General features: G+C 71.5%; 31 protein-coding genes (1 of these 31 only partly in view). 16 read left to right on the forward strand and 15 right to left on the reverse strand.

From position 1 onward, the window contains the following. Positions 1-271: 271 nt before the first annotated feature. From ACIGW2_RS19725 to ACIGW2_RS19735, 3 genes are all read left to right on the forward strand, one after another. The gene (locus ACIGW2_RS19725) at positions 272-670 is read left to right on the forward strand and encodes a RidA family protein (RefSeq protein WP_399844698.1); all 399 of its coding nucleotides are present in this window, start codon (positions 272-274) and stop codon (positions 668-670) included. Positions 671-793: 123 nt separating this feature from the next. Next, positions 794-2,347, forward strand: a complete 1,554-nt coding sequence (locus ACIGW2_RS19730) for an MFS transporter (protein ID WP_391653502.1) — start codon at positions 794-796, stop codon at positions 2,345-2,347. A gap of 106 nt (positions 2,348-2,453) precedes the next feature. Next, positions 2,454-3,251 (forward strand): hypothetical protein, encoded by a 798-nt coding sequence (locus ACIGW2_RS19735; protein WP_399844700.1) that lies wholly within the window; start codon positions 2,454-2,456, stop codon positions 3,249-3,251. A 306-nt stretch (positions 3,252-3,557) separates the two neighbouring features. Here the strand turns inward: ACIGW2_RS19735 and ACIGW2_RS19740 are convergent, their stop codons facing one another. The 6 genes from ACIGW2_RS19740 to ACIGW2_RS19765 all read right to left on the reverse strand — a co-directional run bounded on the left by ACIGW2_RS19740 (position 3,558) and on the right by ACIGW2_RS19765 (position 18,407). Continuing rightward, positions 3,558-4,622 (reverse strand): hypothetical protein, encoded by a 1,065-nt coding sequence (locus ACIGW2_RS19740; RefSeq protein ID WP_399844701.1) that lies wholly within the window; start codon positions 4,620-4,622, stop codon positions 3,558-3,560. 29 nt (positions 4,623-4,651) lie between these two features. After that, positions 4,652-11,275, reverse strand: a complete 6,624-nt coding sequence (locus ACIGW2_RS19745) for an RHS repeat-associated core domain-containing protein (RefSeq protein WP_399844703.1) — start codon at positions 11,273-11,275, stop codon at positions 4,652-4,654. 213 nt (positions 11,276-11,488) lie between these two features. Continuing rightward, complete coding sequence (locus ACIGW2_RS19750; RefSeq protein WP_399844914.1) at positions 11,489-15,124, reverse strand: LamG-like jellyroll fold domain-containing protein; 3,636 nt, start codon at positions 15,122-15,124, stop codon at positions 11,489-11,491. Positions 15,125-15,395: 271 nt separating this feature from the next. Next, entirely contained in the window at positions 15,396-16,154 is a 759-nt protein-coding gene (locus tag ACIGW2_RS19755; RefSeq protein ID WP_399844705.1) for a sulfite exporter TauE/SafE family protein, read from the reverse strand. A gap of 4 nt (positions 16,155-16,158) precedes the next feature. Next, positions 16,159-17,415: a glutamate synthase-related protein gene (locus ACIGW2_RS19760; RefSeq protein WP_391653497.1), complete on the reverse strand. Its 1,257-nt coding sequence runs from the start codon at positions 17,413-17,415 to the stop codon at positions 16,159-16,161. Continuing rightward, positions 17,412-18,407: an asparagine synthetase A gene (locus ACIGW2_RS19765; RefSeq protein WP_391653496.1), complete on the reverse strand. Its 996-nt coding sequence runs from the start codon at positions 18,405-18,407 to the stop codon at positions 17,412-17,414. Before ACIGW2_RS19765 ends, ACIGW2_RS19760 begins: the two co-directional genes overlap by 4 nt. A 504-nt stretch (positions 18,408-18,911) precedes the next feature. Here ACIGW2_RS19765 and ACIGW2_RS19770 point away from each other — a divergent pair. Genes ACIGW2_RS19770 through ACIGW2_RS19805 form a run of 8 tightly spaced genes read left to right on the forward strand, consistent with a single transcriptional unit; the run spans position 18,912 to position 27,531 of the window. Then, positions 18,912-20,015 (forward strand): LLM class flavin-dependent oxidoreductase, encoded by a 1,104-nt coding sequence (locus ACIGW2_RS19770; protein WP_399844708.1) that lies wholly within the window; start codon positions 18,912-18,914, stop codon positions 20,013-20,015. Continuing rightward, entirely contained in the window at positions 20,012-21,253 is a 1,242-nt protein-coding gene (locus ACIGW2_RS19775) for an MFS transporter (RefSeq protein ID WP_399844710.1), read from the forward strand. The genes ACIGW2_RS19770 and ACIGW2_RS19775 overlap by 4 nt, the downstream gene beginning before the upstream one ends. Beyond that, entirely contained in the window at positions 21,250-21,738 is a 489-nt protein-coding gene (locus ACIGW2_RS19780; protein WP_391653493.1) for a cobalamin B12-binding domain-containing protein, read from the forward strand. Before ACIGW2_RS19775 ends, ACIGW2_RS19780 begins: the two co-directional genes overlap by 4 nt. Next, positions 21,739-22,977 carry an acetyl-CoA carboxylase biotin carboxylase subunit family protein gene (locus ACIGW2_RS19785; protein WP_391653492.1) on the forward strand — a complete coding sequence of 413 codons (1,239 nt, stop codon included), beginning with the start codon at positions 21,739-21,741 and terminating at the stop codon, positions 22,975-22,977. Continuing rightward, complete coding sequence (locus ACIGW2_RS19790; RefSeq protein ID WP_399844712.1) at positions 22,974-24,479, forward strand: PqqD family protein; 1,506 nt, start codon at positions 22,974-22,976, stop codon at positions 24,477-24,479. The genes ACIGW2_RS19785 and ACIGW2_RS19790 overlap by 4 nt, the downstream gene beginning before the upstream one ends. Position 24,480: 1 nt before the next feature. Then, positions 24,481-25,749: a methylaspartate mutase gene (locus ACIGW2_RS19795; protein ID WP_399844714.1), complete on the forward strand. Its 1,269-nt coding sequence runs from the start codon at positions 24,481-24,483 to the stop codon at positions 25,747-25,749. After that, positions 25,746-26,999: an ATP-grasp domain-containing protein gene (locus ACIGW2_RS19800; RefSeq protein ID WP_399844716.1), complete on the forward strand. Its 1,254-nt coding sequence runs from the start codon at positions 25,746-25,748 to the stop codon at positions 26,997-26,999. Before ACIGW2_RS19795 ends, ACIGW2_RS19800 begins: the two co-directional genes overlap by 4 nt. Before the next feature lie 13 nt (positions 27,000-27,012). Continuing rightward, complete coding sequence (locus ACIGW2_RS19805) at positions 27,013-27,531, forward strand: flavin reductase family protein (protein ID WP_391653488.1); 519 nt, start codon at positions 27,013-27,015, stop codon at positions 27,529-27,531. Between the two features lie 211 nt (positions 27,532-27,742). Here ACIGW2_RS19805 and ACIGW2_RS19810 read toward each other — a convergent pair whose 3' ends face one another. Next, complete coding sequence (locus tag ACIGW2_RS19810) at positions 27,743-30,001, reverse strand: UvrD-helicase domain-containing protein (protein ID WP_399844718.1); 2,259 nt, start codon at positions 29,999-30,001, stop codon at positions 27,743-27,745. Continuing rightward, positions 29,998-36,969 (reverse strand): DEAD/DEAH box helicase, encoded by a 6,972-nt coding sequence (locus ACIGW2_RS19815; protein ID WP_399844917.1) that lies wholly within the window; start codon positions 36,967-36,969, stop codon positions 29,998-30,000. The genes ACIGW2_RS19810 and ACIGW2_RS19815 overlap by 4 nt, the downstream gene beginning before the upstream one ends. Positions 36,970-37,183: 214 nt before the next feature. On the opposite strand from ACIGW2_RS19815, the gene ACIGW2_RS19820 reads away from it, so the two are divergent. Continuing rightward, positions 37,184-38,275 (forward strand): hypothetical protein, encoded by a 1,092-nt coding sequence (locus ACIGW2_RS19820; protein WP_399844720.1) that lies wholly within the window; start codon positions 37,184-37,186, stop codon positions 38,273-38,275. 17 nt (positions 38,276-38,292) lie between these two features. Here ACIGW2_RS19820 and ACIGW2_RS19825 read toward each other — a convergent pair whose 3' ends face one another. The 3 genes from ACIGW2_RS19825 to ACIGW2_RS19835 all read right to left on the reverse strand — a co-directional run bounded on the left by ACIGW2_RS19825 (position 38,293) and on the right by ACIGW2_RS19835 (position 43,135). Further along, positions 38,293-42,168 carry an AAA domain-containing protein gene (locus ACIGW2_RS19825; RefSeq protein WP_399844722.1) on the reverse strand — a complete coding sequence of 1,292 codons (3,876 nt, stop codon included), beginning with the start codon at positions 42,166-42,168 and terminating at the stop codon, positions 38,293-38,295. Next, positions 42,165-42,590, reverse strand: coding sequence for a hypothetical protein (locus tag ACIGW2_RS19830; protein WP_399844724.1), 426 nt, complete (start codon positions 42,588-42,590; stop codon positions 42,165-42,167). Before ACIGW2_RS19830 ends, ACIGW2_RS19825 begins: the two co-directional genes overlap by 4 nt. A gap of 104 nt (positions 42,591-42,694) precedes the next feature. Then, complete coding sequence (locus ACIGW2_RS19835) at positions 42,695-43,135, reverse strand: ATP-binding protein (RefSeq protein ID WP_399844726.1); 441 nt, start codon at positions 43,133-43,135, stop codon at positions 42,695-42,697. 149 nt (positions 43,136-43,284) lie between these two features. Between ACIGW2_RS19835 and ACIGW2_RS19840 the strand changes: the two genes are divergently transcribed. Then, positions 43,285-44,145 carry a helix-turn-helix domain-containing protein gene (locus ACIGW2_RS19840; RefSeq protein ID WP_399844920.1) on the forward strand — a complete coding sequence of 287 codons (861 nt, stop codon included), beginning with the start codon at positions 43,285-43,287 and terminating at the stop codon, positions 44,143-44,145. Next, a complete protein-coding gene (locus ACIGW2_RS19845) occupies positions 44,142-44,345 on the forward strand; it encodes a DUF397 domain-containing protein (RefSeq protein WP_399844728.1) in 204 nt (67 codons plus the stop codon). The genes ACIGW2_RS19840 and ACIGW2_RS19845 overlap by 4 nt, the downstream gene beginning before the upstream one ends. 54 nt (positions 44,346-44,399) lie before the next feature. On the opposite strand, the gene ACIGW2_RS19850 is transcribed toward ACIGW2_RS19845, so the two are convergent. From ACIGW2_RS19850 to ACIGW2_RS19865, 4 genes are all read right to left on the reverse strand, one after another. Then, entirely contained in the window at positions 44,400-49,589 is a 5,190-nt protein-coding gene (locus ACIGW2_RS19850; protein WP_399844730.1) for a class I SAM-dependent DNA methyltransferase, read from the reverse strand. Positions 49,590-49,602: 13 nt separating this feature from the next. Continuing rightward, entirely contained in the window at positions 49,603-52,569 is a 2,967-nt protein-coding gene (locus ACIGW2_RS19855; RefSeq protein WP_399844732.1) for a DEAD/DEAH box helicase, read from the reverse strand. 83 nt (positions 52,570-52,652) lie between these two features. After that, positions 52,653-53,963: a protein kinase gene (locus ACIGW2_RS19860; protein ID WP_399844734.1), complete on the reverse strand. Its 1,311-nt coding sequence runs from the start codon at positions 53,961-53,963 to the stop codon at positions 52,653-52,655. Positions 53,964-54,070: 107 nt separating this feature from the next. After that, complete coding sequence (locus ACIGW2_RS19865; protein WP_399844736.1) at positions 54,071-54,760, reverse strand: hypothetical protein; 690 nt, start codon at positions 54,758-54,760, stop codon at positions 54,071-54,073. A 187-nt stretch (positions 54,761-54,947) separates the two neighbouring features. Here ACIGW2_RS19865 and ACIGW2_RS19870 point away from each other — a divergent pair, with 187 nt between their 5' ends. Together ACIGW2_RS19870 and ACIGW2_RS19875 are read left to right on the forward strand one after the other, a co-directional pair. Beyond that, positions 54,948-56,801, forward strand: a complete 1,854-nt coding sequence (locus ACIGW2_RS19870; protein WP_399844738.1) for a DUF4357 domain-containing protein — start codon at positions 54,948-54,950, stop codon at positions 56,799-56,801. Then, positions 56,798-57,671 carry the 5' portion of an McrC family protein gene (locus ACIGW2_RS19875; protein ID WP_399844740.1) on the forward strand. It continues 380 nt past the right edge of the window, so the window shows 874 of its 1,254 coding nt (coding positions 1-874); its start codon is at positions 56,798-56,800; its stop codon lies off the right edge, out of view. Before ACIGW2_RS19870 ends, ACIGW2_RS19875 begins: the two co-directional genes overlap by 4 nt.

Here is a 57,671-nt window from a genome sequence, read left to right on the forward strand (position 1 = left end):
GCTCGGATTCCGCTCGCGGCCGGGATTCCGCGGATGGCCCGTATCCCGCCCCCGGCTCGGAGTCGGCCCCCGGCCCGGAAGCGGCCCCCGGCCCGGATTCCGCAGCGGGCTCGGATTCCGCTCGCGGCCGGGATTCCGCGGATGGCCCGTATCCCGCCCCCGGCTCGGAGTCGGCCCCCGGCCCGGAAGCGGCCCCCGGCCCGGAAGCGGCCCCCGGCCGCTCTTCGACCTTCGGCGGCGCCCCGGTATCCGTCCCGACGGGAGGCGACTCATGAGCCTGCACCGCCACAACCCGGCCCATCTCTCACCGCCCACCGGCTTCAGTCACGCGGTCACCGCCACCGGCAGCCGGCTGGTCTTCCTGGCCGGCCAGACCAGCCTCGACCGGGACGGCAAGGTGGTGGGGGAGACCCTGCCGGAGCAGTTCGAGACCGCGCTCGGCAACCTCCTCACCGCGCTGCGCCACGCCGGCGGCTCGCCCGCCGACCTGGCCCGGGTCACCGTCTACGCCACGGACCTCGCCGACTACCGCCACCACGCGCACGAACTGGGCCGCATCTGGCACCGGTTGGCGGGCCGGGACTATCCGGCGATGGCCGTGATCGGTGTCGTACGCCTGTGGGACGAGCAGGCCCTGGTGGAACTGGACGGCTTCGCGGTCGTCGACTGACGGCCCCGCGCCGAGGCCCCCGGGGGCGGCTCTTGATCAACTGGTCGCTCCCGGGGGCGGGGCTTAGTGTCGAAAGGTGGACCGACCGGCCCACGGATCCGTCCGGTGGGGGCGCGATGCGCCATGAGTACTCCCAAGCCGACCACGCCGCAGAAGACGGCCGTCCCGAGGAAGTCGGGAGACGACGGCAAGGGCATCGCCCTGTTCGTGATCGCCTCGTGTCAGTTGATGGTGGTGCTGGACATCACCATCGTGAACATCGCGCTCCCGCACATCCAGAGCGCGCTCGACTTCTCGACCACGAGCCTGTCGTGGGTGGTCAACGCCTACACCCTGACCTTCGGCGGCCTGCTGCTGCTCGGCGGCCGCGCCGGTGACATCCTCGGCCGCCGCCGGGTCTTCATCTTCGGCGTGCTGCTCTTCGGCCTGGCCTCGCTGCTCGGCGGATTCGCCCAGGAGTCCTGGCAGTTGCTCGCGGCCCGCGCGCTCCAGGGCGTCGGCGGCGCGATCGCCTCGCCGACCTCGCTGTCGCTGATCACCACCACCTTCGACGAGGGGCCCGAACGCAACCGTGCCTTCGGCGTGTTCGCGGGCGTCTCGGCCGGCGGCGGCGCGATCGGCCTGCTCGCCGGCGGAATCCTGGTCGAATGGCTCGACTGGCGCTGGGTGTTCTTCGTCAACGTGCCGATCGCGCTCCTCATCGCCTTCCTGACACCTCGCCACGTGAAGGAGTCGGAACGCCACCCCGGGCACTTCGACATCCTCGGAGCGCTCACCTCGACGCTCGGCATGGTGGCGCTGGTGTACGGCTTCATCCGCGCCGCGCAGGAGGGCTGGCGGGACCCGTACACCGTGGCCTCGTTCGTCGCCGCCGTGGTGCTGCTCGTCGCGTTCGTGCTGATCGAACGCCGCTCCCGGCAGCCGATCACACCCCTGCACATGTTCGCCGACCGCAACCGGGCCGGCACGTACGGCATCATGCTCTGCCTCGCGGCGGCCATCTTCGGCATGTTCTTCTTCCTGACCCTGTTCGTGCAGCAGGTCCTGGACTTCAGCCCGCTGCAGGCCGGTCTCGCCTTCCTGCCGGTCAGCGCGGTGATCGCGGTGCTGGCCGGGGTCACCTCGCAACTGCTGCCGCGGTTCGGCCCGAAACCCTTCATGGTGATCGGTTCGATCTGCCTGGCGGCCGGCCTGTCGTGGCTGACCCTGACCGACGTGCACTCCACCTACGCGGGCAGCATCCTCGGCCCGATGCTGGTCCTCAGCGCGGGCATGGGCATGATGTTCGTCTCGCTGACCCTGATGGCCCTCTCCGGCGTCGCACCGGCCGAGGCGGGCGCGGGCTCGGGCCTCCTCAACGCCACCCAGCAGGTCGGCGGCTCCCTCGGCCTGTCCATCCTGGTCACCGTCTTCGGCACGGCCAGCCGCAACGAGGCCGCCGACCAGGTCCCCGCCTTCCTCTCCCAGGCCGGCCCCCTGGAGAAGGCCCAGTTCGCCAAGACCGGCCAACTCCCGCGCCCCTGGAGCGACCTGGTCCTCACCAGCGGCGTCACCGCGGGCTTCATCGTCGCGGCGGCCTTCGCCATCCTCTCGGCGATCATCGCCGCCGTCGCCATCAAGGTCCGCCCCTCCGACATGGAACGCCTCCAGGGCGGCGCGATGCTGCCCGGCGCGTGAGGCGCAGATCACGGTTTGCCGCCCACTCGCCCGAGACAGCGTGAGGGGAGGACGAGATACGTCCGAACAACAGGTGGGGGCAGGCGAGTTGAGTCAGCAGCACAGAGTGAGACGGATATCCCTGACGGTGGCGGCGACGGCGGTCGCCGCCGCCGCCGTGTTCCTGGCCTCCGGCCACGGCCCGGCCGACGGCCTGGGCACGGCCGCGGCGACCTCCGAGCCGACGGAGGGCGGGACGGTCGGTGTGACCGAGGGCGGGGACGGCGGAGCGGTGAGCGGAGGCACGGACGGCGGTACGGATGGCGGTGGCACCGACAGCGGTGGGAGCGTCGGTGTGAGCGAGGGTTCGGGCTCCGCCTCGGGGGAGACCACCGGCGGCGGCGAACCGAGCTCCAGCCCCACACCCACCGTCGGCCCCTCGTCGACGGTCGGCCCCACCCCCACGATCGACCCGACCACACCGCCGCCCACGGGCGACATGCCCGCGACCGCGTACGCCTGCTGGAGCCCGTACACCCCGCTCACCGGCACCTTCGTCGCCCTCGTCCCGGCGGGCACGCTCCCCTCGGGCAACAAGGCGACCCTGGTCGAGGTCACCTTCGCCCCGAAGACCGACCCGGAGACGGGCCGCCGCATCGACGACCGCATCATCACCCGCTTCGCCCCCGCCGGCGGAGCCTGGTCGACCGCCGACCCGGTCCCCCTCGAGGTGGAGCCCACCGGCATCAAGGCCTTCCGCCCGGTGGTCCCCGGCGTCACCCTCAAGATGCCGGAGATCCGCCTGAACGACGTCACCTGCTGGGACAGCACGGTCGCCTCCCTCGGCGGCACGATCCGCTTCGGCGGCGAGGGCGGCAACGGCGGCCCGGAGGTCAAGGTCCCGGTGACCTGGCAGCGCTCCTGAGGCTTCCCGCACGGGGATCCGAGGCTCATCGACGTCGTCCTGGTAGGCCGCCACCCCAAGAGGAACCGGCCCTCCGTGGAGCTGGTCGAGCTGAAGCGCTGGTCGACCGTGCCAGGGTGGAGCAGGCCACCGCGGACCTGGTGTACATCGCCGCCGTCGCCATCAAGGTCCGCTCTTTTGACATGGAACGCCTCCAGGGCGGCGCGATGCTGCCGGGCGCGTGAGGGCGCCGGACGACCCCGGAAACGAGGAGGCTCCCCCGTACCGGTCGCGGTACGGGGGAGCCTCCACTGTGCCGGGCGGCGGTCAGGCGTCGCCGACGCCGCCGGCCGGTGGTTCGACGAAGCAGCGGATCTCGGTGCCCTCGTCGTAGGAGCAGAGCACCCGCGGGTCGCCGCCGTCCGGTGCGCAGGACACGACGGCTCCGTCGGCGGCCAGCAGCAGCCGGCCGTCGACGAGGGCGGCCGGGCCCGCCCGCAACTCCCGGGCGGACGCCCCGAGGAGTTCGGCCAGCCGCTCCCGGAGCGCGGTGCGCTCCCAGGGACCGCCCGCCCGCGAGACCCACAGGTTGCCGAAGCCGGTGAAGGCGTACCCGGTGCGGTGCGCGTCCACGTACTGCGCGAGGGCGCCCTCGCCGACCTGGAGCTGGACCGTGGACCAGGTGCCGCGGCCGCGGTCCGCCGCGTGCAGCACCTCGTGCTCGAAGGCCTCGCCGTACGAGGCGCACGCCACGATCACGTCGTCGTGGAACGCGCCGTCCTCAAGCCGGCCCACGGTGGGGTCGATCGAGGACAGGCGCCACCGGTCCCGTCGGCGTCGTGCCGGGCCCCCGTCCGGGAGCGGCAGTTCGGTGACGGTCCCGCGGGAGGTGTCCACGGCGAACAGGGCGGGCCGCTCGTCGGCGTCCGGGTCCGCGGACGCCCCGCCGACGCCGCCGGTGACATAGGCGGTGTCGCCCGCCGAGCCGGCCACGAAGGAGAGCCGGAAGTCCGCCGGCACCTCGATGTCCCGCCAGGCGTCGGCCCCCCAGGGCAGGGCGTACAGGGCCGGGCTCGGCCGGTTCGCGCTCCGGCGCCCGAAGGCGAGCACCGTGCCCTCGGCGGTCACCCCGGCCACGTCGGCGTCGCCCTTGTCCCGGGGCACCTTCGGCGCCGGGCTCAGCGCGGAGGCGTCGGCGGCGCCGTTCACGACCGGCACGTTCGTCTCCGGGACCGCGGTGAGCACGGTCAGCCCGCGCCGGTGGCGCACGGCGCGGCGGTTCGTGCCGACGCCCCGGCGCATGTCACCGGGCACCGGGCGGAGCCGGTGCAGCTCACCGGCTCGTATCTCTGCGTAGGAGACACCCGTGGTGTCCGTCACGAGGACGGACACCACGGACTCCTGTGACGGTGGAGTCACAGCTAGAACAGACCTCCCAGGAAGTCGCCGATCTTGCGGCCGACGCCGCTTCCGACCACGCCGCCGACGACGCCGCCGACGATACCGCCGACCGCGGTGCCGACCGGGCCGCCGCAGAGCGTACCGATGCTGGCCCCGTACATCGCCCCGACCTGGGCGCCCGCGAGGCCGCCGACGATGCCGCCGGTCTCGCGCGCGGCCGTCTGGACCTTCTCGCCCTCGGGAGCGGTGGCGACGTTGTAGACGCCGACGCCGATCTCGAGTCCGACCAGTCCGCGTCCGGCGATCCGTCCACCGCGGGCCAGCCGGTCCGCGGTCTTGTTGGTCTTCGCCGCGGAGTCGATGATGCCCATGTCCGTCTTGGGCTTGGCTCCGGGCCGCTGCGTGCCCTCGCGGAGCTGTTCGTAGGTCGGGAAGTCGCTCGTCCCGCTGAACCGCCGGAACATCGGCAGCATGAGGTGGTCGAGCGAGCCGCGGGCGTTGAACCGGTTGAGGTTGCGGGCCGTGACGGCCCACCTCGCCGCCCCCGCCTCGTCGCCCGTGGCCTCGGCCATGCGCAGCGCGTACTGCCGGATCTCGGCGTCCGCGGCCTTGTAGTCCTGGCGGCGGCCGTAGGCGTCCTCCAGGTAGCCGAACCCGTAGCCGCTGCCGCCCTGGTACACGGTCGAGCCGGAGACGTAGGACGGCGTGGTGTTGCCGGTGCCCGCGGTGCCGCCGGAGCCGCTGCCGCCTCCACCGCCCCCGCCGCCGCCTCCGCCGCCGCCTCCGCCGCCGGACCCGGAGCCGCTGCCGCCTCCGCTGGAGACCGGGATGCCGCCGCGGCAGGTGATGCCGTACTTGCTCGGCTCCATGCACTCGGGCACGGCGAGGCCCGTGCCATCGGACAGCGTCGCCGGGTTGTTCCCGGCGTAGGAGTAGCCGTTGAGCGACTGCTGCCGGCTCGCGTTGAAGTCCGGGTCGACGCTCAGGAACTGGCCGAGGCCCGGGTCGTACTCACGGGCGTTGACCTGGGTCAGACCCGTGTCGTCGTCCGCGGTCTTGCCGAGGAACCGCTTGTCCGTGGGCCAGGAGCCCACGGCGCCGCCGCGCTTGTCGCCGAACGGCGTGGTGTACCGCTTTCCGAACGTCTGGGTGGCGTCCGAGGCGATGGCCAGGCTCTGCGTGCCGTGGTGGTCCGCGGCCAGGTAGAACAGCTTGTTCGTGCCGGTCTGGTTGGTGCGGACGGCGACGGTGAGGTTGCCGGACTGGTAGCTGCGCTGCGCCCAGGTGGTGCCGTTCGCGCGCAGGTGCAGCTCGGTCGTGCCGGCGTACAGGATCCGTTCGCCGTTGGCGGCCTGCTTGATCATCAGGGCGCCGTCCGGGTCGTAGACGTAGTCCGTGGCCTGGGTGCCCTCGGTGAGCCGGCTGAGCTTGCCCTCCGCGGACCAGATGAGGTCCTGCTGCCCCTGGTCGCCGGGACGGCTGCGGGTGTTGCCGGACGAGTCGTAGGTGTACGTCCGCTGCGGCGCGGCGCAGTCACCGGTGGTGCTGATGCCGACCAGGGTGTGCGGCTGGGCGCCCGACGCGTAGCAGTAGGTGTCGGTCGCGGTGCCGGCGGCGGTGTGCCGGACCTCCGACGTGCGCTGGCCGGCCGCGTTGTAGGTGTAGCCGTTCCAGTACGGGGACGGTCCCGACAGGCTGCTCGCGTCGCGCGGGTCCGCGCACTTCTGCGAGGCGGGGGTCCAGGCCTCGGTCAGCCGGCGGTGGCCGTCGTAGCTGAAGCACTGGGTCTCCGCCTGGCCCTGGCCGCCGATGAGGGCCGGGTCGCTGACCGAGGTGACGTTGCCGGCCTGGTCGTAGGCGAAGTTGAGGTCCTGCAGCATGTACGGGTGCGTCTGGTCCGTGACGTGGCTGCGCGTCAGGCGTCCGGTGCCCTCCTCGTAGGTGTTGGTGAGGTAGATCTTCTTGGCGGTCTCGGTGTTCGCCGTGCCGAGGACGTACTGCTGTGCCTCGCCGGTCGGCGCGTAGTCCGCGTTCAGCAGGTAGCCGGTGGCACCGGTGATCTTCGTGACCTGTCCGGTGTCGGTGTACTCGTAGTCGACGATCTCCTGCGGCAGGCCGCCGAGTGCCGGTTCGGTCATGTTCTTGATCGTGCCGTCGAGCCGGTACTGCGTGTCGAACTCGATGACGGCGGGCACGCCGGCCTTGACCAGCGGGTCGTCGGCGGGCAGCTCCAGCTTGGTCCCGGTGGCCGACATGCTGTTGTCGTACGCCGTGACGGTGCTGGTGTAGGCCCTGCCGTACTTGCCGCCCACGTAGCGGGTGGTGGTGTACGGCTTGCCCTTGAGCAGGGTGTCGTAGGTGCGGGCGGTCAGCTGGTTGGCGTCGGTCTTCGAGCCGGCCCAGGTGGCGGTGACCCGGCCCAGGCTGTCGTACTCGGTGAGGATCGACTTGCCCCGCGAGTCGGTGGTCTTCTCCACCCGGTCGAGGGCGTCGTAGTCGTTCGACGACGTGCCCTTGTCGGGGTCCGTGACGGTCTTCTCACGGCCGAACAGGTCGTAGACGTAGGTCCACTTCGCGCCGTCGGGGCCGGTGACGGAGGTCTTCTTGCCGTCCGGGGCGTAGCTGGTCCGCACCGAGCTGTAGCCGGCGCCGAGGCTGCCGCCGTAGCCGGTGTCCGAGGTGCCGGGGCCCGCGTACTCGCGGGACTCGACGGTACGGCCGAGGGCGTCGGTGATGTTGCGGGTGCCGACGCCGCCGGTCACGTCGGTGACGGCGGTGGAGTCACCGGTGTAGCTGGTGGTCTTGGACCACTTCTTCACGCCGAAGGTGTACAGCGTGTTGCTGACGGTGCGCTCGGCGCCGTCGAAGACGACGTTGCTCTGCTTCGGCGACTCGCCGTACTCCGCCCGGGTGTACGTCCCGGTGGGCCCGGAGGTGCTGTCGAAGATGTCGGCGTGCGTCTCGTAGGCCAGACCCCGGCTGTCGTAGCGGGTGTCGGTGAGCAGCCGTCCGCCCTGCGGAGTGCCGGTCTGGGTCTGCAGCTTGCGCAGCAGCGCGTCGTAGATCGTGTACTGCGTGCTGTAGGTCTCGCCGTCGGCCTTGAGCACGGAGGTGCCCACCGCGGACGGCTTGGTGTTGCTGATCGCGTAGCTGAACTTCTTGCTGGGGGAGTAGCCGGCGGCGCGGCTGCGGTTGGGCAGCCAGACCTCGGTGATCCGCCCGAGGGCGTCGTAGGTGATCTCCGTCTTCTTGAGGTTCTTGTCGTACTTGGTGATCGGCTGACCGCGCAGCGGTTCGAGGACGGCGACCTCGCGGTGGCCGGCCACGTCCGTGGTGACGGTCCGGGTGACCGGGCCGTCGTCGGTCGGGGTGTAGGCGGTGCTGGAGGGCTGGCCGAGGGCGTCCTTGGTGGTCAGCGAGCGGCCGAGGGAGTCGTAGGTGGTCTCCTCGGTGGTCTGCCAGCCGGTCGCGTTGCGGTTGCCGCTGACGTCGGCGGTCGCCGCGTAGCCGGTGGCCCGGCCCTGCCAGGTCGCCTCGCCGAGGGTCGGCGTCTGCGCCTCGGTCCAGCCGGTGACGCCCGTCCTGTCGTAGACGGTCGCGGTGTCGGAGATGACGTCGCCGCGGGTGGCGGTGCCGGTGGGCAGGCTCAGGTCGGCGTCCGCGACGGAGCACGCCTTGCCGACCTTGCGCGTGCGCGAGACCAGCTTGGTGATGCCGGCCGCGTCGTTGCGCGCGTACCAGGTGCGGGTGCAGGTCTCGTCACCGCTCTTGGCGGTGTCGCCGTACTCGGTCTTGGTGCTCTCCATGCCGTACGCGTCGAAGGTCGTCGCGGTGGCGGTGGAGCGCCAGGTCTTCGGCACCGTCAGATAGGTGTACGCCGTCGACTTCGCGGTGCCCGTGAAGCGGGCGACCAGGTCCCCCGCGTCGGGCACGCTCTGCCGCGCCGTCTCCTTCGACCACGGGTCGTTGGACGAGGCGGTGATCGCCGTGGCGCCGTCGTAGGTGACGGTCTCGCGCGCGGTGCCCGCGTACTGCTCGCTGTCGGTGATCGGCGCGATGCCGAGGTCCGGCGTGCTCAGCGGGGCGAGGGTGACGGTCTTGGTGGTGCCGTCCTTCTTCTTGTCGCCGTGCATGCCCTGCATGAAGAGGGTGACGGTCTTGCTGCGGGTGGTGTCCTTGGCGCCGCTGTAGACCGTCACCTCGCGGTAGCCGCGCCAGTCGGACCAGGTCCGCTCGTCCTTCTGCGTCATCGGCTCGTCGTTGTAGCGCCAGGCGGCGCCGCTGTAGACGTACTCGTGCTCGACGCCGTCGTTCTGGCCGGCCGGGTCGGTCAGGTTGACCGCCGTCACCCGGTACTTGTGGAACCAGTCGACCGATGCCTCGGCGGCGCCGTTGATGTTCCAGTACTGCGGGTAGCAGTTGCGGGTGTTGGTGTCCTCGGCCGAGCCGAGCACCTCGCTGCGGACGCACTCGGGGCCCGACAGGGTGACGGTGGTGATGCCGCCGGTCTCCGTGGTGATGGTGGAGATGCGGGGGCGGGTCAGCGGCAGGATGTTGTCGGTGGCGTCGACCCGGTTGGGCCGCATCTGGTACGTGAACGACAGCGGGTTCAGCGTGATGGCCGTGCCCGTCTTGCCGGTGCGCTGCAGCGACTTCAGGGTGAGGACCTGGTCGCTGGAGTCGCCGATGTCACCGCCGTCGAGGTACTGCTGGGTGAGCGCCCAGGAGTCGACGGGCTTGTGCGTGGCGGCCGCGGCGTCCCACGCGTGGGTGTGGACCGCGGTGAGCCGCTTGCGGGTGAAGAAGGACGGCGCCGTCGCGTAGCAGTCGGTGTCGTCCTTCGAGCAGATCGCGGTGAACGGGACGTCCGGCCAGTTCTGGGCGGTGTCCTTGGTCAGCGAGGAGCAGTCGGCGGCGGTGCAGCGCTCGGCGTACCCGAAGGTGATCTTCGCGTCGGGGGTGCCGGTGAACAGGGCGCCCTTGCGGAGACCGTAGTCGATCTCCTTCAGGTAGCCGCCGCGGGTGTAACCGGTGCTGGCCTTGGACTCCTTGTTCTTCTTGTAGTAGTTCGTCTCCTTGGCGTACCAGTACGTGGCCGCGTTGCCGTGGGTGTCCTCGACGTAGTCGAGGTTCCAGCGCCAGGCCTGGGTCACGGAGCGGTCGGCGAAGGTGCTGCCGGCGCTGTAGCCGGGCTCGCCGGAGTCGTCGCCGAAGACGGGCACGGTCCAGGTGGACTCGGTGCGCTGGGTGTCGGCGCCGGCGAGCTTGTTCAGGCCGAACACGTACTTCGTGCCGTCGCCGGTGGTGACGGTCCAGTACTCGCCGTCGTCGTCGCCGTTGTCGGCGCCGGTGGAGCGGACCACCTTGGAGGCGTCGTCGCCCTGGAGCCGCCAGGTGCTGCCGTCCTTGACGAGCCGGGACGCCTTGCCGTTGAGCATCAGGGTGGCGTTGTCGTACTTCCAGCAGCTGTCGAAGACGTCCGTGTGGCCGTCGTCGTCACAGCTGCCGTAGGAGCGCTCGACGTAGGACTCGGTGATCGAGAAGCCCTCGCCGACCGTGGTGCCCTGGTTGTTGCTGCTCGCCGTGCGGCCGTCGACGCTGCCGGAGTCGTACGAGAGCTTCAGCTCCGGGGCGGGACCGGCCGCCGGGTCCGGGGTGGTGAACTCGTACGACCAGGTGAAGGAGCCGGAGCTGGCGCCGGCCTGCCACGAGGACGACTCGGTGAGCTCGGTCGCCGAGTAGTCGCCGGTGCCCGCGGGGGACGCGCCGTCGCCGGTGGCGGCCACGGCGAACACAGCGCTGCCCGCCGTGGCGGCGGTGGAGTAGAGCTGGGGCGACAGGCCCCCGGCGTCGGAGCCGAGGGTGACCTCGGCGGAGACGGACTGTCCCTTGACGTCGTTGCGCGAGGGCAGCGGCGTCTGCGTGCGGCACTCGGCCTTCTCGGGCGTGGTGAGCACACAGCCGGGCAGCCGGACGAGCCGAAGCCGCTGGGCCCAGCCGCCGCCGACCGCGCCGGCGAAGCCGGAGTAGTCGACGCTGAGTTCGGCGCGGCCCGCGGTGTCGGCGGTGGCCGTGAGCAGGACACCGGTGATACCGGCGCGCTCGGCGGCCTTCTGGTCCAGCACGGTGACGTGGGCGTCACCGGCGGCCGGGGCGGCGCCGCCGCGCGGTGCCGTGAGGCCCGAGGCCCGCGGGGCCGGGGCCGACCCGCCGGGGGCCGGAGCGAGGGTGACCGGGACCTCCCCGGCCCTGCCGGTGACCGCGGGGGCCGCCGACGTCCGGGCTCCGGCGGCCGGAGCCGCGGCCGGCCCGGCCGAGAGCTTCAGGGTCGCCTTGCCGGCGCCGGGCCAGTGGGCCTGCCGCTCGGCCGTGGCCTCGCTCGTCTGCTTGGCGTTGGCCGCGGCGTCCCTGGCCCGCAGGTCGCGGGCCTGCTTCGCGCCCTGCCCGGTGACCGGGGCGACCTTGCTGGACCGAGGTTCGGGCACGTGGCTGCGGCCGAGGCCCTTGGCCCCGTCGACCGCGCGGGCCGAGGGTGCCAGGCCCAGCGGCACGACCAGTGCCAGGGAGAGCGAGCCGAGCAGCAGCCGGCCCTTGCGCCGGCGGCCGCGCACCCGTGGTGTCGGGTGCTGTCTTGCGAATGGCATGAGAATTCCGCCCCCAGATAACCGGAATGAAGGATGAGACAACGGAAACGGGCAGGGTGGTGCCGGGACGTGGCGTGGCACGGCCCGGGGCGCGTGGCCCCGGGCCGTGTCGTCCGGGTCCCCGGTCGGCGGCGCCGGACGTCGCCCGGCGCCGCGAGGTCGTGTGAACGACCAGCGGGCGGAGCCGATGAGGCCCCGCCCGCGGGTCTGGTGTCAGTCGCCGACGCGGTAGTCGATCTGCTCCGCGCTGGCCATCGCCCCGGCCCAGAGCCTGACCTCCTGCACCTTGGCGGGCAGGTAGTGCTTCCAGGCGCTGTTGGTGTAGCCCTTGCCGACGGCGAACTCACCGGTGCCGAGCGTGGCGGTGTACTCCAGCGGCGTCCCGTTGCGGTTGTGACCGAGGTAGAGCGAGATCGTCCCGGTCCGGGCGCTGTAGATGCCGGTCAGCCGGACGGGGCTGTCCATCGCGGCGATCTCCTCGGAGGTGACCCACTCGGTTCCGCCGTCCGCCTTCAGGCGGCCGAAGTGCCAGACGCCGTACGGCTTCTTCTTCGGCTCCAGCGTGTCCGGGTCGAGTTCCTCGACGACGTTGGTCAGCTCGAACCAGATGCCCCAGGAGGAGCCGTCGGCGGTGCGCTGTCCGAGGACCTGCCCGTAGTACGGGTAGGGCCCCGCGTTGGCGGCGAGCTTCGCCGAGTCGAGTTCGACCAGCGTGGTCACGGTGAAGGAACCGGTGCCGTCGACCAGCGGGCCGGGCGCCGTGGCGGACCCGGTGGTCCCGTTCAGCTCGATGGCGTCGCCCGAGAGCGTGGCCCCGGACAGGGTGAGGGTCTTGCCGTAGCCGGAGGTGGTGTCGGCGACGGTGGTCCCGCTGCCGCGCGAGGCGTCCCAGTCGGCCACGAGTTCGGCCGCGGCGAAGCCCTCGGAGATCTTCGCGTCCGCCTCCTTGGCGATCTCCTCGTCCGTCACCGCGCGCTGCCAGACGGCGACCTCGTCGATCGAGCCGGGCACGTAGTCGGTGTAGGTGTCCGACCACCAGGTGCGGCCGATCTGCAGCGGACCCGTCGCGGCCCAGGCCGTGGTGTACGGCACGGTGCCCTGCGGGACGCCGTTCACGTACAGGGTCAGCTGCTTCGCCGTGGCGTCGTAGACACCGGCCAGGTGCGTCCAGGTGCCCCACGCGGGCGCCTGCTTGGACGCGGCCCGCTGGTAGGACCAGGATCCGGTCGTGGGCGCGTCCTCGTTGACGGCGCGGAACGTCCAGGTGCCGAGCGCCTGCTCGTAGCCCAGGTAGAACGGGCTGCGGTGGACGCCGTTCTGGCTCAGCACCGTGTAGTTGGCGCCGGGCTTGTCCAGCCGGACCCAGGCGGCGACGGTGTACGACGAGCGGGTCTCCAGGACCTGGCCCGAGGTCGCCGCGTAGCCGGTGCCCTTGACGGCGAGACCCTTGTCGGTCACCGGGCTGGCCAGCTCGACGCCGTTGGCGTCGTGGGTGATCAGGCCGCGCCGGCCGCGGTCGTCACGGACGGCGTCGCCGCCCAGCGTGGCGTCGTGGCGCGGGATGCCGGGCGTCGTGGCGGAGTCCACGGCGACGCCGGAGGCCTCGTCGAAGTGCCACTGGCCCACCGGGCCCTCACCGGCGGCGACCAGGAAGTCGATCACCTGCTGGGCGCCCCAGCGGCCCACGTTGTCCTTGGCGCGGACGTACAGCCGCTGGGTCCCGGAGCTGGCCGGGGTGATGGACACCGAGACGGTGGAACCCGCCTTCTCGGGGGACCAGGTCGTGGCCGAGGAGAGCTTGTACTGGTAGGCGACGTTGTTCGTGTCGCCCGTGGCGGGCTTGAAGGTCAGCGGCGCGGGAACTCCCGGACCGCCGTGCGCCGCGCAGTCGTTGGTGGTGCACAGGGTGTACGGCGAGCCGAGGGTGATCTGCGGAGCCTTGGGCGCGGTCGGGTCGACCTTGAAGTAGCAGTAACCGTCGGAGGCGGCGCTGCTCAGGTAGTTGGCGCCGTAGTACGACCACGTCCAGGCGTGGTAGCGGTAGAGCGTCCCCTCCTTGAGGGTCGACCAGGACATCGTCAGCTTCGTGCCGTCGCCGACGTAGCCGGACGTGGGCCGCAGGGACCCGTTGCCGTCCGTGGAGTCCACCCAGGTGCCGGACGAGTTCTTCTCGTCGACGTCGAAGTACACCCGCAGCTGGGCGCCGGACTGGCCGCCCGACTTGGTCTGCGCGGTGGCGGAGAGCGTCGGGGTCGGGTCGGAGATGATCGCCGGGTCGCTCTCGGTCTTGTCGCACACCGTGCCGGAACCCGTCACCAGACCGAGCCCGGTGGGCTTGTCCGGCAGGCCGACGTAGCTCACCGCGAGGACCGCGTCGTTCCGGAAGCGCTTCCAGGCGGAGGTGTCGGACTCGTCGTGGGCGCGCAGCTCCAGCGTGAGCCGGGAGAACTTGCCCGCGGCGAAGTCCTTGACCGTCGGGGTGAGGTTCTCGTTGGTCTCCTCGGGGTTGTCGTTGAACTCGATGGGCGCGGCCGGCTGCGAGGGGCTGCACGCCGTGCCGCGGCCGGCCGAGACGTAACGGTCGCCCATCCAGTCCAGCTCCGAGGGGCGCGAGGACCAGGTGGTGGCGGAGGAGATGTTGTTCGTGCGGACCAGGTCGACCCAGCGCGCGTCACAGGTGAACGACCAGGTCTCGGTCGCGCGGAAGGTGGCGTCCAGGACCTGCTTGCCCGCCAGGCTGGCCGGGGAGAACTCGAAGTAGAGGCGCTGGGTGTAGCCCGAACCGCAGACGTAGCCGCCGTAGCTGCCGCAGTGGCCCGTTCCCTTGCCCTCGTTGTCGGTGCCGTTGCTCCAGCCGTACGAGGTGTAGCCGTCCGAGCGCAGCAGGGTGCGCTCCGAGGCGCCCCAGGTCACCGTCGGGTCGATGTACAGGGGGAACGCGGTGGAGGCGGTGCCGGTGAGCATCTTGGTGTCCGGCGCGACCGCGAGGGAGCCCCGGCCGACCGTGACGTCCATGGTGGCGACGTGGTCACCGGCGGCGGGCTCGACACCGCGGTCGGCGTTGTCGGCGGGAGCGGACGGAGCCGCGGCCTCGAACGGGTCGGTGCCGGCCGCCGGGGACGCGGCGACGCCGTCGGATCCCGCGGCCTGGGACCGCGCCGTGGACGTCTTCGAGGTCTGCGCCTGCGGGGCCCGGGCGCTGCCGGCGGAGTCCCACATCTGGGCCGGCGGGGCGCGGAAGACCCGCTTGCCGTCCCGGTCGACGGCGGTGAGGTCGCCGTTGGCGCCCTTGACGATGCGCAGGCCCTCGGCCTTGAAGGAGTAGTCGATCTTCTTCAGCTCGGGCCGGGCGGCGGCCTGCGGCGTCTTCACGACCAGGACGTGGTGGAAGCCCTCGGTGGTGGCGGTGACCTTCAGGTCGACCCCCGCCATGACTTCCTTGTAGAGGGCGCTGTCCCCGTCGAGTTCGGGCTTCGGCAGGACGCCGGGCCAGCCGAGGGCCAGGGAGTGCCCGTCCTTCTCGATCCGTACGAGAGGGGCGCTCTGCCCACCGCCCGAGAACTCCATCTCGACGGCGGCGGCCTTGGGCGCGACGGAGCCGTCCGGCAGGCGCTCCAGGGTCGCGTCGGGGGCCTCCCAGCCCCCGCCCGGCCTGGCCACGCGCACCGGAACCGCGGACTCCTCGAGAGTGAAGGAGAAGCCGTCCGGGTTGGCGAAGACGGTCGAGCGTTCCGAACGCTCCCCGACCACCTCGACGCGCTTGCCGGTCTCCCGCGCCTCGGCGAGCGCCCTCTGAGCCTCGGTCGTCGCGGTCGACCCGGACGAGGCCGTCGTGCCGGTGGCGGCCATCGCCGCCGGACCGGTCCCGAGCGCGGACAGGACGGACAGTGCCACCACCGAGGCGGCGCCCGATATCAGCAGTCGATCACGTCTGCCGCTCGAGCCGCGTGCGCGGCGACTCCATCTCATAGCCACATCCCCCCATTGGATTTGACGTATACAGATCAAACGATCTTGCACGGTAGGTGATTTTCGGCCACGCGCATAGGGTCGTGACCCGATCGTTACTGGCCGGTAAAGGCCGCTGGAGGGCCAGGAGTTCACCCGGCGGCGGCCGGACTCAGCGGACGATCATGACCGTGGCGGCCGTCACGCCCACGGTGACGATGACCCCGCGCAGCACGTTCGGCGGCAGGGTGCGTCCGACCTTCGCACCCACCAGGCCGCCCAGGGTGGAGCCCACGGAGATCACCGCCGCCACGGTCCAGTCCACGTCGGCGACGGCGATGAAGACGACGGCCGCCACCCCGTTGACGATCGAGGCCAGCACGTTCTTCGCCGCGTTGAGGCGCTGGAGGTCGTCCCGCAGGAAGCTGCCGAACAGCCCCATCAACAGCACTCCCTGGGCGGCACCGAAGTAGCCGCCGTAGACGCCCGCGCCGAGCACGCCGCACCACATCGGGACGCCACCGTCCTTCGCCGCGGCGGCGCCCTGGCGCTCCTTGAGCCATCGGTTCAGCCGGGGCTGCAGCATCACCAGCACACAGGCGGCGAGGATGAGCACCGGCACCACGGCGTCGAACGCCCCGGCGGGCAGCGTCAGCAGGAGCAGCGCCCCCGCCAGGCCGCCGAGCAGGGAGGCCGCCCCGAACCGGAGCAGCCGGCGCAGCTGCCCCTTGAGTTCCCGCCGGTAGCCGTACGCGGCGCTGAGCACGCCGGGCACCAGACCGATGTTGTTGGACACGTTGGCGAGGACCGGCGGATAACCGAAGGCCAGCAGGGTGGGAAAGGTGATCAGGGTCCCGGAGCCCACCATGGCGTTGATGGCGCCGGCCGCCACGCTCGCCGCGCCGATGGCCACCGTCTCGATGGCGTCCATGCCCTCAGTCCCCCCAACGGGTGTCGCGATCGGTCCAGACGTCCTCCGGGCCGAGGTCGGATGCGGCGTACTTGCCGAGCGAGCTGATCAGCAGGCGCATCTCCAGGGCGAGGCACTCGACGAGGTTGACCAGGCCCTCCTCCGGGTTCGCGTCCGCCGCGGCCAGCGCGGCGCGCCCGAGCCCCACGGCCCTCGCGCCGAGCGCGAGGCACTTGACGGCCCGCGCGCCCTCCCAGATCCGGCCGGTCACCAACAGACAGCCGTCCTGGGGGTCGATCCGGTCCAGGCACGCGGCGAGCGGCAGCCCCACGTGGTCGAGGAAGGCCCGGGGAGCCCAGCCCGTACCCCCTTCGGCGCCGTCGACGGTGACCGCGTCCGCGCCCGCCTCCCACGCGACGGCGGCGGCCCGGTCCACGTCGCGCGCGGGCGGCAGCTTCACCCACACCTTGCAGCGGGGGTAGTTGTTGCGCATCAGCTGGACCTGCCGGCGCAGGATCTCGTCGGTGAAGGTGCCGGCCGTGCCGCAGCGCAGGACCGCGTCGCCCGTTCCGTACACGTCCATGACGTCGTACTGCGCGGCCAGTTCCGCGGCCCGCTCGCGCGGGACCAGGGTCATGCCGCCGAGCCCGGGCTTGGCGCCCTGGCCGACCTTCAGCTCGAACGCGACCCGCCCCGACGCGAGGAGCGGCTGCACGGAGGGGTCGCTGTAGACGAGGTTCCAGACCTCGGCGTCGGCGTCCTCGGTGCTCTGCTGGACGACCACGCCGCCGAGTCCGTCCGGCAGGGCGGCCCCGTACTCGGTGATTCGCTTCAGGAGCGAGCTCGGCGCCTCCTCCGCCATCCGTCCGTAGCCGGAGACGGGAACGATGTTCTCGCCGATGACCATGGGGATGCCCAGCCGGCCGGCCTGCCGTGCGACGGCCTCGCCGAGGTCGCCGCTGGCCACCCGGGTGGAACCGAACGCCGAGACGTAGACGGGCAGCGCCGAGCGGAATCCGCCGATCCGCGTGTGCAGGTCGACGTCCCCGACGACCGGCTCGCGGCCCAGGTCGAGCAGCTTCTCAAGCCGCAGCGGCACGAAGACCGGCGGCACGAGGCGCGCCCGGTCCAGGGCGTCGCCGGGTCCCTCGTCGGCCGTGCCGTGCTGGCCGAACATGGTGACCCCGTACCCGGCCGCGTCCGGGAAGGCGGCGGCCGGACCGTGCGTGGCGCGGGCGGCCACCTGCTCCTGCGGAAAGCCCGGTGCGTGGAGACCGGTCACGGGCGGGCCTCCCCCGGGAGCTTCGGATAACCCGCCGCCTGCCAGGCGGCGTCGAGGCCGCACAGGAAGCGGGTGAAGCGCTCCACGCCCAGGCCGAAGCCGGCGCTGGCGGGGATTCCCTCGCGGGCGAGGGTCAGGTACCACTCGTACTTGGCGGGGTTCTCGCCCGTCTCGCGGATGCGCATGACGAGGTTGCGGTAGTCCGACTCGCGCTCGCTGCCGCTCATCATCTCGCCGAAGCCGCCCGGGTAGATGAGGTCGAAGTTGCGCAGGACGCCCGGTTCGGTCGCGCTCTCCTTGTCGTAGAAGCCGCGCGAGCCCTTGGGGTAGTCCGTGATGAAGAAGGGGTGCTCGGCCGCCCGGGAGATGATCTCCTCGCCCTCCCAGTCGATCTCCGCGCCGGGCTCCTGGTCGTGGCCGCGCGACTGGAGGTCGGCCACGGCCCCGGCGTGCGAGACCCGTCCGTACGGCGCGGACAGCACCTGCTTGAGCGCCTCGGTGTCCCGGCCCAGCGCCTCCAGTTCGGGCTGGGCGTTCACGAGCACGTACTCGACGACGTACTTGGTCAGGCGCTCGGCGATATCGAGCGCGTCCTCGCGCGAGCCGTCGCCGATCTCGACGTCGAGCTGGTGGAACTCCACCAGGTGACGGTGCGTCACCGCCGTCTCCAGCGGCTCGAGACGGACGTTCGGGGCGACGTGGAAGATCTTGTCGAAGCTGAGCAGCGACGCCTGCTTGTAGAGGATGCCGCTCGTCATCAGCTTGTAGCGGTGGCCGTAGTAGTCGATGTCCACCTGCTTGGCGCCGCGTGCGCCGGGGTCGGTGACGGGGCCGATGGTCGGCGGCAGCAGCTCCTGGAAGCCCTCCGCGGTGAGGAACTCCCGTGCCCCCGCGAGGAATTTGCTCTGGACGGCCAGCGTGGCGCGGGTCCGCTCGGAGGTCAGATGAGCGCGGGGAGTCGGCAGGGCGGCCCGGCTGGTCTCCTGAGGCAAGCTCGTAAGCCTTTCAAATCCGTGAAGCGATCGACGGTTCGTGGTGGAGCGTCAACGGGCCGGTCGCTCCCGGAACTCCACGGCGATGAGCGGGTAATCCAATTTCGCTCAGGCCGGCCCGATCGTACTCGGGCCAGTTCGCCCGGAAGGGTCGACGTGACAGGGAACACATGGCCCCGGGAGCGGCTGCCGCGTTAATGGAGGCGACGGCCGGGAATTCCCGTACGGATCCAATGATTCGCGCTCGGCTCACGGGGTGACAGCGCTACGGTCCTCAGTGACGGCAGATGTTGACTTGGGATTGCCGACCGTGTCAAGATCCGGACGGTCCGCGGGGGGCGGATAAGGGGGAATGTCTGTTTTGGCCCGTGCGGTCCGGTCGTTGTGACCGCGTTCAGGTGCACTCCGCGTCAGAGTCCTGTCGCTGCCTCTCTCCAGTACTGCTGAATTCGCCGTTCCCGGGTGCGCCGGGACGGCGATTCGTGATGCATAGAAGGTGTTTGGATGATCTCTGGTGGTCCGTCTCCCCTGCGTGGAGCAGGAGTTGACGAGCTGAAGGTGCACTGGTGCTCACCGCTGGACAGCGGGCAGCAAAAGGCCAGTGAGAAATATCAGGCAGGGACTCTCGACTTCGACGGAATCGTTGATTTCGCACGCGAGGCCGATGCGCTGGGCGTCGATTCCCTCCTTATGGGAATCAGCTACCACATGCCTGACCCGCTGCCCATGATCGGTGCTCTCGTCCGTGCCACCGAGCGGGTCAAGTTCATTCTCGCCTACCGTCCGGGGCTGCTTTCTCCGACTCTGTTCACCCAGGTGGTCAACACCGTCTCCTGGATGTCCGACGGGCGGATCTCGCTGAATCTCGTGGCCGGTATCTCCCCGGCCGAGCAGGCTTTCTACGGCGATTTCCTCGCGCATGACGATCGATATGCACGGTCGAATGAATTCCTCGACATCTGCCACCGCCTCTGGCGGGGCGAGACGCCGCTCAGCTACCGGGGCGAGCACTACCGGATCGAGGAGGCGCAGCTCGGCCTGGGCTACAAGGGCGGCGGCCGGCCCGACATCTACATCAGCGGAGCCTCCGGTGTGGCGCAGCAGACCGCCGTCGACCACGCGGACTGCTGGCTGCGCTACGGGGACACCCCCGAGGGCATTGCCAAGGCCGCCGAACCGCTGCTCGCCCAGGGCTGCCGCGTCGGCATCCGCATGCACGTCCTGTCCCGCGACACCCGCGCCGAGGCGCTGGCCGCGCTCGAGGAGATGATGCGCGACCCGGACGAGGAACACCGCAAGTGGGTCAGCGACTTCGTCTCGACCTCCGACTCCGAGGCCGTCAAGACCTCGTTCCGGCTGGCCGACCAGGCAGGTGACGACTGGCTGTCCCCGATGCTCTGGTCCGGCGCCGTCGCCTACCGGGGCGGCCCGGCGCTCTGTGTCGTGGGCAGCCACGAGGAGGTCGCCGAATACCTCTTCCGCTACAAGGCCGCGGGCGTCAGCGAGTTCATCTTCTCCGGCTGGCCGACCCGCGACGAGATGCGCAACTTCTACACCCACGTGCTGCCGCTGATCCGCGAGCACGAGCGAAACGCCGTGCCGGCATGAGCCAGGCGCCCCGGCTGCACCGCAGCCTGTTCGCCGGCGGGGTGCTGCTCGGACTGATGGCCGAGCAGGTCGTGATGTTCGCCGTCCCGCTGCTCATCTTCCAGGACACCGAAGAGGTCTCCGCCCTCGGTTTCGCGTTCGCCCTGGAGTGGCTCCCCGGCCTGCTCGCCTACCCGTTCGCCGGCCTGATCGCCGACCGGGACGGCGGCGCCCGGCTGTTCTCGCTGGTCTCCGCGGCGCGCGCGACGGTGCTGGGGCTCGTGGTCCTCGTCTGCGTGACGCAGCCGGCCTGGACCACTCCGGCCCTGATGACGAGCGGTGCCGTGCTGTCCGTGCTGGTGGCGCCCACCCGCATGTCCGTCGAGAAGATGGTCCCCCAGCTGGCCGAGGGCGACCGGCTCGCCCGCACCCAGGCACTCGTGCAGAACATGGAGCTGCTGGCCATGGCCCTGGGGCCGGCCCTCGCGATGCTCGCCGCCGCCCTGCTCGGGAAGGTCTGGCTGCTGGCCGTCGCCGGCGCCGTGTTCGCCGTGGCCTCCCTGTGCTGGCTGCCGCTGCCGCGCGGTGAGCGCCAGCCCTCGCCGGGCAGCGCGCGGAAGACCGTCGCGGAGCTGGGCCTGGGGTGGAAGCTCCTGGTGGGCAACCGTCCGGTGGTGCTGCTCGGGTCCCTGAACTTCGCCATCAACCTGGTGTTCGCCACGGTGCTCAGCGCCAACGCGGCCCTGGTCACCGGCACCTTCAAGGCCCCGGAGTCGTCCTTCGCGCTCCTCAACACCTGCGTCGGCGTGATCGGTCTGCTCAACCTGCTGGTCATCCCGCTGCTCCTGAAGCGCTTCGACGTGCACGTCCTCGGTGTCGTCGGCTTCGTGACGCTCTGCGGCGCACTGATCCTGGTCGGCGCGGCCACCTCGTTCCTCGTCTACGCCACGCTGTTCGTGGCGGCCCTGACGGGAACCGCGTACTTCAACGTCTTCAACCGCACCCAGCGCGTCAAGGTCATCCCCAAGGAGCACCTCGGCAAGGTGATGGGCCCCTTCTACCTGCTCAACCTGCTGTCCTACCCCATCGGCGGGCTGCTGGTCGGCAGCCTGGGCGCCGGCTTCGGCCCGCAGCGGCTGGTGGGCGCGCTCGCCGTGCTCCTCGCCCTGTTCGGTGCGGTCCTGCTGCCCCTGACCATGCGCAGCTTCCGGCGGGCGCTGCCCGCCACGGAAGCCGACCCCGTAGGAGCCCAGACGTGACGACCCCGTTCCGGTGCCTCGTGAGCACCGTCGAGTCCGATGCGCACATCTGGAATCTCGTCTATCTGCAGAAGGTCCTGGAGGAGCACGGCGCCACCGTTCTCAACCTCGGCAGCTGCACCCCCGTCGCGGAGGTCCTGGACGGCATCGTGGCCTTCCGACCGGACCTGCTCGTGGTCTCCAGCGTCAACGGCCACGGTCACCACGGTGCGCGCGTGCTGCTGACCGAGGTGCGGCGCCAGGGCCTGGAGGTCCCGTGCGTGGTGGGCGGCAAGCTCACCACCGCCGAGTCGGACAACGACAGGGTGCGCCGCGACCTGCTGTCGCTCGGCTACACCGACGTGTTCACCGGTGAGGACTCCATCGACCGCTTCCGGGACTTCCTCCGGTGCGGCCGGCGCGCGGGCTTCTCCGCCTGGCGGCCGCCGGCGGCCGTCCTCCCTCCGTGGGACACGACAGAACTCGTCAAGACAGGGGTGCACTGAATGCACATCGTCATCGTCAACCGCTGGCCCCGCTTCTCCGACGGCGTCCGCTGGGACAACGAACTCACGCGCTACGAGGAGTTCATCGACCACCGGCTGCACCGGGTCAGCTACGTCGTGGACGGCCCGGGGGCCGACGGCGTGCTCGCCGGGCCCGAGGACATCGCCGCCCTGGTCCGGGTCCACGACGTCAACGACGTCGACGCGCTGCGCTCCGCCGTCGCCGAGGTCGTCGAGCGGGTCGGTCCGGTCGACCAGCTCATCGCCCTCTCCGAGTTCACCCTGGAGATCGCCGCCCGGGTGCGGCAGGACCTCGGCATTCCCGGACCCACCCCGGCCGAGGTCGCGGTGTACCGGGACAAGGTGCGGATGAAGGAGATCCTCGCGGACAAGGGTGTCCGGGTGCCCCGCTTCCGTGGCTGCGAGAGCGTCGAGCAGGCGACCGGTTTCGCCCGGCAGACCGGCTTTCCGGTCATCCTGAAGCCGGTCGACGGCGCGGCGAGCATCGGTGTGCACCGGGTCGACGACGAGGAGTCCCTGGCCGCGCTGCTGCCGACGCTGGACCTGTCCCGGTACGAGATCGAGGAGTTCGTCACCGGCACGATCCACCACGTCGACGGTTACGTGGACGACGCCTCGGAGGTCGGGTTCCAGGTCGTCTCGCGCTATGTGAACGACTGCCTCGGCTTCGGGGCGGGGCTCCCGCTCGGTTCCGTGGTGATCCAGCACAGCGAGCTGCGCGACCGCATCGAGGCCTTCACCCAGGAGTGCGTCACCGCCCTCGGCATGCGGACGACCCCGTTCCACCTTGAGATCTTCGTGACGCCGCAGGACGAACTGGTGTTCCTGGAGATCGGCGGCCGGGTCGGCGGCAGCGAGGTGCCCCACCTGCTCAACAAGATGTTCGGGGTCAACCTCTTCGAGATCTGGCTGCGCTCGCTGACCGGCCAGGACGTGGAGGCCCCCGCCAAGTCGGGAGACCCCTCCGGCGGCTGGCTCTGTGTGCCGAAGCCCGCCGAGCTTCCCGCACGGGTGGTCAGGGCCACCCCGATGGGCGACCGCGTCCCGTCGATCTGGCGCGAACTCCTGCCGGGCGAGGGCGAGGTCCTGGAGCCGGGCGGCTCGTACGACGCCCTGCACAGCGGTCGGTTCATCCTCCTGCACGACGACCAGGACCAGGTGGAGGCGGACATCCACCACATCATCGAGAACTTCGAATTCGAGGCACGTGCCATATGAGTCACACCGCGGGCAGAACCACCTCCGAGAGCGACAGAGCTCTCCACGCCCGGCTCACCGGCTTTCTGAGCGACGTCGAGCTCGACGGCGTGAAGGCCACGGGGGAGCGGCTGATCGACGCTGCCGGCGGCATCGAGGAGCTGCCCGGCCACAAGGTCATGGTGGCCTACGGGGGCGGCAAGGACAGCACCTACGTGGTCGCCTTCGTGCGGGCCGTCCAGCTGCACCTCGCCGTCCACTACGACCGCACCTTCACCCTGCGCGTCGCGAACATGCGGCACGCGGGCGTCCCGCTCGCCGTGATGGAGAACATCGACCGGGTGTACCGGGCCCTCGGCCTCCTCGACGACGAGCGGGCCGAACTGCTGACGATCGACCACACGCTGGTCCGGCTGTTCCGCGTCGACCTGCCGCTGCCCGAGCACCTCGTCGCGATCAACCGCGTCGACGTGCTCATGAACGGCCACCGCGCCGCCGGCGACGGCCGCCCCACCTTCTGCAACAGCTGCAACCTGGCCGTCGCCGACTTCTACGGCCGTGCGGCCTGGTTCGACGGCGGCGTCGACGCGGTGATGACGGGTGACTCCCGGCGCGAGCAGCTGCTCTACTCGGCCTGGATCATGCGTCTGGCCAAGGCGTGCGGCGTGGACGTCGCGGAGTGCCGCAGCATGGGCTTCCAGGGCATCCTGACCGCGCTGCGCGGCATCGGGGACAGCTACTTCCGCGAGCTGTTCGGCGACGACAGCGACACCGAGCTGGCCGAGCGGGAGGTTTCGACGGGAGACCGCTCGCTCCAGCCGGAGTTCGTCTCCATCTACGACCTCGTCAGCTACCGGGTGCACGACCACTGGGACCTCATCGTCGACTTCCTGGGATTCCGGTTCGACGACCTGGCCTTCAGCTTCAGCGAGTCCGACTGCGCCAACCCGACGCTGATGGCACATCTGCGCGGGCTGCGCAGCCAGCACGTCCAGGGCCGCTCCTACGACGACGGCATCTCCGAGTACCTGGAACTCGCCGAGGAGCTGATGCGCAAGAAGGAAATGCCCCAGAACCTCATCGACCTGGCGCTGAGCCGCTACGACTCGCCCGAGAAGCGGGCCCACCGCCGCGCGCTCTCCGCCGACTTCGCGCGCGAGGCCTTCGGACTCTCCGAGGACGCCCTGGTCGCGATGGTGTGCTCGCCCTTCACCGACCGCGGCGAGCGCCTCCAGGACTTCCTGGACCGCTGCCACCCCGCCATGTCCGCCGAGGCGGACCGGCTGCACGCCGTCCTCCGCGCGGAGACCGGCGACGACGCCGAGGCTGTGAGCTGGCTGGAGGAGGTGTCCGGTCTGACCATCGCGCACCTGCGCACGCTCTACGGCAGCTTCCTGGTGGACTTCGGGAACACGGAGACGATCATCTCCCGGGTCCGTGCCGGCGACCCGCACAAGCACCGGGTGGCCACCGTCGACCCGCGCACCGGCGCGCCCGCCCTCGAGCTCATCTCAGGACGGTGACGTGACCGGTTACTTCGACCGGTTCGTGGCCGCGAGCAGCTCCCGGGGCACCCTGGTCGTGCAGCCGCGGATGGGCTTCGGCCGGGTCGGCTCGATGCAGGCCGGGCTCCGGGAGGTCGCCTCGCTCGACCTCCCGGTGGTCGGCACCCTGACCATCGACAGCTACACCCGGGTCGGCGACCATGCCACACCACTGGAGCGGCTCGCCGCCGGTGAGGAGCTCAACGGATACCCGATCGTCTCCCACCCGGCGGCGACCACCCGGGCGATGCTCGACGGGCTGTACGGCCCGGGGTTTCCCGTCCAGGTCCGGCACGGCACGGCCCGGCCGATCCACGTCTTCCGCCGGCTGGTCGAGGTCGGCCTCGACGCGACGGAGGGCGGCCCCGTCTCGTACTGCCTGCCCTACAGCAGGATTCCCCTGGCCGACGCCGTACGGGCGTGGGCCGAGAGCTGCCGGCTGCTGGCCGGCGAGACGGAGCACGGGCACGTCGAGAGCTTCGGCGGCTGCCTGCTCGGGCAGCTGTGCCCGCCCTCGCTGCTCGTGGCGATGACCGTCCTGGAAGGGTGCTTCTTCCGGGAGCACGGTCTGCGCCACATGTCGCTGAGCTACGCCCAGGGCACCCACCCCGCTCAGGACCGGGGCGCCCTGCGCGCCCTGCGGGACCTGGCGGGGACCTATCTGGGGGACGTCACCTGGCACGTGGTGCTGTACACCTACATGGGACTGTTCCCCCGGACCCCGCGCGGCGCCACCGCACTGATCGAGGAGAGCGCCCGGCTGGCCCGGGACTCCGGGTCGGAGCGGCTGATCGTCAAGACGGTGTCCGAGGCCTGGCAGATCCCGAGCGTCGCGGAGAACGTCTCCGCGCTGCGCCTGGCCTCGGCCGCCGCGGCCGGCCCGGCCGCGCCGGCCACGGCCCTGGAGGCGGAGTTCTACGAGGAGACGCTCGGTGAGGCGCGGGCCATCATCGAGGCGGTCCTCAATGCCGACGGGAACACCGGAACCGCCCTGGTGGAGTCCTTCCGCAGGGGCGTGCTCGACATCCCGTACTGCCTGCACCCCGACAACCCGGCCGCCGCGACCTGTGTGATCGACGACCGGGGCGCCCTGACCTGGGGCAGCCGCGGCAGGCTGCCGCTCGGCGGCCCGCCCCGGCCCGCCGGTTCCGACCGGCTGGCCTCCGACCAGCTGTACGACATGCTCAACCATGTCGTACGGCAATACGACGACAACGAGTACGAGCGGGGATGGATCCAACCGTCATGACTGTCCGCAACGACGGGCCGGGCCGGCCCGCCCTGGTCCTGGTGGACGCTTTCTCCACGGGCGCCATGCTGGCGCGCGAAGCGGCCCGCGACCACACGATCCTCCACGTGCGCTCGCGCGCGACGGCCTCGGACACCTTCGTCGCGAGCCTGCCGCACGAGCTGTTCGCCGAGGACCTCTCCTATCCGGGCCGGGAGGCCGAGGTGCTGACCCGGCTCGCGGAGCGCCGCCCCGTGGCCGTCGTCCCCGCGAGCGAGTTCGGCGTCGAGGCCGCGGACGAGCTGGCCCGCGGTCTGGGGCTGCGCGGAAACGACCCGGCACTGTCCGCGGCCCGCCGGGACAAGTTCCTCATGATGGAGGCGCTCGCCGCCGCCGGGGTCCGCACCTCCCGGCAGTACCGGTCCGGCGACCTCGGCGAACTCCTCGCCTGGTGGCGCGGGCAGGGGCTGTCCCGGGTCGTGGTGAAGCCGCTCGACAGCGCCGGCTCGGACGACGTCTACACCTGCGAGACCGAGGACGAGGTCGCCGCGGCCTTCGAGGCCGTCATGGGCAAGACGAACCTCATGCTCCGGGTGAACGAGGCGGTGCTCATCCAGGAGTACCTGGCCGGTGACGAGTACATCGTCAACACGGTCAGCCGGGACGGCACCCACTGGTTCACCGATGCCTGGATCAGCCGGAAGGAGGTGCGGGAGGGACGTCGCAAGATCTACGAGGCCGAGGACCTGATCGCCCCGGGCGACCCGGTCCTCGACACGATCCTGCCGTACGTCTCCGATGCCCTCGACGCCCTCGGCATCACCGACGGTCCCGGCCACAGCGAGCTGATCCTGACCGAGGACGGTCCGGTGCTGCTCGAGACCGGAGCGCGGATCTCCGGGCTCGCCAACCCCGCGGCGCTCGACCGGTGCACCGGAGCGAACCAGGTCGGCCTCACCCTCGACTGTCACGCCGGTGGCGGCGTCCGGCTGGCCGCCCGCCCGGTGCGCTACGAGCTGCTGGAGTCGGGGCGCTGCGTCAACCTGATCGCCCGGCGCAGCGTTCCCCTGCCCGCCGAAGCCGTCCGGGCGGAGCTCGAACGGTTCCCGGCCTTCGAGAGCGTACGGTTCCGGATCGCCGACGGGGCGCCGACGCGTCCGACGGTCGACCTCAACTCCTCTCCCGGAGCCGTCTTCCTCGTCCACCGGGACATCGCGGAGATCGACCGGGCCCACAAGGCCCTGCGCGAGCTCGAGCACGAACTGCTCTGACGACCAACGAGAGATGATGGTGACTCATATGTCCATGGACGCCGAGCGGTTCCGCGCGATCTTCGGTTCCTTCCCGACCGCCGTCGCGATCATCACGGCATTGGACGAACACGGCGAGCCGCGCGGCTTCACCTGCAACGCGGTCTGTTCCGTGTCGGCCGCTCCGCCGACGCTCCTCATCAGCGTCGGCAAGCAGTCGCAGACGCTGCCGGCCCTGGTGTCGGCGGGCGCCTTCGTCGTGAACTTCCTCGCGGCGTCCGGCGAGCAGGCGTCGAGGGTCTTCGCGGGCAAGGGGCGCGACAAGTTCGAGGGCCTGGAGTGGGAGCCCTCCGTTCACGCGGGCGGAGCGCCGATCCTCACCGGGATCGCGCTCGCCCACGTCGAGTGCCGGACCGTGCGGACCGTCGACGCGGGGGACCACTGGATCCTGATCGCCGAGATCCACGGCGGGGAGAAGTACCCCCGCGAGCCGCTCCTGTACTGCCAGGGCCGGTACAGCCCCTGGCCCGCACTGGCGACGGCCGCACCGTGAGGTGACGCGGTGCGGCCCCGCGCCCGTCAGATGTCCCGGAAAGGATTCGGCGGTTCTGTGACCTGCCACGATCCATCTTCCTGAGTGACTGACCTGTGCAGATCGTCTTTCGGCTGTTTCACGGTCGTGCCCGTTGACTCAGCCGAAAGTCCCAGAGAAGTCCCAGAGGGCTCCCACCGGGCGTATTCGTGGGCCCTCGCCCAGCCCCGCTCTACTCCTGTTGCGTCAGCCCGGGGCCCAGGAACGGACTGGGGTTGCCATGCCAGAAGACATCCACGCTGTCCCGAGCCCTGGTGGCCGCCACGAACAGCAGCGACCGGGCCCGCTGCATCTCGTGGCGGTACCGCACCGGGTCGCTCGTGCGCAGCCGGCTCACCGCCTCGCGCGGCACCAGGCCGTCCGACACGCCCGCGATGATCATCCGCTGGTATTCGAGTCCCTTGAACCGGAACATCGTGCCGATGTGCACGCCGCCGTCGCCCTGCGGGCCGTCGGCACGGATCTCCACCGGCCGGATGCCGTGCGTGCCGAGCGTGTAGCCGATCTCGGCGGCCATTTGGTTCGTCGGCACGCAGATGGCGATCTGCTCGTGCGGAATGGCCAGATCGGGGTCGGCGTCCCAGCCCGCGATGAGGGCCGCGATGCCTTCTCGCTCGGCGGCCCAGTCCGGGTAGGAGTGCCCTGACGGCTGCCGTCCGCTGAGTACGGACCGGTAGCCCGCCAGCGTCTCCTTGTCGCCGTCAAGGTCGTCGTAGTCCGTCTCGCCCAGCACGTCGAGCGCGGAGCGGAGGATCTGCCGCGTCGTGCGGTAGCTCAGGCTCAGCTTCGACGACCGGCCCCGGATGTTGACGCCCAGGCTGCCGAGCGTCACCTGGTTCTTGTAGATGCGCTGATGGGTGTCGCCGACCAGGAACAGGTCGTCCGCCTCCCTAGGCGCCATCGCGCGCAGCATCTTCCAGTGTGCGGGGCGCAGGTCCTGGGCCTCGTCCACCACGATGTGCCGGTACCGGTAGCGCAGCCAGCCGCCGGAGCCGTCCGCGACGTGGATGTTGTCGAGGCCGCCGGCCTCCTCCCGCTGCCGCGCGAGGGAGAGGATGCGCTGTTCGCGGCCCATCTCCAGCCGGGCGGCGCGCTCGGCGACCTGGTCCCAGGTCTGGCGTCCGAGCCGGTCCAGGCGCTGGGTGAAGCGTTCCGCGAGCTGCCAGATTGCGGCGCGCTCGCCCCGGGTGACGTTCCGGCCGCGGCCGGCCCGCCGGGCGCGGAAGTAGTCGGTGCGTGTGGCGACGGCCTGCCCCAGGATCACCTGGGTCCATTCGTCGTGCAGGAACTCGGGGTCCCAGCCTTCCTCGCCCAGCTCGTCGAGCAGCGCCCGCCATTCCCGCACGGCCTGGCTGTCGTCCATCACCTGCTTGCCGCTGCCCGGTTCGGCCTCGCGCACGATGCGCAGCGCCAGCTGGTCGACGTGGCTGACCTCTACCCGGGCCAGCAGCTCCTCGCCGCCCAGTTCCAGCAGCCGGGAGCGCAGGTCCGCGGCAAGGTTCTTGTTGTAGGTGGTGAGGAGGACCGGCTTGTCGCGGCCGGGCGGCAGCTGCCGCACCAGATGACGCACCCGGTGCAGGGCGACGATGGTCTTGCCCGTGCCGGGACCGCCGCCGACCCGGGCCGGACCCGAGTAGCGCCGTTCCACGAGCTTGGCCTGGGTGGGGTGGAGGAAGACCTTCCAGCGGCTGAAGTCGCCGCCCTCCAGGGCCTCGCGGAGGGCTTCGTCGGAAGTGGTGACGACCGTTGCCGGGCGCTGCGCCGCGGCCTGGAAGTCCTCGGGGTCGACCGGCTCGGTGACGGCGACGGGCGTCGTCACCTGGTCGAGGACCTCGTCGTACGACTTGCCGTCGAAGAGGGCGAGCAGGACCTCGCCGGTGAGCTGGGGCGCGTACTCGACGAGGCCGAGGAGCTGGTCCTCGGTGGTGAGCGTCCGGATGACCGGGAGCAGCGGCTCGGCGACGCCGAGCTCCGACAGCTGGGCGTCGGTCCAGGCCGCGAAGAGCTCCTGCGGCTTGGCCGCTTCGGGCGCCGGGGCCTCAGGCGCGGCCGGCGCGGGGGCGGGCGGGGTGGGAAGCCTGCGGAGGACACTCTCCTCCACGACTTCCAGGTCGACGTACTCGATGCCACCGGTGACCTGGTTGACCTGAGCCGACAGCCGGTCGTAGACGTCCTTGCGGTGCTTGACGGAGACGATCAGCCAGTCGTCCTCGGCGAGCCGGATCAGCAGGGCCCGGTAGTCGTCGCTGACGCGCGCCGACCACAACCGGCTGTCTCCCTTGAGCTGCTGGAGCTTGAGGCCGGTGGTGTGCGGGTTCGTCTTGAACTTGTGCTGGAAGTCGAAGAAGGCGCCCTTGACCGTGCGGGGGAGCTTGAGGATCTCCTTGTCGGCCTTGTCGAGCAGGCGCAGCGTCACGCCCGAGGCGGTCATCGTGTGTGCTCCCCGTCACTGGTGCTGTCGTGGTTCGTGTCCCGGCCCCGTCCGAGCAGCCGGGCGGCCAGTTCGGCGGCGTCCCAGGCTGTTGCCGTACGGACGTCCCAGCCGGCCGCCGCGAAGGCCTTGTCCCGGTCCGCGGCCTCGTGGTCGGTTTCCGGGCCGTCGTCGCGGGCGGCGAGGACCACGCCGACGCGGGCCGCGGACCAGGCCAGTTCGGCCTGCCAGCCCCGCTCGTCGAGCTCGTAACCGTCCTCGGGCGCGGGCACCCCGGCCTCCGCCAGGGCCAGGGCCAGCTCGGCCAGGCCCGCCTCGTCGGGATCGAGGAATTCGAGCACCGGTTCCCAGCCCGGGTCCCGAACGGTCGCCGTCGCCGCGACCGGCTCGGCGGCCGCTGCCGTCACTCCGGCGGAGGCCGCGGCCGCGGCGACCGCGGCCGCCGGTGTGGCGTCCCGGACGGCGCCGACCTCGACCGCGGCCGCCTCGGCCGCGACCGGTGCCGACTCCTCCCGGGGAATCTCGGTCCGGGCGGACTGCAGCCATCCCTCGCCGCCGGTCACGGTCAGCGCTTCGGTGGCGAAGCCGTCGACGAGGCTCGTGGTGAGCTGGGCGCTGTCGCCGCCGCCGTGGTCCAGGAACTGCAGCACGTTGCTCCAGTACAACCAGGCCCGCCAGCGCCTCCGGTGGGCCCGCGCGTCGGCCATGGCCTCGGCGCTGTCTTCGAGCACGGTCAGGCCCGTCCATACGGGCGGGGTGCGCCGGCCGTCCGCGGCGAGGACGATCCGGCAGCCGGAGGCGTCGGGCCCGTACACCAGCCGGACCGGTCCCGCCGGACCCGTGACTGTCCCGCCGCCCAGCGCCGACAGCAGGGCCGGCCCGAGGCCGTCCGTCCCGAGGGCGGCGGCGCGGACGCCGGCCGCGCCGATGAGTCCCGCGGCGGCGGCTTCGGCCCGCCGCTGCCAGCGTGCGGCGTCGGGCGTCCGCAGATAGGCGAGCAGGAGCCGGGCGGGGTTGACCCAGACGGCGTCGGACAGTTCGCCGGGCAGTCCTCCGCCGATGCGGCTGTAGTAGTCGCGTGCCCGGTTCTGCGCGTCCGCCGGGTAGGGCTGCCAGACCGGGTCGGCCGGACCCGCCGCCGCGTATCCGGTGTCCTGTACGCGCTCGCGCCATTCCTTGACGTCGTCGTACGACAGCTGGAACACCCGCAGTCCCTCGCTGCGCAGACCGGTCCGCTTGGTGGCGTCGTCAGCCAGCCGGTTGTGCTCGGGGGTCGCGTGGTAGGCGAAGCCGTCGAGGTACACCGCGACGCGAGGGCTGGGCGCGTCGAGGCGTTCGAGGAGTATGTCGGGCCGGGTGCCGTCCAGCGCGCGCTGCTGCGAGACACGCCAGCTCACCGTCGCCCCGGCGTCGCCCGTCAGCCGCAGGTCGAGCGCGTAGGTGCCGGCCGACGTGGTGTAAGCGTCGGCGGTGGCTCCGGAATCGGCGAGCCTCGCCCACTCCTGGAGCGTCTCGATGAACAGGATCTCCAGATCGCTCTCGGCCTGCCGCTCCAGCGGGATGTGCCGGGTCGTCGCGACGGGTGAGGTCCGCCAGCGTGAACCGTCCTCGCCGAGGAGGTCCTCCAGCATCTGCCGCACCTCGTTGCGGCTGACCTTGTCGTAGTCGGCCGCCGGTACGCGCCGCAGCAGGCACTGGTGGCAGCCGTCGAGACCCTTCTCGCGGCACCCGCAGTCCTCGATGACGTCCCGTGCCTTGAGCAGTACGTCCCGGAAGCCGTCGGCGGACGCGAGCCGGTGCAGATAGCCGGTGCCTCCGGGGAGGCGGTCGTAGACCACGAGGAAGCGCCGCGGCCAGTCGGAGCCGTCGGCGCCCAGGTGGTCGGGCATTGTCGCCTCGGCGATGTCGATGTGGTCGGGATCGCCGCCGTACTGGGCCGCGATGCCCGCGAACAGCGCCGCCGTGAACGACGCGAGGCGCTCCTTGGCGCGGGCCACGGACGCGGGCAGCAGGATGCGCACCGCCTCCGTGGTGAGCTCGTGCGCGAGCAGCAGCGGCACGTCCTCCCCCTTGCCCTGCTGCTCGGCCGGTCCGGCCGCCGGGGTTTCCCTGGTCCGGCGGCGCGGACACCACAGCAGGTGGTGGGCGGCGGCCGCGGTGCTCGCCGCGCCGGAGTCCGTCAGCGCGTGCTGGGGCAGGTCCACGACCGGACGGCCCTCGGCCGTCGCGCCGCCGCAACTGGTACACACGTAGAAGGGGTTGAGCCGCACGTCCATGCCTGCGAGAGGCACGGTGCTGCTGCCCTCCTCCCGGTCGAGACCCAGGTTGAGCGTGCGGATCTTCGCGTGCCGGGTGAAGTCCACGCCGAAGACGGCCGTCTCGTGCCGCCACGACCCGGGGGTGATCCGCTCCGGGTCGACGTCGACCGTCGTCAGCACCGCGTAGTGCCGGCGGTCCCGCTCGTCGCGGTCGTCCCGCACCCGGGCGTCGTCCCGCTTGTCACGGGAGACGACGCGCCGCGGCTGGAGCACGTACTGCACACAGCCCGCGTCGGCGATCTCCCGCCCTCCGCAGCGAGGACACGGGCTGGTGTCCTTTCTGGCGTCGTGCGTACGGACGTATCCGCACGCCGGGCAGAGCCGCCACTCGGCCCAGGAGCGGCGGTCCGGGGTGCCGACGTCGAGCGCGCGCACCACGTGTCGGTAGCCGTTGACGTAGAAACTGTTCCCGGGAGCCAGTTCGGTCAGGGCGAGCTTGCGGGAGCGCTCGTAGTCCCGCGTCTCGCTGCGGTACACCCGCTTGGCCGGGTCCTCCGCAGGGCTCTCCGGCCGGGTGTCCTCGTCGTCGTCCGGCGTCTCCGTCCAGTACAGCGTCGCTTCCAGCTGCGTGGTGGTGTCGGTGAGACTGTAGTTCGGCAGCAGGCCGAGCTCCACCAGCGTGCCGTGCGCGCTCGACTGGCTGAGTTCCCGCAGCAGGTCCCCGGCGCTGCGCCGTTCGGCGAGCAGTTCCCGCCGTTCGCGGTCCTGGACGACGTCCGTGCGGACCAGGTGCTCGGCGGCCTCGTCGATCGCGGCGATCCTGCGCCGGAGCTCCTCGCGCCGGCCGGTCCAGTCCTCCTCCGCCTCCTGCAGTGCCCGGACGATGCCGCCGGTGGCGTACGCCCTGAGCTCGTCCGCCGCGTACGGCGACACACCGCCGTCGGCACCTTCGCCGCCGCCCGGGAACAGGGCGAGGAACTCCTCGACCAGCGTGGCGCCGTGGGTCTGCGCGGCGTCCGCCAGGTCCTGGCACCAGCCCGTGGTGCCGAACAGTGCGGAGGACAACCGGGGCACCGGCGGCAGGAGTTCGCCGTCGGAGGTCCGCAGCCCGCCGTTCGCCGCGAGATCGAGGAGCCGGGCCGTGTACTGGCGGCGCAGGATTTCCACGGCCGACAGGTAGCAGCCGGGAGGCAGGATCGTCCCCGCGATCATCTCCGACGGCTCGTCCAGGTAGTACAGGTCGCGGGCGCGGCGCCCGCCGAAGGCGACCACCAGCGCGTTGCCCGTACGGCGTCCCGCACGGCCCGCCCGCTGCACGTAGTTGGCGGGACCCTTGGGTAGGGACCCGAGCAGCACGGCCGACAACTCGCCGATGTCGATGCCGAGTTCCAGGGTGGGCGTGCACGACAGCACGTTCGGGTCGGTGTAGTGCGTGCCCGCCTTGAAGCTGCGCTCGACGCGCTCGCGTTCGGGCCGGGTGAGCATGCCCGTGTGTTCCGCGGTGACCACCCGGAACGTCCCGCCGGTCAGGTAGAGCCGGCGGTAGTAGTCGCCGGTGTAGTCCCGCTCATGGACCGCCGAGCCGAACCCGGACGTGCTGGACCCGCTGCGCGGCATGCCCGGCTGGGGCGGGGTCAGCAGTCCCTTGCACCGGTAGCGCGGGCACGGGTGCCCGTACCAGCGGGTGCGGCGCTCCGGTGCCACGACCTGCTGCCAGCCGCAGTCCTCGCAGCTGACGAACGCCTTGTTGACGACGGCGTCGTCGAGCAGTCGCGCCTCGATGTGTCCCGGCTGCAGTCCGTAGAGCCGTGTCTGCCGGTCCCGGGCGGTGCGCGCCGCGAGCACCCGCTCGTCGGCGAGGGCGGGCAGCAGCCGCCGCAGGTACTCGGTGGCGCCGGCGGCGTCCAGACCGAGACAGCGGCGGGTCCAGTCCTGGTACCAGCCCAGCCGTCCGGTGATCGAGTCGAACTCCGAACGGTCCTTCTGTCCGTCCAGCAGGAAGCGGGGCGGAGCCACGCCTTCGGGGAACGCGGGCATGCCCTCCGGCCGGCGGCCGGAGATGAGGTACCGGTTGGAGCCGGCCTCCTTCATCCAGGTGTCGAGCCACCGGTGGTGCACCGCGCCCCGCAGCCGCAGGCGCTCCAGCAGGCCGCGGACGTAGGCGAGGTAGCGGTCGGGCGTGGGCAGTCCGCCGGTGACGAGGAGCTGGCCCGGCAGGGACAGGTGGATGTCGCGGGCGAGCGCCGTGACGCGCTCGGGCTCCGCGACGACCACTTCGGCCGCGGCGGTCCGCGTGAGCTCCAGGGTGCGGCCCATGCGGCTGCGCAGCCCGAACTCCATGACGGTGGCGAAGGCGAGACGCTCGCCGATCAGCTTCCACGTCCGCGCGTCGCCGGTGCCGCGTCCCGACAGGAGCCGGTCGACTCCGGGCTCGTCGTGCAGGTCGGGTGGCACGACGGCGGCCAGCGCCTCGGGGTCGTCCACCGACTCCAGGACGTGCCCGATCAGGTCGTTGAGCGCGGTTGGCGCGCCCGACTCGTCCAGGTTGTGGGCGAGCAGCGAGCGCAGCGAGAACTTGTACGAGGCGTTCGCGACGTACCCGGCCCGGTGGGCGGCGTCCTGGGTCGAGTCGTTGAAGAGCAGCGTCTTGCGCTCCTCCGGTACGAGCGCGATGTCGCCGCCCGTGAACAGCTGGGTGACGGTCGCCGAGGCGAGCGCCGCCTGCGCGGTGCCGAGGAAGCGGATGCTGTTGTCGGTGTGGCAGGCCGGGCAGCGGTCGTCCTTGGCGGCCCGGTCGGCCGACTTCTTGTCGAGCACGGCCAGGGCGAACCAGGCGTCGATCAGGTCGCCCGCGTCCGACGGCGTCGGCAGCCGATACGTGCCCTGGCCGCCATCCAACACCACCACCGACAGCGGGTCGACTCCGCCGCCGTCCGACGGCCGAGCACCGGTCAGCGCGTCCAGCGTCTGCTGCCGCTCGCTCTGCGTGGCGGCGATGAAGTAGCGGATGCGCCGCTTGTCCCGGCCCACGGCGGACCGCCAGATCCGGTCCTGCGCCATGACCAGTCGCTGGGGATCCGCCTCGGGGGACAGGGCCGCCCAGCCGGAACGGCCGCAGTTGCGGCAGTACACCGCGGGCAGATGGACCTCGGCGGGCCGGACCGCGGTGTCGGCCCCGGGCAGCGGCTGCGGCCGGGCCGAGGCCGACGGCCAGCCACCGGACGACCCCTCGGAGTCCTCGTCCGCGACCGGAGCGGCATGGAGAGCGGCCCTGCGAGCCGCGGTTCGGTCGTCCTCGTACCAGCGGAACTCCGGGGACGCCCCCACGCCGCGCAGAACGCGGGTGACCGGCCGGACCCAAAGATGCGCCTCGATGTGCAATAGCGGCCGGGGCCGGCGTTCGTCGGACTCCGGGTCGCGCGCCGCCGACAGCAGGGCGACGAACCGCGACAGCGCCTGGAGCACGAGCTGCGGGTTCTCCCGCGCGGTGCGCCCCCACGCGTACCCGAAGCGGGCCAGTCGGTCGCGCAGCCCCCATTCGTCCAGCGGCTCCCCGCCGAGCAGCGACAGCACGCCGTGGGTGAAGTCGTGGCGCTTGAGCAGCCGTCCGATGCGGAAGGCGTCGAGTCCGGCGCGGCCGAGCAGCCGCTCCGCCAGCCCGTCCAGGTCCAGCAGATCGGGCTGGGCCTCCACACCGGGACCGCCCGAACACGTGATGACCTCCTGCGGCGTCGGCGGCTCGGGCAGCTCGTAGTCCACGGTGCCCGTGAACTCCTCGGCCGACATCCGCTCCTCGCCGACCACTGCGTCTGCCGGGAAGGGCATCCCGAACACCCGCGACGCCACGTCGAGGATGCCGCCGGCCTCCTTGCCCGCGGCGTCCGCCGGGCCCTCGCCCAGGGTCGCCGACGTCGCCACCGGACAGATCGACCCGAGCGGCCGGCCCGGCCGTGACGCACCGGTCGCCGCGGCCAGCCGCCGCAGCAGCATGGCCACGTCGGTGCCCTGCGCCCCGTCGTACGTGTGGAACTCGTCCAGCACGACGTACGTGAGGTCGGCGCCCTCCCACAGGGAGCGGTCCTCGCCGCGCTGGAGCAGCAGGTCGAGCATCTTGTAGTTGGTGATCAGCACGTCCGGCGGCGACACGCGCATCTCCTCGCGCCGGGTCATCACCCGGCGGAAGTCCGTGTCGGGCCGGTCGCCGATGTACAGACCGGCCGTCACCTGCGCCAGTTCGGGCCGCGCCAGGTAGTCGCCGATGCGGCCGGCCTGGTCGGTGGCGAGCGCGTTCATCGGGTACAGCAGGACGGCCTTGACGCCCCGGTTGCCGCGTGCTCGCGCGCGGCGGCAGTGGTCGAGCACCGGGATCAGGAATGACTCCGTCTTGCCGGAGCCCGTCCCGGTGGTCACCAGCGTCGGCCGGGCCGGGCCGTGCAGCGTGGACAGCCGCGCCCACGCCCGGGCCTGGTGCCGGTACGGGGCGAAGCCGGGGAACCCGGCCGTCCACTCCAGCTCCCGCTGCCAGCCGTCGTCGGCCACGTGGAACGGCGTCCGGATCCGGAGGTACGGCCCCCGGAAGATCCCCGTCTCGGGATGCCCGAGGAAGCGCTCCAGGGCACGCCGGGTGCCCTCGTCGGCGAGGGCGTACGTCGTCGTGAGGTACTGCGTCAGACTGCCGCGCAACTGGGCGGCGGCCATGGTGGGCTTCACGACGGTCCCTTTCACCTTGCCGATACCGCTGCCGAGCCTCACGAACAGTACCTCGGTGATCACAGCGCTTCCAGATTCATCGAAGTTTCAGTCAGGAAGGCTGAAAAGACGCCATTTCGCGCGGCGGTGCCGCGGCGGATCCTGGAACGGACCACGGGACGGACGAGGACAGGCGCGGCGAAGAGGACGCGGGCAGAGCCGAGGGGGAGCCGCCATGTCCGGACCGCTGTACGTTCCCGTCCTGCCGGCCAAGCAGCACGCCTGCCAGGCGTACCGGCAGCTGATTCCACCGGTGCAGGCGGCCGTCGTGCCGCTGTGGAACCTCCCGCCCCGCCCGGGCGCACACCCCGACGCCCTCGCCCCGGGCGTACGGGACGACCTGCGGCGCATCAGGAAGGCCCTTCGCCGCCATCCGGCCTGGGTCGACTGCCCGTTCGCCGACGAGGCACAGCAGTCGGCGCTGGCCGGGGCGCTGGCCGCGGACGCCGACGAGACACAGCGGTCGGCGCCGGCCGAACTGTTCGCGGACACCGGCGTGGGTCCGCTGCGCCCGGTGACGGGACCCGACCGCTCCGACGCACACCAGAACGCGATGCTCCGGCACGCCCGTGCCACGGGGAGCGGGCTCGGCATCCGCCTCATGATGCCCGGCCACTGGGACGACGTGCCCCTTCATGCCGTCCGCGACCTCATCGCCCGTGTCGACCCCGCCGTGGAGGCGGACCTCCTGCTCGACCTGGGCGCCGTCCCCACCGACCGCACCGACGCCGCGAAGGAGACACGGCGCGCGCTCGACGCCCTGCTGCCGCTGTTCCCCTGGCGCACGGCGGCCGTCCTGGGCGGTGCCTTCCCCGACGTCACCGCCCGGCTCCTGGAGCGCGGCAGTGCGGTCGTACCACGCTCGGACTGGAGGGTGTGGACCGAAGTGCGGAGCAGCAGACGGGAGTTCGACTCCATCCTCGCGTACGGCGACTACGGCGCCGACTCCACGAGGGGCATCGCCCGCCCGCCCTCCACCGGCAAGGGAGGCCCGCCCTGGAACGCGCTGCGGTACACCACCGACGAGTCGTACGTCCTCGTGAAGGCGCCCACGCGAGGTCCCGGCCGGGCTGCCGCCGTCCGGGCCGCCGCGCGGGACGTCCTCGCCCTGCCGGACTTCCGCGGTCCGGTGGCCAGCAGGGCCGAGACCTGGCTGTGCGACTGCGCGCACGGCCACGGTCCGAAAGGCACCGGGAACGTCGGCGACTGGCTGCGCGTGGGCCATGTCCAGCACATGACGCACGTCGTCCGGAGCCTCAGGCCCTGACCCGGCGGGGTGCGCGCTCAGCCGAACAGCGGCTCCAGCAGCGCGTCTCCGGCCAGGATCCGCCACGCCGGCACCCGGACCGTCCGCGCCACCGGTCCGGGCTTCGCCCCGGCGCCGCCGGACGGCAGCCCGGGCAGCAGGTCGCCGCGCGCGTGCGTCAGACGCAGGTGGCGGGCCGGGTCCTGCGCGTGCTCGGGCCCGGTGTCGACGAGGACGGCGGTGTTGGCGCCGTCCACCGTGAACAGCAGGTCGACGACGTGCCCGCCGACCACCGCCTCGCGCTCCAGGTCGCTCAGACCACGGCGCCCGAGGAAGTCCTGGAGCCGGTCCGTGAGCTCCTCACGGAAGGCGCTCCGCGGCCTCGCACCGAAGCCCTCGCCGGGCCGGACCGCCGACGATCCCGTCCCCAGCACCTCCGACCGCTCCGCGAGGAGCGCCGGAAGCCCCGACTGCCCCTGCCAGAAGGCGTGGCTGCCCACGGTGATCAGCTGCGACTTCGCCCGGGTGACGGCGACGTTCCACAGGTTGACCTGGCTCGACACCCAGTGCGTCGTACGGGGCGGGGTGTTGTCGGTGGCCACTGGGCTGAGGACCATGACGTCCCGCTGCCCGCCCTGGAAGGCGTGCACCGTGCCGACCCGCACGCGGTCGTCGTCCGCCCACACCCGCGCCAGGGCGTCCTTCTGGGCACGGAACGGCGTCACCACGCCTACCGTCGCGTCCTCGGGGAGCCGCGCGAGCAGCTCGTCCACCGTCTCCCGCACCCGGGCGGCCTCCGCCGCGTTCCGCGACGACCGGCCACCCGGGCCCAGCGCGGACACGCCGTCCGGCACGTCCACCCAGCCGAGGGCCGGCGCCGGGCCGCCCGACCCGACCGGATCGAGCGCCGGAACCTGCCTCCTGACGTCGGTGAGGACCTGCAACTGCCCCGCGTAGCAGTGACCGTTGACGACATCGGCGATCGCCGGGTGGCACCGGTAGTGCTCGTCGAGCAGCAGCGTCTCCTCGCCGTGCTGCGCCGCCGCGTGGTACGCGGAGTACACGTGGTAGGCGAGCCGGTGATCCTCCAGCTGCGCCGCGCTCAGCCCCGCCCGCACGCGGGCCTGCCGCTCCTGCTGCGCCGTGATCCCAGGAATGTGCCCGAGCTGCATCGGGTCCCCGATGATCAGCGCCCGCTTCGCCCGGAACAGCAGCGGCAGCACCGCCGGGATCGAACACTGGCTGGCCTCGTCGATCACGACGAGGTCGAACAGCTCCGGAACGAGTTCGAGCTGGCGCACCGAGTGGGTGCTGATGGCCCAGCCCTTCAGGTGCGCCATCAGATTGCGCTGGCTCTTCCAGAAGCCGGAGCGCCGGCGCAGGGCCTGAAGCCGCTGTGCCATCAACGACCGCCCCCGCGTCATCGCCTCGGCGGACACGGCCCGGGCCAGCTCGCCCGACACCTCCGACAGGCCCGCCCGGCTCTCCAGCCGCGCCTGCTTCAGCGCCTCCTCGTCCAGGGCGAGATGCCCCGGAACGAGGGTCCTGAGCGCGCCTTCCACTCCGGCAGCCTCGGCGAGGGCGAGCAGCAGCTCGGACGGTACGGGCCGTTCCGCGGCCCAGTCCGGCCACGCATCCGCACCGCCCTCCCCGGCGGAGGCGACGAACGCGGACAGCGCCCGCCCCCTGCGCCACCGGCCGAAGGAGTACCAGCGGGCCACGGCGGTCCTGCGTGCCCGGTCCTCCCAGGCGGCGAGCGCCTCGGCCCCGCCCTCGGACCACGCCAGCTCCAGCAGCTCCACCGGCAGCCCGAGCTCGTCCGCGCGGCGCTCCCGCTCCCGCACCAGCTCCAGCAGCCGCTCCTCCTCGCCGACCAGCCGCGCCGCCTCGGCCTCGTGCACGGCGGCCCGGGCGTGCCGGTTCCTGAGGTCGCCCGCCACGGTCGCCGCACCCCGCGCCGGGGCCTCGACGGGCTCGGCGAGCAGCCGCTCCAGCTTCGCGGCCTCGGCCTCCAGGGCCTCGGAGTTCCCCGTCCGCATGAGCAGCCCTGGGGAGATGGCGTCGCAGCGCTCGGCCACCACGTTCACGGCCTCGTTGTTGGTGGACGCGACGAGGACGGACTGTCCGGCGGCCACCGCCGTGGCGACCACCGCGGCCACCACCTCGCTCTTTCCGGTGCCGGGCGGCCCGGTGGAGACGGTGAGCGGCCGGGTCATCGCCGACGTGATCACCTGCGCCTGGCTCTCGTTGCACGGCCCGGGGGAGACCAGGACCGGCGGCGCGTCGCGCCCGCCCGACCCGCCGTTGCCACCCCCGGTGAGCAGCGCGTCCAGGGCGGTACCGGGGATGCGGTCGGCGCGAGTGGACATCTGGAGCAGGTTCTCCACGAGCCCTTCGGACGCGGTCCGCTCCAGACCCGAGGGTGTGAGGAGGACGGCGGCGTTGTGGACGCCCGGACGCAGCGAGTCCATGACGGACCGCTCGCTGAGCGCGGACAGGTCGAGCGGCTCCAGCTCCGGGAGTTCGAGCCGCGTCAGGAGCTCCCGCACCGCCTTCACCATCTGGGCGGCGTTGCCCTCCTGCCAGGTCGGCTGCCAGCGGCCGAGCAACTCGGCCGCCTCCTCGTCCTCCAGCAGCTCCGTGAGCACACCACTGTGCAGCGTCGGCACCCCGCTCGGCCGCAGCCGGTCCCGCCCGTCCTCGTCGGGCGCCAGCTCCATCGGCTGGACCAGCAGCGGCGCGATGCGCACCGCGGCCCGCCGGCCGCCGTTCCCGCCGCGCTCGGGCAGCGTCACGGCCGGGTACCCGTACCAGTACTCCTGCAGCCCGGCCTCGTCGACCTTCGCCCCGGTGCTCTTCGCCTTCGGCAGCCCACCGGGCGCCGGCAGACCGGAGCCCAGTCCCGACTGGATCGTCTCCGGCCCCTGCCCCAGCAGGAAGTAGTCGGAGCCCCGGCCGCCGTCCCGGTCGGGCAGCATTTTCGACTCGGCCTGTGCCCGCAGGCAGTGCGCGTAGTAGCGCAGCAGACGCTCCCGGTCCACGCCATCGTGCGCGTCCTGCGCGACAAGGCCGCGGGCCTTCGACAGCGCCGAGGAGACCGGGAGACCACCACCGGCCTCCGGCGGCGGCTCGGGGAGCTGGACGGACCGCGCCACCGAGCGGGCCAGCGGCAGGGAATGCGTCGCACGGATGGTGGACTTCGTGGGCCGCTGCTCCTCGGGCACGCCGATGCGCACCATCTGCGCGGTCAGGTACTCGAACAGGTCGTCCGGCGTGATCCAGCCGCTGTCCTTGATCCGCCCGCTGCGCAGCCCCTCGACGATCTCCCCGGTGAACCGCGACGTTCCGAGCGAGGAACCGGCCGGAGCCAGCGCCGAGGCCGCCTGGAGGGCGTCCGAGGCAGTGATGAAGTACACGCCGGTCGGCCGCAGCAGCGTGCTGGGCGCCGGCCGTTCGCCGCCGTCTGCCGCTCCCTTGGCCGTCCACCCCTGGACGACGGAGCCGCTGGAGCAGCAATCGAGCAGCACGACCTTCGAGGAGGCTCGGCACGACGTGAGCATCCGCTCCAGGAACTCGGCCGGTACGGCGGTACCGGGCAGGTCGTCCGGATCGGCGTCCCGGGTCAGGAAGTACAGCTGCCCGTCCGCCTCGCAGAACTCCCCGTGTCCGCTGAAGTAGAGCAGTGCCGTCTCACTGGCCTGCCGCTCCTCCAGGAACGTCTCGACGGCGTGCAGCATCTCGGCGCGCGTCGGCTCCGCGACCATCGCGCAGTCGTTGTACATGCCGATCTCGGTGCTCTCAAGCACCGCCTGCATGTAGTGCAGGTCCGCCCGCACCGCCGGCAGCGCGTGGTACCGCTCGCTGTCGTACGTGGATACGCCGATGAGCATGGCGTACCGGTCGTTGTCACTCACGCCGCGCCCGGCCCGCCCTGCGCGCCGCCCTCGTCCGCCGAACTCGCACCACCGTTGAGGAACCGCTCGATCTGCGCGTCGTCCGCGCGGGCCTGCTTCCCGGAGATGGTCAGGGTCGCCCCGTCGGGCCGCGTCACGACGATCGTCCGCTGCGGCACGCGCGCCAGCCACAGCTGAAGCGCGGCGGCGACCAGGGAGCCGCCGCTGAACACCAGGCCGAGGAGATCGGCGACCGGACCGCCCTTGTCGGTGGGGGTGCCGGTGGTCGTGGGCCCGGCCGGAACGTCGAGCGCGGCCTGCGGGTCGGTCTCGGCGAGGGCGGCGAGCAACTCGCGGGCCTCACGCCGCGCACGCAGCGGATCCTCGTCGACGATGGAGATGCGGTAACCGGCGGCCGGGTCGGTGTGGGTGGTGCTGCTCACGTGCGCTGTTCCCCCTTGGGCTCCCCCGTGCAGTGCACACACGGACGCACGACCCTAGCGGCACGCACGGACAGACCGTCGGCGAATTTCCGAAAACCCGCTGGTCATTGGCGTGAAAGGCACACCTCGGCCCACACGGTCTTCCCCGGGGCGCCCACGCGCGGCGCCACCGCCCACCGACTCGCCAGCCGCGCCACGACCAGCAGCCCCCGCCCCGATTCGGCGTCGCCGGGCGGCTCGTGGGAGGACAGCAGCGGTACGCGCTCGGTGCGGGTGTCGGTGACCTCGATACGCAGGGTGTCCGCCGAGTCGGTGAGCCGGAGGTGGAAGTCTCGTCCGGAGACGTGCCCGTGACGCACGGCGTTGCCGGTGAGCTCGGCGGCGATCAGCGTCATCGTCTCGTTGGCGGTTGAGGTGTACGGGTGCCCCCAGCTGTCCAGACGGTGGGAGACGAGCCGCCGGGCGAGGCGGGCGCCGCGTGAGGAGGACGTGAAGCGCATCGCGAACTCAAGGGCGGTGGATACGGGGGAAGTTTCGCTGTTCATGGGACACAGGCTGGCGCCTGCCGCTTACGCTGAGTAAGGCCCGACGCGCGTACAGGGGGCAGCGGTAGGCGCGGTGTCGGTGCCTGTATGCGGCGCGGAGCGTGACGGCCGACGCGGAGCGGCGTTGGCCGGTGGAGGTGATGGCGGGCATGAACGAATCCCCCGGGCGGGCAGACGATGACGATGCGGCAGGCGACGCCGCCGCCCCGGACCCGGGCTCGGGCATCCTGCGCGTCTTCGGCCGCCAGTTGAAACGGTTCCGGGTACGGGCCGGTGTGGAGCGGGCGGAGTTCGGCGCGCGGCTGGGGTACTCGGCGTCGACGATCGCGGCGTACGAACAGGGGCGGAGGGCCCCGCCGCCTCGCTTCATCGACCAGGCGGACGAGCTGCTGGACGCGGGCGAGGTCTTGAAGGAGATGAAGGAGGAGGTGGGGAGGGCGCAGTATCCGGCGTTCTTCCGGGACGCGGCGAAGTTGGAGGCGGAGGCGGTTGAGCTCCATGCCTACGACGCCCATCTGGTGAAGGGCCTCATGCAGACGGAGGACTACGCCCGCGCTGTGTTCAAGATGTGGCGTCCTCTGTTGGATGACGAGATCATTGAGCAGCGGATCGCTGCCCGATTGGCCCGCCAGGCGATCTTCACCAGGCGCCCGCACCCTCACATGAGCTTCGTGATCGAAGAGGCCGCCTTGCATAAGCGCCTTGGGGGCCGGAATGTCTGGCGAGGCCAACTGGAACAGATTCTGCTGATCAGCCAGGCGCGCAACGTTGATGTGCAGGTGATGCCGCTCGACCGTGAGGAACACGCTGGACTGGCGGGACCGTTCACCTTGATGGAGCTGAAGGACGGGCGGAGGATCGCCTACACGGAGGTCCAGAGCGACAGCCGCCTACACACAGAGCGGGGCAGGGTGCGAGGGTTAGAAGCCACGTATGGGACGCTGCGTGCTCAGGCTCTCACCCCACGGGAGTCGCAGGCTCTGATCGAGAAGTTGCTGGGAGACGGATGATCGTGAAGCAGTCGGAGCATGGCAACGAGGGACTTGCCTGGTTCAAAAGCAGCTACAGCGCCGGGGACGGTGGTGACTGCGTCGAGGTAGCTGCATGCGCGAGCAGCGTCCACGTGCGCGACTCCAAGGACACGACCCGCTCCGGGCTGGTGGTCAACGCATCTGCCTGGACTGCGTTCGTCGGCTTCACAAGCCGGTAGCGGCGCAAGCCGGGTGCCCCGGACCTCTTCGAAGAGGTCCGGGGCACCCGCATGTCACGCTGCGTTCTCCCCAGCCGCCTTGCGTGCCGGAGGCGTCCAACGCCCGAGCTCGATCTCCTTGTCCAGCCGCGCCTGGAAGTGCGCGTGCGCGGCCCGCATCTCGGCTTCACGGTCGGCCTTGTAGAAGGGCCCGACGTAGCCGGCGGGAGGCGGGGTGTTGGCGGGCTCGGCGAGGTGGGCTTCGAAGTCGAGCCAATCCTGCTTGGTCTGGCCGTGGCCGTAGGTGTTGAAGTTCTCCGCGATCTTCCGACCGTTGGCGTCGAACCAGGTCTTCGCCTCGTAGTCGTGCAGCTGCGGGTAGCGCGACTTGAAGATCGCGACAAGCTGGTCGGCGGTGATGCCGAGCCACACGGAGACGAGGGCATCCAGCTCGACGAGCGCAGCACGCCGTTCGTATTCGGTGCGGAGCGGGGTGGTGTACTCCCAGGCGGGCTTCAGACCAGCAGCGAGGGGCGCCAGCGCCGGCCAGTTGGGGTTGGCCCAGTCCTCATAGCCCGCCCAACGGGGGTCGAACAGCTCGTGCCAGAGGGGGGCGTAGTGGCTCGTAAGAGCGTTGAGGCGGAGGGTTCGGAGGAGTAGAGCAGGGGCGAGAGGATGCTGTTCTGAGTCGGGAGCGGGCATCTTCCGAGCCTCGGCGATATGAAGGTCGGAACGGCCAGTGATACGCAGCAGGTAGTCGACAGGAAGCGAAGCCCAGAAGCCAGCGTTCAGCGCTGTCGAGTGGTTGCTTTCCAGGGCTGTGGACTGGATTGTATTAACATGCGCCGGGCCCGGCGGGATGAGTGCAGCATGTAGGCAGCGACTGCTGTTGAAGGGAATCATCCTCCGCCAGGCCAAACGGAAGTAGGAGGTGGACGGCTCTCCGCTCCATGAGTCCTGGGCCGCAAGGTACGTCTTCTCGTCGGTGGCCCGAACGTAGTTGGTTACGGGGACGTAGGAAGAAGGAAGATCCATCGGAGTGGCCAGGTCCCAGTCCCGGTTGCTTCGGCAGGGGATTCGGGGCTGTTTCGAGAAGGGAAGTGCGGCGGCAAAGTGTGGCCCCTGAAGGATGACGTCGGACAAATTTTGGACAGCCTTGTTCTCCCAGCGAATTAGGCCGTCCTTCTTCGCGTTGGCCTCATCAAACCCGCGCGTGATGGGAGGCTGAGAATCCCCGAGATGGGCACCGTAGGAAGCCAGCGATTGGATCGCTCCCTGTTCGCCTTGCAGTACCGGGTAGAGCAAGGGCGCCTCTGCGGTGCTGCCTGTTGAGCCCGTCAGCCTTTGCCAGCTGGCCAACAGGCTGGAATTCACATGCACCACTCGCTCGGCGTGCGGTCGGATGTCCCATGAGCCGTTGTGCTTGATGCCTGGTGCCTCGCCTTGGCCGTCATGGGTGAGGGAGTTGGGTAGCACGTCAGCGTCGCGTAGCTCGCTGACGTGCAAGAAGTCGGGTGTCTGCGGAGTGCCGTAGATGTGTACTCCAAACTCCCACCCGCGGTCAAGATCTTCGAAAGCCCAGTTGGCTGAGTTTACGAAGTGTGCGTGCACCCGAAGATGGCGATACGCCGCAGCTCGGATTCGTCCCTCCTTCACCCCGCCGAAGTGTGTATCCGGGTGAAGCATCCCTGAGCTGCCGTTTACCGCAATGTGTCGCCACACTTGTGTCATGAAGGCCCGATACAGATCCCCTTGGGTGCCGACAAGAAGCGGGTAGGTGACTGGGCTGCTAAGCACGCCTACAGCTCCAGCATGGGAGGCCAGTTCACCAAGCAAGTAGCCCCGTCCGCGTTCTCCGGAGATCAGAGTTTCGTCCTTACGTAGCCTCCACTCCGCAGCGCTGGGCTTGTCGGCCAAGACAAACCACGGTTCCAGCTCCGCAAGAACAATGTCCTCTTCCCACCGCGGCCGCACCCACGGCGGATTACCCACCTGAAGATCAAATCCGCCCCGCCTTCCAAAGACCTGGGCGAACTCCAACTCCCAATGGAAGAACCCCTGCCGCTTGGCCACATCCCCCGCAACCCCCACCCAAGGGAACCGCCCCTCCAGCCAGTACGAGCGGTCCATGCCCATCCAGTCCGGCAGCTCGTCCTCGTACCGCTCCAGCGCGTCGAGCGAGTCGAACGACGCCACCAGCGACTCCGCCGGCACGTCGTGCGTGCCCAGCAGCGCCTCCGCGAAGTCCAGCCAGTCGTCCAGGTTCGCCAGGGGGATGACCTCGCGGCGCTGACCCGCGAAGGACTGCTCGCCCTTGCGCGTGCCCTTCCTGCGCTTGTCGATGTCGCCGCGCCTGACCTCCTTCACCGTGACGTTCCCGAGGAGGTCGACCTCCTCGTACGTACGGATCACGTCCGACGCCCCGGACTCCGCAGCAGCCCCGCCCTGCGGCGCGGGCACGACCTCCGCCCGCTCGTACCGCGCGTCGGTTCCGTCCAGCAGCCCCGCCTCCTGCACCGGCCAGAACCACAGCGCGCACCACGTGTCCATGAGCTTCTTCAGGCGCCAGTACGGGGTGTCCACCGCCGTCAGGTCGGCCAGCACCTTCTCCCGGGGCACGGCCTCCTTCGGTCGGCGCAGCCACTCCGGCTCCGCCTCCCAGACGTCCACGCGCCGCGAGATCTCCCGCTCGGAGATCGTCAGCCGCTGCACGACCAGGTCCCACAGGTACTCCGCGCGCCGGGCGAGGCCCTGCAAGCGGGCCGTCTGCTTGGCCGTCGGGGACTTGGTGACCGCCTTGCGCCACGCGCCGAGCGCCTTCGCGGCCTCCGGCGCCAGCGCCTTTGCCTCCTTCTCGGCGGCGACCGCGCCCCACTCCTTCGCCGGGAGCAGGAAGTGGTGCACCGCGCCCTCCGGCAGCGGGACGCCCGCCTGCGCGTCGGCGAGCGGGTAGCGCTCCGGGGTGGTGCCGAGCCAGCCGCCCTTCTTGAGGCGTTCCGGGCCGTACACCTCGCGCCGGCCGCCGATGAGGGAGTTGCCGCGCCGCAGGTGGAGTCCGAACCAGGGGGCCTCCATGCCGGGGTGCATCGTGTTGAGCCAGAGGGAGACCTCGGCCAGCTCGACGGCGGTCTCGTTGAGGTCGACGCCGTACGAGTTGTGGAGGGCGATGTACGCCTTGGCCTTCTGGAGCTCGACGGCGTACTGCTCGGTGTCGATGGAGCGGCCGAGCTCCTTCTGCCGGCGCCGCAGGTACTCGGCGGCGACCTGGTTGATGGCCTCGTTGAGGAACGCACCTGAACCGAGGGCCGGTTCGCAGATCTTCCAGTCGAGCAGCTCGCGTGCCTCGTTGACCGTGCCGTCCTGGTCCAGGCGGTGCTGGAGGGCGAGCTGCACGGTGACCTTGGTGAGGGACTCCGGAGTGTAGTAGGAGGCCGAGGTCTGGCGGTCGCGGCCGGAGAGCCGGTAGACGAATGAGCCGGGGGCGTACCGGACGCGCAGCTCCTCGCCCGTGTCGCGGTCCGGCCGCCGGACGAAGACCGTGTCGGGGTACTCGTCCGCCTTGGACTTGGGCACCAGCCAGGAGCCGTCCTTCGGGTCGCCGCCCTTGGCGACCTCGTACAGCTCCTCGCCGGCGATGAAGCCGGAGTACGACATCAGGCCCTCGTACACGGCGCCGAGCTGGTTGATGCCCAGCTGGGCGTACGAGATGAAGCCGCCGCGCTCGCCCTTCTTGCCCTTGGTGAGCATGAGCTTGTGCAGGACCTCGTACAGGGTGGCGTTGCGGAGCCGGGTGTCGAGGTAGCGGACGCGCTCGCCGCGGGCGAGGGCCTCGTCGGCGTCGTGCCGGGGGTCGACGACGGCGTCCGCGCCGATCAGCTTGATCGAGTCCCGCTCGAAGAGCGTGGAGTGCAGGGGCTCGAAGCGCAGGCCCAGGTCCTCACTGGCCTTCGCTCCGATGGCGCCGACCGCGTCGGCGGTCTCCGCCGGCTCTGCCGCCTCGCCGTGGGTGCGGCGCGGCCGGTAGCCGTCCTGGACCTTGCGGAACAGCAGGTCGAGGGACTCGTACAGGTAGAAGCCGCGGCGGGACTTCTCGTCGACGAGATCGCGCTCCGCGACGAGTTCGCCCAGCCGGCCGAGGCCGTAGCCGAGCTGGTACTCCGGATAGTCGGACGGCAGGATGCCCAGCTCGGGGCGGGCCTCGGCGTACAGCAGGAACAGGATGCGGTAGAGGTAGCGCAGCGACTCGCGGGTCAGCTGGCGGCCGAGTTCGGGGAGTTCGCCGATGTCCTGGGGGCGTACGCCCTGCTCGCGGAGGCGTTCCAGGACCTCGTTGGCGATCAGCTCGACGCTCAGCCGCAGGCCGTCGCGCAGCTCGCTGGAGACGCCCACCGCGTGCTTGGTGGACTTGCCGACGAGCTCGGCGAGCGGGTTTTCGCCGCCCTCCTCGGGAGTGCGGAGCGAGTCGGCGCCGAACAGCGCGGCGACGGTGTCGAGTTCGCCGCCCGGGCGGATGTCGTTGCGCTGGAGCGCGATGTCGAGGGAGACGGCGAGGTAGCGGCCCTCGCCCCACGCCATCCGGTCGGCGAGGACGACGACTCCGCCGACGAGCAGCAGGACATAGCGCGGGGCCTCGTCGCAGGCGAACAGGAACGAGGCCAGCTTGGAGCCGGTGGTCAGGCTGTTCGAGCCGTCGAGGACGACGGGGTCGAGAAGGCGGCCCGGACCGTCAGGGTCCAGGGCGGCGTCCGCCTCGGCGGCCCAGCCGCAGTCGACGGCGACGAGGCCTTTCTCGGCGTGCGCGACGGTGATTTCATGGCTCTGGCCCGCCCGCCAGACGGTGAGGCTGCCGGGCTTCGCGTCGTAGCCCAGTGCGTGCAGTACCTCGGCGTTCAGGGCGTGGACCCGCTCCCGCCAGGCGGGGGCGTCGTACGTCAGCGCGTCGTCGCCGGTGTCAGGCGTGGGGGCGGCGCCCTCGGCGTCCTCGGGGAGGGCGAAGAACGAGCGGGCCCGGAAGTAGTCGCGGCGCAGTGCCCGGAGACCGGCCCGCGGAGTGACGGGCAGGGCCCGTTTGGTGTCCTCGCGCAGGATGTCGGGCCCCTCGGAGGGCGCCGCCCCGGCGTCGCCCGTCCCGGTCGGGGGCTTGGCGGCCTCCTCCCGCTCCTTCCAGGTCTGGAGCAGGCCCGTCCTGAGGTCCTTGGGCAGCACCTCGGCGAGGTAGTGGGCCGAGAAGTAGTCGCCGCGGTTGACCAGGGAGTCGTACGTCATGACAGTGGCTCTCTCAGAGGGCGGCGGGCGTGGCGGGCAGGGGTGCGGACGCGGCCGGTGGTGCGTCGGGGTCGGGCAGCAGCACCGCGAGGACGCGCAGCATCGGGCGCTGCCCGGTGGTCAGCAGGTCGTCGGCGAGGTCGGTGAGCCGCCGCTTGGTGTGCTCGCCCGCCAGCGTGGGCTGCTCCCAGTCGCCGAGCCGCAGCTTGTGGCGCTCGATCGACTCGCGCAGCGGCCGGTCCCAGGCGTCCCGGTGCCGCTCCATGAAGGCCTCGGCGGCCTCCAGTACGGAGGGGATGGCGGCGGCCAGCGGGGCGGGGTCCCGGTGGCGGAGCTTGTTCGCCATCGTCGGGCCGACCCCGGAGCGGCGCAGCAGCGACACCATGTCGTCGTCCACGGCCCCGCTGCGCGTCACGCCCATCCACTTGACGACCGTCGGCCGGCCCAGGGCGTTCGAGTACACGCCCTGGACGAGATAGGTGGGCTCCGCCACCTCGGCCGTGATCATCGGCGCCTCCTGGCGCCCGAGCCGGACGAGGACCTTGTCCGTCAGCCACTCGACGACCGGGTGCAGGTCGGTCAGCAGCGAGATCTCCGGCCAGCTGGAGGTGGAACCCGCCTCGCGGGCCCGCTGGAGCGAGTGCTGGGCGAGCCGCCGGTTGAAGGTGACCAACAGCCGCTCGCGCAGCCGCTGTTCGCGCAGGTAGTCCACCGGCAGCGCCTTGAGGCGGTGGAGGAGGTCGGCCGGGGGACGGAAGGACAGCAGGCCCGACTGCTCGTCACGGTCGAGGTCCAGGCGGTCCCGGGCGTCCGGGTACACCTCGCGCAGCGCCTCGTCCAGGAAGTGTGCGGTCGAGTCGAAGAGACGGGGGAGGACGGAGCCCGTGCCCTCGCCCGTACCCGCGCCGGCAGCGCCTCCGGCCGCCGCCTCGGGGGCGGACTCCTCGGCGGCGGTTCCGTCCTCCGCCTGCGGCTCGTCCCCGACCGAGCCGAAGAAGTCCGCCAGGAAGTCGTCCATGGCATCCGTGCCGGCGTCCTCGCCGGACCGGCGCCCGTCGAGGGACTCGTCCACGGTCCTGCCGCGCAGCAGATCCTGGATGAGCGACTTCTCCTCGGCCTCCGCGCGGTAGAGGCCGGTGACGGCCTCCGCCGTGCCGAGCGAACGGTGCGCCTGGTCCTCGCGCTCCAGGAGCCGCTCGGAGACCAGGGTGTCGTCCTTCGCGCCCTCGGTGCCACTGGTGAGGATCAGGGCGCGGAACTGCGGCGGCTGGGCCTGCCCGTAGCGGTCGATGCGGCCGTTGCGCTGCTCGATGCGGATCAGCGACCACGGAACGTCGTAGTGGACCAGCTGGTGGCACTGGCGGTGCAGGTTGACGCCCTCGGAGGCCACGTCGCCCGTCAGCAGGATCCGTACCGGGGCGCCGGCCAGCCCGAACTCCTCCACGACCCGCATCTGCTGCTCGTCGGAGAGACCGCCGTGCATCACGCGCAGGCAGTCCTTCGCGGTCCGGCCCCGGAAGCCGAGGGCGGCGGGCAGGACGGTCGCCAGCCACTCCAGCGTCTGGACGCGCTCCGAGAAGACCACGACGCGGGTGTCGGAGGACGGACCGACGCCGATGCCCTTCAGCTGCTCCACCAGCGCGGCGAACTTCGCCGAGTCCGCCTCCGTCAGGTCGGCGATCAGTTCCGCGAGCCGGCGCAGGGCAGCGAGCTCCGCCTCCGTGGCGCGGAGGTCGTCCTTCTTCTCCAGGGTCTTGATCCGGGCGCTCACGGTGGCCTTGAGCGCCGCGTGCGACGAGAGGAAGGACTTGAGCAGGGTGTACGGGAAAAGCGGGACGGAGCTCACGGACGGGCTGCCGTCGCGCGGCAGCCAGACCGCCGCCAGCTCCTCGAAGATCCGCTCCTCGGCCGGGGTGGCCGGGCAGTGCACGGCCTGGGACGGTCCGCGGTCCGCCCACTGGCCCTTCATCTGCTCGCGGACCTCGGTGCTGACCTTCGTACGGCGGATGAAGAGGTGCTCGATGTCCTCGGCCCGGTAGTTCTCCGGGTCGCGGATCGCCGCCGGGTCCAGCAGGGCGATCAGCTCGGCGAACGACCTCGCGTCGCCGTTGTGCGGCGTGGCGGAGGCGAGGATCAGGGCGTCGGTGCGCGGAGCCAGGGTCTGGGCGAGCTGGTTGCGCAGGGAGCCGCGGTTGATCAGGTTGTGCGACTCGTCGATGACGACCGCGTCCCAGCGGATCTGCTCCAGGTGGTGGCGGTACTGGTCGGTGTTCTTCAGCGTGTCGATGGAGACGATCACGCGCTTGAAGAAGGTGAACGGGTTCCGCCCTGCGGGGATCTCGCGCTGGATCCGCTCGATGCCCACCGAGTCCAGGCGGACCAGCGGAATGGCGAACCGCGTCCACAGCTCGTGCTGGAACTGCTCCAGGACGTGCTGGGGCGTGACGACGAGGATGCGCTCGCCCCGGCCGCGCCGGATGAGCTCGGCGAGCGTCAGGCCGATCTCCAGCGTCTTGCCCAGGCCCACCACGTCCGCGATCAGCAGCCGGGGGCGCAGATTGGCGCCGGAGAGCGCGAGCTCGGCGGGGCGGCGCTGGTAGGGGAGCGGGTCAAGGAGGAAGGAGTCGGCGAGCGCGAGCCGCCGCTCGGACTGGGGCAGGGCCGTGCGGCGCAGCACGGCCTCCAGGAACAACCGGGAGCGCCGGTAGGTGGGGGAGTCGTCCGCGATCAGCCGGGTGTCGCGCGGGTCGATGAGCTCGACGGTGTCCAGGCCGGTGAAGAACACGGCCTCCTGGTCCCGTACGAAGTCGGACACCCCGACCACCTCGACCCGGGTGCCGTCGTCGGCGGTCGGCACCGCGTTCCTGACCAGCCACACCTCGTCGCGTACGAGCACCTGCGCGCCTGCCGGGAACTGCTCCTGCCCCGCCGCGTCCGACGCGTCGCCGTGCTGCTCGGGGCTGGTCTGGACGGCGGTCACCCGTGTCCTCCTGTGGTGTTGCGTGACGGTGGTGGCAGGCCCCTCAGTATCGCGGGTCCGCCGGCATCGGGAGCCCGCCGGTGTCAGAACGCGGCCTGGGCCGCGTACACCTCGCGGAGCCGCTGTGCGGTGATCCGGGCCTGGGCGGAAGGGAGCCGCTGCCCGGAGCGGCCGCGGGGAGCGCGGGGAGTGGCCGGCGGCGTGGACGACGGGCTGTCCGCGTCCGTGGAGGGTTGCGGAGCGGCGGGCGCGGACGAGGGCGCGGCGGTTCCGGACCGCGGCGTGGGACGGTCGACGAGCGTAGGGGTCGGCTCGGGGGCGACCTGCTCGTCGATGTCAGGCGCGGGGTCGGTCGGCGGGGTGGCGTCCGGGGGGAGCACCACGGCGTCAGGGGAGAGCATCACGGTCGGCCCTGTCGCCGGCGACGTGTTCGTCCCGGGGACTGCCGGAGCCGCCGGGACGGTGGGCGGCAGCGGGAGGGCGACCGTCGGCGGCAGGCTGTCGAGCAGATGCGAGGGAGCCGCCGTGTGCGTCGTGAGCCGGCGCCGCGCCTGGGCGACCTTGAAGCCCTGCGCCTCGATGACCGACCGGCACTGCTGGACGACGTCGCTCAGCGCCGGCCGGTCCTCCGCCCGGTGCGCGAGCATCGCCGTCAGCAGGGGCACCAGCTCGTCGGGGACCCCCGACAGGTCGGGAGCTGTTTCCGGGTCGGTGACCTGGTGGAAGAGGACGTGGATGTTCGCGGCCTGGTACGGGAGGTGCCCTGAGACGGCGAACAGCATCACGGCGCCGAGCGCGTGCACGTCGACCGCGGGGGTCAGCGGCCGGTCGCCCCGCGCCTGTTCGGGCGCCATGCAGGCCGGGGTGCCGACCACGGTGTTGGGCGCGGTCAGGGACACGCTCGACTCGGCGAACACCGCGAGCCCGAAGTCGATGATCTTCGGCCCGTTGGGGCCGAGCAGCACGTTCGCGGGCTTCAGGTCACGGTGCAGCAGACCCTGCTTGTGCACCGTGGCGAGCGCTTCGGCGAGCGTCGCCCCGAGGGAGGCGGCGAGCAGCGAGGGAAGCGGGCCGTGCAGGGCCACGTGCCGGCTCAGGTCGGGGCCCTCGATGTACTCGGTGGCCAGCCACGGCGGATCGGCCTCCGCGTCGGCGTCGAGCAGCGCCGCGATCCGCGCACCCCAGATCGTCTTGAGGATCTCCACTTCCTGGGCGAAGCGCTGCCGGGTCTCGGAGTCCACGACCGACGGCTTGATCACCTTCACGGCTGCGGGCTCCCCACCGGGTGACTCGCCCAGGTACACCTGCCCCATGCCACCGTGCCCGATGCGGCCGAGCAGCTCGTAGCCGCCCAGCTCGACGGGGTCGTGAGGGCTGAGGGGAGCGATGTGCACGAGGGGCCTTTCTGCTCGTGAGCGGGAGGACGGAGCTGACGTGTCCGGTCGCACCGCACACGGTATCCGGCCGGAGACCGGTGCCGTACGGGTGCGGACGCGGCCGGCTATCCGAGGTCGCGCCTGCGCTCCGCGAGGCACCGGACCCACAGTTCGTGGGCCCGGCGCGCCTCGTGCGCCGATTCCCGGGCGAAGGCCTCGTCGGCGAAACCCACGGCCGCGACCTGCTCCACCACGTGGACGAGGTGCGCGGCCACCTCGCGCAGGCGCTCGGCGTGCGCCTCACGCAGCCGTGGCGCCAGCTCCTCCTCGCGGGCGGCGATGGCCATCAGGTCGTCGAAACCCCCGTCGTCCGCGTACGCGGAAGGGAGAGCAGGCAGGTACGCCCCGGTGAGACGGCGCACGGCCGGCAGGGCGCGCTCGGCGGCCTCCTCCCGTCCGAGGACACGGTGCAGCAGCTCCCGGGCCCGGTCCGTGCCGCGGACGCGGGCGGAGACCGCGTCCAGGGCGTCCAGCTCCCGGCCGACGCCCGGCTCGTCCTCCGCCGCGAGGAGGGCGCCCAGCCGGGTGGCGATCGCCTGGGCCGTGGCCGACGCGTCGTCGATGACCTCGTAGCAGACGTCGAGCTCCTCGAAGGCGCGCTCGGCCGCGCGGATGGCGGCCGTCACCATGGCCGTGGTGTCGCCGTCGAACCGGCCGACCGCCTGGGCGAGCTGCGCGGACGTCATGGACAGCGCCGCCGGCAGGTCCTCGGTGTGCCGCTGCCTGGTCGGCCCGCTCGTCGTTCCGGTGCCCACCGTTCCCCCTCGCCGTGCCGGTGTTCCGCTCCCGATCATGGACGCCGGCCGCCGCGCAGGGCAACGCGCGGCCGGATCTGTGCCGGCCGAGGCGTCGGAGTTGGCCGGAAATACGCGAAGCGACGCCGAAGTGGATCACGAGCGCCCCACAATGCACCCGGCCGTACCCTCCGACCCAAGGACACCGATGCTCGATTCGTACCCGGAGTTCCAGCTGCGCCTGCCGTACGGCGGGCCCACGGCCAGGGGTCGGCTGCTGACCGAGAGCGGGACCAACGGCAGCCAGAAGATGGTGGTGCTCGCGGGCTCCCCGGCGCGACCCGACGTCGTCCCGTCGTTCCCGGAGAAGACGCCTTCCTCGTACCGCCTGCGCGAACGGCTCATCGCGGACGGGGTGATACGCGAAACGTCCACGTGGCCGGGCTGGCTCGAAGTGGTCGAGGACGTGGAGTGCAACTCGCCCTCCGCGGCGGGGGAGATCCTCCTTGGCCGCAGCAGCAACGGGTGGATGGAGTGGAAGACCGAGGACGGCCGGCCGCTCGCCGACTTCCTCGGCCAGGTGTGGTCGGGTCCGAGCCGCGCCTGGCTGGTGCGGGGGCCGCACTCGGCCGGCCCCGACCTGTTCCGGCGCGCGTGGCTCCCCGACGGCAGGGTGTCCCTGATCGCCGCCCACCTGCGCCCCGCCGCCACCCAGGGCATCAGCAAGGAACAGCTGCGCACCTTCGTCGATGAGGACTACGGGTCGACGGCGACGTACACCGAGAAGCCGCAGCTCGTCGAGGAGCTGCACGCCTTCCTCTCCCGGATGCGGCCCGGCGACACAGTGTGCGCACTCTCCGACGGCCGGCTCCACACCGGGAAGATCACGGGCAACGTCGAGCACGTCGTCGCCGACGACGGAAGCCGCGTCCTCTGGCGCCCCGTGGACTGGGGAGGCGACGGCTTCCCCTTGGACGAACTGCCGCAGGAACTGCGCCAGAAGCTCTCGTCGCGCCACGACGTGGTCGACCTCACCACCGTCAAGGCCGTCGTCGACGGCCTCGGGGTCAGCGACGAGGAACTCGTGGAGGAGGCCCTGGCCGACGGCACCGGGACCAGCGCCGAGCCCCTGGCCGTCACCGCCCGCCGCGACGTGGAGCTGCCAGAGCCCACCGAGGAGCTGCGGAAGGAACTCCACGTGCACCACCTCGAATGGCTGCGGGAGATCAGGCAGCTGCTCCACGACGAGAAACAGCTGATCTTCTACGGCCCTCCCGGGACGGGCAAGACTTTCCTCGCGCAGAAACTCGCCGAGTTCTTCGGCGGCGGACGGGAGCAGGTCGAGCTGGTCCAGTTCCACCCGTCGTACTCCTACGAGGACTTCTTCGAGGGCTTCCGCCCCCGCGAGGACCCCGGTACGCGCGAGGTCGCCTTCCGGCTCACGGCCGGCCCGCTGCGGGAGTTCGCCGAGCTGGCCCGCAGGGAGGGCAACCGGCATATCCCGCACTTCCTGGTCATCGACGAGATCAACCGGGCCAACCTCGCCAAGGTCTTCGGCGAGCTGTACTTCCTCCTCGAATACCGCGACCTGTCGGTGCGGCTGACCTACTCGGACGAGGACTTCTTCCTGCCCCGCAACCTCTTCGTCATCGGCACCATGAACACGGCCGACCGCTCGATCGCCCTCGTCGACGCGGCGATGCGCCGGCGCTTCGCGTTCGTCGAGCTGTCCCCGCGCATCGATCCGACCCGAGGGCTGCTGCGTTCCTGGCTGGAGGCCAAGGAGAAGGACGCCGAACCCGCGGACCTGCTCGACGCCCTCAACGCCCGCATCGACGGCCCCGACTTCAAGATCGGACCGTCGTACCTGATGAAGCCCGGCGTCTACCGCGAGGGCGGACTCGAACGGACCTGGCGGACCAAGATCCTTCCGCTCCTGGAGGAGCACCACTACGGCGAAGGCGTGGACATCGAGGGCCGCTACGGCCTGCCGGCACTCCGCAGGGCGCTCGCGTCACGCACCACCTCGCCCGAACCGGGCGACGGGACCGACGCGCAGTGACCACCGACGTCCCGCTCGTCGAACACGGACCCGCGCGCTCGGTCCGGCTCCCCGACGCCGTGGGGCGCGCACTTGCCGCCTCCAGGATCCTGGAAGAGGCAGGTCCGGATCCCTACGACCCGGGCGCCTGGCGACTGCGCGCCGGCAGCAAGGTAGGCGCCGTCACAGTCACCGCCCCAGGGGGCGAAGGCATGACGATGCGGATCACCCCCAAGGTGCCGATCGCCCGTCTCCTCTTCCTGCTCGGCTACAGCAGCGACCCCCTGGGCTGGCGGGACGGCATCGTGGACCTGGCCGCGCACGACGACCTCCTCCCGGCGTTCGCGCACGCCGTCGAGCGCCAGATCGACCGCGCACTGCGGCAGGGCCTGCTCCAGGGCTACCGGACGGCCGAGAAGTCGTCCCCCGTCATACGCGGCCGGCTCCGCGAGTCCGAACAGATCCGCCGCCGATTCGGCATGCCCGTGCCCGCGGAGGTGACGTACGACGAATTCACTACGGACATCGCCGAGAACCGCATCCTCCGTACGTCCGTCGACCGCCTCCTGCGCCTCCCCGGTGTCCCCCGGACCGTACGTACGCGCCTGATGCACCAGCGGTCCCGGCTGGTGGACATCACACCGCTCACCCGGGGGCAGACACCACCCGCTTGGTATCCGACGCGGCTCAACACCCGCTATCACCCGGCACTCCACCTCTCCGAGGCGGTGCTGAGGGGAGGGTCGGCCGAGCACCTGCCCGGGCAGCTACGCATGAACGGATTCCTGTTCGACATGAACGGCATCTACGAGGACTTCATCTGTACGGCACTACGGGAGGCCATGCGCCCCTACGGTGGCAGAAGTGTCCTCCAGGCCCGGAACATCCACA

This window comes from Streptomyces sp. NPDC053541, assembly GCF_044544705.1.
Classification (GTDB): domain Bacteria; phylum Actinomycetota; class Actinomycetes; order Streptomycetales; family Streptomycetaceae; genus Streptomyces.

Coding starts and splice junctions, on each gene's coding strand:
- ACIGW2_RS19725 (WP_399844698.1), top strand. CDS start 272: ATGAGCCTGCACCGCCACAACCCGGCCCATCTCTCACCGCCCACCGGC.
- ACIGW2_RS19730 (WP_391653502.1), top strand. CDS start 794: ATGAGTACTCCCAAGCCGACCACGCCGCAGAAGACGGCCGTCCCGAGG.
- ACIGW2_RS19745 (WP_399844703.1), bottom strand. CDS start 11,275: ATGCCATTCGCAAGACAGCACCCGACACCACGGGTGCGCGGCCGCCGG.
- ACIGW2_RS19750 (WP_399844914.1), bottom strand. CDS start 15,124: ATGGCCGCCACCGGCACGACGGCCTCGTCCGGGTCGACCGCGACGACC.
- ACIGW2_RS19755 (WP_399844705.1), bottom strand. CDS start 16,154: ATGGACGCCATCGAGACGGTGGCCATCGGCGCGGCGAGCGTGGCGGCC.
- ACIGW2_RS19770 (WP_399844708.1), top strand. CDS start 18,912: ATGATCTCTGGTGGTCCGTCTCCCCTGCGTGGAGCAGGAGTTGACGAG.
- ACIGW2_RS19775 (WP_399844710.1), top strand. CDS start 20,012: ATGAGCCAGGCGCCCCGGCTGCACCGCAGCCTGTTCGCCGGCGGGGTG.
- ACIGW2_RS19785 (WP_391653492.1), top strand. CDS start 21,739: ATGCACATCGTCATCGTCAACCGCTGGCCCCGCTTCTCCGACGGCGTC.
- ACIGW2_RS19790 (WP_399844712.1), top strand. CDS start 22,974: ATGAGTCACACCGCGGGCAGAACCACCTCCGAGAGCGACAGAGCTCTC.
- ACIGW2_RS19800 (WP_399844716.1), top strand. CDS start 25,746: ATGACTGTCCGCAACGACGGGCCGGGCCGGCCCGCCCTGGTCCTGGTG.
- ACIGW2_RS19805 (WP_391653488.1), top strand. CDS start 27,013: ATGATGGTGACTCATATGTCCATGGACGCCGAGCGGTTCCGCGCGATC.
- ACIGW2_RS19810 (WP_399844718.1), bottom strand. CDS start 30,001: ATGACCGCCTCGGGCGTGACGCTGCGCCTGCTCGACAAGGCCGACAAG.
- ACIGW2_RS19820 (WP_399844720.1), top strand. CDS start 37,184: ATGTCCGGACCGCTGTACGTTCCCGTCCTGCCGGCCAAGCAGCACGCC.
- ACIGW2_RS19835 (WP_399844726.1), bottom strand. CDS start 43,135: ATGAACAGCGAAACTTCCCCCGTATCCACCGCCCTTGAGTTCGCGATG.
- ACIGW2_RS19840 (WP_399844920.1), top strand. CDS start 43,285: ATGAACGAATCCCCCGGGCGGGCAGACGATGACGATGCGGCAGGCGAC.
- ACIGW2_RS19845 (WP_399844728.1), top strand. CDS start 44,142: ATGATCGTGAAGCAGTCGGAGCATGGCAACGAGGGACTTGCCTGGTTC.
- ACIGW2_RS19850 (WP_399844730.1), bottom strand. CDS start 49,589: ATGACGTACGACTCCCTGGTCAACCGCGGCGACTACTTCTCGGCCCAC.
- ACIGW2_RS19870 (WP_399844738.1), top strand. CDS start 54,948: ATGCTCGATTCGTACCCGGAGTTCCAGCTGCGCCTGCCGTACGGCGGG.